General features: G+C 67.5%; 55 protein-coding genes. 16 read left to right on the plus strand and 39 right to left on the minus strand.

Annotation, left to right across the window (positions count from 1 at the left end):
• The 7 genes from A5784_RS15335 to A5784_RS15365 form a co-directional block, all read right to left on the minus strand.
• A partial coding sequence (locus tag A5784_RS15335) for a DUF2339 domain-containing protein (protein ID WP_064945772.1) occupies nt 1-1398 on the minus strand: 1398 nt, incomplete at its 3' end.
• A 45-nt stretch (nt 1399-1443) separates the two neighbouring features.
• Nucleotides 1444-2097, minus strand: a complete 654-nt coding sequence (locus tag A5784_RS15340) for a response regulator (protein WP_064945773.1) — start codon at nt 2095-2097, stop codon at nt 1444-1446.
• The gene (macS, locus tag A5784_RS15345; protein ID WP_064945774.1) at nt 2097-3233 is read right to left on the minus strand and encodes a MacS family sensor histidine kinase; all 1137 of its coding nucleotides are present in this window, start codon (nt 3231-3233) and stop codon (nt 2097-2099) included. Before macS ends, A5784_RS15340 begins: the two co-directional genes overlap by 1 nt.
• Nucleotides 3234-3283: 50 nt before the next feature.
• Nucleotides 3284-4138: a sulfurtransferase gene (locus tag A5784_RS15350; protein WP_064945775.1), complete on the minus strand. Its 855-nt coding sequence runs from the start codon at nt 4136-4138 to the stop codon at nt 3284-3286.
• Between the two features lie 10 nt (nt 4139-4148).
• Nucleotides 4149-4901 (minus strand): amino acid ABC transporter ATP-binding protein, encoded by a 753-nt coding sequence (locus tag A5784_RS15355; protein WP_197514761.1) that lies wholly within the window; start codon nt 4899-4901, stop codon nt 4149-4151.
• A gap of 8 nt (nt 4902-4909) precedes the next feature.
• Nucleotides 4910-5842 carry an amino acid ABC transporter permease gene (locus tag A5784_RS15360; RefSeq protein WP_064945777.1) on the minus strand — a complete coding sequence of 311 codons (933 nt, stop codon included), beginning with the start codon at nt 5840-5842 and terminating at the stop codon, nt 4910-4912.
• A gap of 7 nt (nt 5843-5849) precedes the next feature.
• A complete protein-coding gene (locus tag A5784_RS15365; protein WP_064945778.1) occupies nt 5850-6734 on the minus strand; it encodes an ABC transporter substrate-binding protein in 885 nt (294 codons plus the stop codon).
• Nucleotides 6735-6941: 207 nt separating this feature from the next.
• On the opposite strand from A5784_RS15365, the gene A5784_RS15370 reads away from it, so the two are divergent.
• The 6 genes from A5784_RS15370 (at nt 6942) to A5784_RS15395 (ending at nt 13931) form a co-directional block, all read left to right on the plus strand.
• Nucleotides 6942-7532, plus strand: coding sequence for an HdeD family acid-resistance protein (locus tag A5784_RS15370; protein ID WP_064945779.1), 591 nt, complete (start codon nt 6942-6944; stop codon nt 7530-7532).
• A 96-nt stretch (nt 7533-7628) separates the two neighbouring features.
• On the plus strand, nt 7629-9128 hold the full coding sequence (locus tag A5784_RS15375) for a cytochrome ubiquinol oxidase subunit I (RefSeq protein ID WP_064945780.1): 1500 nt from the start codon (nt 7629-7631) through the stop codon (nt 9126-9128).
• Nucleotides 9129-9157: 29 nt separating this feature from the next.
• Nucleotides 9158-10219 (plus strand): cytochrome d ubiquinol oxidase subunit II, encoded by a 1062-nt coding sequence (gene cydB, locus A5784_RS15380; protein ID WP_064945781.1) that lies wholly within the window; start codon nt 9158-9160, stop codon nt 10217-10219.
• A gap of 50 nt (nt 10220-10269) precedes the next feature.
• Nucleotides 10270-11814 (plus strand): thiol reductant ABC exporter subunit CydD, encoded by a 1545-nt coding sequence (gene cydD, locus A5784_RS15385; protein WP_064945782.1) that lies wholly within the window; start codon nt 10270-10272, stop codon nt 11812-11814.
• Nucleotides 11801-13333, plus strand: a complete 1533-nt coding sequence (locus A5784_RS15390) for an ATP-binding cassette domain-containing protein (RefSeq protein ID WP_064945783.1) — start codon at nt 11801-11803, stop codon at nt 13331-13333. Before cydD ends, A5784_RS15390 begins: the two co-directional genes overlap by 14 nt.
• 10 nt (nt 13334-13343) lie before the next feature.
• Nucleotides 13344-13931, plus strand: coding sequence for a DUF4190 domain-containing protein (locus A5784_RS15395; RefSeq protein WP_064945784.1), 588 nt, complete (start codon nt 13344-13346; stop codon nt 13929-13931).
• A 4-nt stretch (nt 13932-13935) separates the two neighbouring features.
• On the opposite strand, the gene A5784_RS15400 is transcribed toward A5784_RS15395, so the two are convergent.
• The 12 genes from A5784_RS15400 to A5784_RS15455 all read right to left on the minus strand — a co-directional run bounded on the left by A5784_RS15400 (nt 13936) and on the right by A5784_RS15455 (nt 30720).
• Nucleotides 13936-14802: an acyl-CoA thioesterase II gene (locus A5784_RS15400; RefSeq protein WP_064945785.1), complete on the minus strand. Its 867-nt coding sequence runs from the start codon at nt 14800-14802 to the stop codon at nt 13936-13938.
• Nucleotides 14803-14819: 17 nt separating this feature from the next.
• Nucleotides 14820-16238, minus strand: coding sequence for a pyruvate kinase (pyk, locus tag A5784_RS38310; RefSeq protein WP_064945786.1), 1419 nt, complete (start codon nt 16236-16238; stop codon nt 14820-14822).
• Between the two features lie 27 nt (nt 16239-16265).
• Complete coding sequence (locus tag A5784_RS38315; RefSeq protein WP_064945787.1) at nt 16266-17768, minus strand: glutamate synthase subunit beta; 1503 nt, start codon at nt 17766-17768, stop codon at nt 16266-16268.
• A complete protein-coding gene (gene gltB / locus A5784_RS15415; protein ID WP_064945852.1) occupies nt 17761-22317 on the minus strand; it encodes a glutamate synthase large subunit in 4557 nt (1518 codons plus the stop codon). Before gltB ends, A5784_RS38315 begins: the two co-directional genes overlap by 8 nt.
• 85 nt (nt 22318-22402) lie before the next feature.
• Nucleotides 22403-22816: a DUF2752 domain-containing protein gene (locus A5784_RS15420; RefSeq protein ID WP_064945788.1), complete on the minus strand. Its 414-nt coding sequence runs from the start codon at nt 22814-22816 to the stop codon at nt 22403-22405.
• Nucleotides 22806-23249 (minus strand): NINE protein, encoded by a 444-nt coding sequence (locus A5784_RS15425; protein ID WP_064945789.1) that lies wholly within the window; start codon nt 23247-23249, stop codon nt 22806-22808. The genes A5784_RS15420 and A5784_RS15425 overlap by 11 nt, the downstream gene beginning before the upstream one ends.
• A 63-nt stretch (nt 23250-23312) precedes the next feature.
• Nucleotides 23313-25604: a prolipoprotein diacylglyceryl transferase gene (gene lgt, locus A5784_RS37605; RefSeq protein WP_082944862.1), complete on the minus strand. Its 2292-nt coding sequence runs from the start codon at nt 25602-25604 to the stop codon at nt 23313-23315.
• A complete protein-coding gene (trpA, locus tag A5784_RS15435) occupies nt 25601-26389 on the minus strand; it encodes a tryptophan synthase subunit alpha (protein WP_064945790.1) in 789 nt (262 codons plus the stop codon). The genes lgt and trpA overlap by 4 nt, the downstream gene beginning before the upstream one ends.
• On the minus strand, nt 26389-27651 hold the full coding sequence (gene trpB / locus A5784_RS15440; RefSeq protein ID WP_064945791.1) for a tryptophan synthase subunit beta: 1263 nt from the start codon (nt 27649-27651) through the stop codon (nt 26389-26391). The genes trpA and trpB overlap by 1 nt, the downstream gene beginning before the upstream one ends.
• Before the next feature lie 36 nt (nt 27652-27687).
• Complete coding sequence (gene trpC, locus A5784_RS15445; RefSeq protein WP_064945792.1) at nt 27688-28506, minus strand: indole-3-glycerol phosphate synthase TrpC; 819 nt, start codon at nt 28504-28506, stop codon at nt 27688-27690.
• Between the two features lie 82 nt (nt 28507-28588).
• Complete coding sequence (locus tag A5784_RS15450) at nt 28589-29206, minus strand: TIGR02234 family membrane protein (protein ID WP_064945793.1); 618 nt, start codon at nt 29204-29206, stop codon at nt 28589-28591.
• On the minus strand, nt 29203-30720 hold the full coding sequence (locus tag A5784_RS15455) for an anthranilate synthase component I (RefSeq protein WP_064945794.1): 1518 nt from the start codon (nt 30718-30720) through the stop codon (nt 29203-29205). The genes A5784_RS15450 and A5784_RS15455 overlap by 4 nt, the downstream gene beginning before the upstream one ends.
• 52 nt (nt 30721-30772) lie before the next feature.
• Here A5784_RS15455 and A5784_RS15460 point away from each other — a divergent pair, with 52 nt between their 5' ends.
• Complete coding sequence (locus A5784_RS15460; RefSeq protein ID WP_064945795.1) at nt 30773-31237, plus strand: peroxiredoxin; 465 nt, start codon at nt 30773-30775, stop codon at nt 31235-31237.
• On the opposite strand, the gene A5784_RS15465 is transcribed toward A5784_RS15460, so the two are convergent.
• Nucleotides 31224-32873: a 2-isopropylmalate synthase gene (locus tag A5784_RS15465; RefSeq protein WP_082944869.1), complete on the minus strand. Its 1650-nt coding sequence runs from the start codon at nt 32871-32873 to the stop codon at nt 31224-31226. The genes A5784_RS15460 and A5784_RS15465 overlap by 14 nt on opposite strands.
• A 205-nt stretch (nt 32874-33078) precedes the next feature.
• Between A5784_RS15465 and A5784_RS15470 the strand changes: the two genes are divergently transcribed.
• Nucleotides 33079-33750 (plus strand): FadR/GntR family transcriptional regulator, encoded by a 672-nt coding sequence (locus A5784_RS15470; RefSeq protein ID WP_064945797.1) that lies wholly within the window; start codon nt 33079-33081, stop codon nt 33748-33750.
• Nucleotides 33747-34544 carry an ABC transporter ATP-binding protein gene (locus A5784_RS15475; protein WP_064945798.1) on the plus strand — a complete coding sequence of 266 codons (798 nt, stop codon included), beginning with the start codon at nt 33747-33749 and terminating at the stop codon, nt 34542-34544. Before A5784_RS15470 ends, A5784_RS15475 begins: the two co-directional genes overlap by 4 nt.
• On the opposite strand, the gene A5784_RS15480 is transcribed toward A5784_RS15475, so the two are convergent.
• The 3 genes from A5784_RS15480 to A5784_RS15490 all read right to left on the minus strand — a co-directional run bounded on the left by A5784_RS15480 (nt 34541) and on the right by A5784_RS15490 (nt 37832).
• Nucleotides 34541-35533, minus strand: coding sequence for a hypothetical protein (locus A5784_RS15480; RefSeq protein WP_064945799.1), 993 nt, complete (start codon nt 35531-35533; stop codon nt 34541-34543). The two genes, A5784_RS15475 and A5784_RS15480, sit on opposite strands and share 4 nt — an antisense overlap.
• Nucleotides 35523-37160, minus strand: a complete 1638-nt coding sequence (locus tag A5784_RS15485) for an N-6 DNA methylase (protein WP_064945800.1) — start codon at nt 37158-37160, stop codon at nt 35523-35525. The genes A5784_RS15480 and A5784_RS15485 overlap by 11 nt, the downstream gene beginning before the upstream one ends.
• A 72-nt stretch (nt 37161-37232) precedes the next feature.
• A complete protein-coding gene (locus A5784_RS15490) occupies nt 37233-37832 on the minus strand; it encodes an Rv1733c family protein (protein WP_064945801.1) in 600 nt (199 codons plus the stop codon).
• A gap of 333 nt (nt 37833-38165) precedes the next feature.
• Here A5784_RS15490 and A5784_RS15495 point away from each other — a divergent pair, with 333 nt between their 5' ends.
• A complete protein-coding gene (locus A5784_RS15495) occupies nt 38166-38894 on the plus strand; it encodes an ABC transporter permease (protein ID WP_064945802.1) in 729 nt (242 codons plus the stop codon).
• A gap of 86 nt (nt 38895-38980) precedes the next feature.
• Nucleotides 38981-40180: a hypothetical protein gene (locus A5784_RS39195; RefSeq protein ID WP_232006051.1), complete on the plus strand. Its 1200-nt coding sequence runs from the start codon at nt 38981-38983 to the stop codon at nt 40178-40180.
• A gap of 5 nt (nt 40181-40185) precedes the next feature.
• Here A5784_RS39195 and hisI read toward each other — a convergent pair whose 3' ends face one another.
• The 8 genes from hisI to hisD are packed head-to-tail and all read right to left on the minus strand — an operon-like array spanning nt 40186 to nt 46601.
• Nucleotides 40186-40536, minus strand: a complete 351-nt coding sequence (gene hisI / locus A5784_RS15505; RefSeq protein WP_064945803.1) for a phosphoribosyl-AMP cyclohydrolase — start codon at nt 40534-40536, stop codon at nt 40186-40188.
• Nucleotides 40537-40564: 28 nt separating this feature from the next.
• Entirely contained in the window at nt 40565-41344 is a 780-nt protein-coding gene (gene hisF / locus A5784_RS15510; RefSeq protein ID WP_064945804.1) for an imidazole glycerol phosphate synthase subunit HisF, read from the minus strand.
• The gene (locus A5784_RS15515) at nt 41341-42153 is read right to left on the minus strand and encodes an inositol monophosphatase family protein (RefSeq protein WP_064945805.1); all 813 of its coding nucleotides are present in this window, start codon (nt 42151-42153) and stop codon (nt 41341-41343) included. The genes hisF and A5784_RS15515 overlap by 4 nt, the downstream gene beginning before the upstream one ends.
• A 4-nt stretch (nt 42154-42157) precedes the next feature.
• Nucleotides 42158-42901 (minus strand): bifunctional 1-(5-phosphoribosyl)-5-((5-phosphoribosylamino)methylideneamino)imidazole-4-carboxamide isomerase/phosphoribosylanthranilate isomerase PriA, encoded by a 744-nt coding sequence (gene priA / locus A5784_RS15520; RefSeq protein WP_064945806.1) that lies wholly within the window; start codon nt 42899-42901, stop codon nt 42158-42160.
• A complete protein-coding gene (hisH, locus tag A5784_RS15525) occupies nt 42898-43515 on the minus strand; it encodes an imidazole glycerol phosphate synthase subunit HisH (RefSeq protein WP_064945807.1) in 618 nt (205 codons plus the stop codon). Before hisH ends, priA begins: the two co-directional genes overlap by 4 nt.
• Complete coding sequence (gene hisB / locus A5784_RS15530; RefSeq protein ID WP_064945808.1) at nt 43512-44120, minus strand: imidazoleglycerol-phosphate dehydratase HisB; 609 nt, start codon at nt 44118-44120, stop codon at nt 43512-43514. Before hisB ends, hisH begins: the two co-directional genes overlap by 4 nt.
• Nucleotides 44117-45247: a histidinol-phosphate transaminase gene (locus A5784_RS15535; RefSeq protein ID WP_064945853.1), complete on the minus strand. Its 1131-nt coding sequence runs from the start codon at nt 45245-45247 to the stop codon at nt 44117-44119. The genes hisB and A5784_RS15535 overlap by 4 nt, the downstream gene beginning before the upstream one ends.
• A 31-nt stretch (nt 45248-45278) precedes the next feature.
• Complete coding sequence (gene hisD / locus A5784_RS15540; protein WP_197514762.1) at nt 45279-46601, minus strand: histidinol dehydrogenase; 1323 nt, start codon at nt 46599-46601, stop codon at nt 45279-45281.
• Nucleotides 46602-46706: 105 nt separating this feature from the next.
• Here hisD and A5784_RS15545 point away from each other — a divergent pair, with 105 nt between their 5' ends.
• Both A5784_RS15545 and rhtB read left to right on the plus strand, forming a co-directional pair.
• Nucleotides 46707-47117 carry a nitroreductase family deazaflavin-dependent oxidoreductase gene (locus A5784_RS15545; protein WP_064945810.1) on the plus strand — a complete coding sequence of 137 codons (411 nt, stop codon included), beginning with the start codon at nt 46707-46709 and terminating at the stop codon, nt 47115-47117.
• 21 nt (nt 47118-47138) lie between these two features.
• Nucleotides 47139-47774, plus strand: coding sequence for a homoserine/homoserine lactone efflux protein (gene rhtB / locus A5784_RS15550; RefSeq protein ID WP_064945811.1), 636 nt, complete (start codon nt 47139-47141; stop codon nt 47772-47774).
• Nucleotides 47775-47992: 218 nt separating this feature from the next.
• Here the strand turns inward: rhtB and nadC are convergent, their stop codons facing one another.
• From nadC to nadA, 3 genes are read right to left on the minus strand one after another with little or no spacing between them, the layout of a single operon-like run.
• A complete protein-coding gene (gene nadC / locus A5784_RS15555; RefSeq protein ID WP_064945854.1) occupies nt 47993-48850 on the minus strand; it encodes a carboxylating nicotinate-nucleotide diphosphorylase in 858 nt (285 codons plus the stop codon).
• Nucleotides 48850-50451 carry an L-aspartate oxidase gene (locus tag A5784_RS15560; protein WP_064945812.1) on the minus strand — a complete coding sequence of 534 codons (1602 nt, stop codon included), beginning with the start codon at nt 50449-50451 and terminating at the stop codon, nt 48850-48852. Before A5784_RS15560 ends, nadC begins: the two co-directional genes overlap by 1 nt.
• Nucleotides 50448-51503 (minus strand): quinolinate synthase NadA, encoded by a 1056-nt coding sequence (gene nadA / locus A5784_RS15565; protein ID WP_064945813.1) that lies wholly within the window; start codon nt 51501-51503, stop codon nt 50448-50450. Before nadA ends, A5784_RS15560 begins: the two co-directional genes overlap by 4 nt.
• A gap of 47 nt (nt 51504-51550) precedes the next feature.
• Between nadA and A5784_RS15570 the strand changes: the two genes are divergently transcribed.
• Together A5784_RS15570 and A5784_RS15575 are read left to right on the plus strand one after the other, a co-directional pair.
• Complete coding sequence (locus A5784_RS15570) at nt 51551-52243, plus strand: NUDIX hydrolase (protein ID WP_064945814.1); 693 nt, start codon at nt 51551-51553, stop codon at nt 52241-52243.
• 42 nt (nt 52244-52285) lie between these two features.
• Nucleotides 52286-53617, plus strand: coding sequence for a lipase family protein (locus A5784_RS15575; RefSeq protein WP_064945815.1), 1332 nt, complete (start codon nt 52286-52288; stop codon nt 53615-53617).
• A 6-nt stretch (nt 53618-53623) separates the two neighbouring features.
• Here the strand turns inward: A5784_RS15575 and A5784_RS15580 are convergent, their stop codons facing one another.
• The 3 genes from A5784_RS15580 to bioB form a co-directional block, all read right to left on the minus strand.
• Entirely contained in the window at nt 53624-54277 is a 654-nt protein-coding gene (locus tag A5784_RS15580; protein WP_232006065.1) for a DUF2567 domain-containing protein, read from the minus strand.
• 95 nt (nt 54278-54372) lie between these two features.
• Nucleotides 54373-54621: a biotin synthase auxiliary protein BsaP gene (bsaP, locus tag A5784_RS15585; RefSeq protein WP_170064258.1), complete on the minus strand. Its 249-nt coding sequence runs from the start codon at nt 54619-54621 to the stop codon at nt 54373-54375.
• A gap of 11 nt (nt 54622-54632) precedes the next feature.
• On the minus strand, nt 54633-55625 hold the full coding sequence (gene bioB / locus A5784_RS15590; protein WP_197514763.1) for a biotin synthase BioB: 993 nt from the start codon (nt 55623-55625) through the stop codon (nt 54633-54635).
• Between the two features lie 124 nt (nt 55626-55749).
• On the opposite strand from bioB, the gene A5784_RS15595 reads away from it, so the two are divergent.
• Nucleotides 55750-56355, plus strand: coding sequence for a TetR family transcriptional regulator (locus tag A5784_RS15595; protein ID WP_064945818.1), 606 nt, complete (start codon nt 55750-55752; stop codon nt 56353-56355).
• A gap of 38 nt (nt 56356-56393) precedes the next feature.
• On the opposite strand, the gene A5784_RS15600 is transcribed toward A5784_RS15595, so the two are convergent.
• Together A5784_RS15600 and A5784_RS15605 are read right to left on the minus strand one after the other, a co-directional pair.
• A complete protein-coding gene (locus A5784_RS15600) occupies nt 56394-57149 on the minus strand; it encodes a maleylpyruvate isomerase family mycothiol-dependent enzyme (protein ID WP_064945819.1) in 756 nt (251 codons plus the stop codon).
• Nucleotides 57150-57161: 12 nt separating this feature from the next.
• Nucleotides 57162-57671, minus strand: coding sequence for a 2'-5' RNA ligase family protein (locus A5784_RS15605; RefSeq protein ID WP_064945820.1), 510 nt, complete (start codon nt 57669-57671; stop codon nt 57162-57164).

Below are 57671 nucleotides of genomic sequence, written 5' to 3' on the forward strand. Positions count from 1 at the left end.
TAAGAGCCAGGGTCGACTACCGGTCCACGACCATACGATCGTCGCTGCGGCGGCGATGGCCAGGATGCTCGAGGTCAGCACCGACACCGCGACTCCCGTGGGCAGTTCGGTTGCCTGCGTGAGGGTTTGCGGCGGCGCGTAGCTCAGGAAGTATCCGCCGCCGATTACCGCGAACCCGAGAGCCGCCCATCGGCCGACGGTACTGTGCCGCGTCGCGATGGCAACTCCGATGGCCATCGCCAACAGCACCGGTCCGGCAACCGTCCCGTCGAAGGCCACGGTGACCGCGATCAGGGCGGCAACCGCCGACAGCGCCGACCACACCTGCTGTACCACGGTCGTCACGCCGGGAACCCGATCACCGATCGCGACGATCGCGACCAGGGCGGCAGCCAGCACGCCGATCATCAAAGCGGCCATCACATGATCCGTTGCGGCCGAAACGCACAGCAGCGGAACAGTTCCCGCGGCGGTCGTCAGCGCCATGGCGGGCTTGTTGGCCGTCCAACGCAACAACAGCACCCCGGCGCCGACGGCCAGCACCGCAGCCACCGCGCAGGCCAGCGTCAACCGCAGATCCTCCGAGTTCGCTGCTGCCAACGCGAACAGCAGGGGTGCGGTTGCCGCGGCGACTCGCGCCATATGCAAGGCCATCCAGTCTCGCGCCCACTGCACGGGCAGCGTGGCCGCCGACAAGGCCAGCATGAACCCGATCAGCAGCACCGTGACGCCGTCGGTGACGACCGGGGCCAGAATCGTCAACGGCACGAGAACCAGCAGGCCGAGTTGTTCGGAGTTCCAGAGTCGAGCCAGCGCCAGCCCGCCACCGGCGATGACCGCGGCGATGACCAGGCCGACCGGCGCGGCGACCCAGTGATAGATCGCTGTCACGGCAATGACGTCGATGTAGGCGGCCGCGATCCCGGTCGCGGCCAGCGCGATAGTGCCGGTGCGTCCGCCGGGCCGCGACTGTTGCCACCAGGCGACCGCGACCAGGCCCGCCGCCAGCACTGCGCCCGCTCCGACGCGGAACCCGGGCCGCAGAATGCCTGCCTGTGCGGCCAGCACCACCAGCAATACGACGCCGACGAGCGTGACGGCCACGCCGGCGACGGCGAGTACCTTCCCGATCCAGCCTTCGGAGCGTTCGGCGCGCGCCGGCGGTACGGGTGCGGCGGCCGGAGGGGTTACCGCGGCGGGCGGGTTCGCTTGCGGAACCGCCGGGTACGGCGTCACTGCCCAGGACGGAGCAATCGGCGCTGCGACCGGCGCCGGTGCCTGGTGCGTCAGCAGCCGGTCCAGTTCCGCCAGGTCCGCCGCGACCCTTCCCGTGTAGGCGTTGATCGCCGAGATGTCCGAGGCCAGCCGGGAGATCAGGGCGCGGTGCGGTTCGGTCATGCCTGTCATCGTGGCAGCAAACCCGGGCCGCCCGGATGAGTAGGACTACTCGTCGAGTCCGTGTTCGATGGCGTACCGGGCCAATTCGACCCGGTTGGCCACCTGCAGTTTGCGGAACGTGGCCTGGACATGGTTTTCCACGGTCCGGTGGCTCAGCGACAGCCGGGTGGCGATCTGTTTGGCGGACAAGCCTTTCGCCACGAAGCGCAGCACCTCGGTCTCCCGTTCGGTGAGACTCGGTGTGGCGGCGTCGCGGTCGGGGCGCGCAGCCATGCGGCGGTACTCCCCCAGCACCAGGCCGGCCAGCCCCGGCGTGAACACGGCCCGCCCCTGGGCGGTGGCCCGAACAGCTTCACCCAGTTCGGCTTTCGATGCGCTCTTGACCAGATAGCCGGTCGCTCCGGCCTTCACCGCCTCGAGTACGTCGTCGCGCTCGTCGGAGGCCGACAACACCAGGACCTTGGTGTCCGGGGACACGGCCAGCACCTCGGCGGTGGCCTGCGCGCCGGTGCCGTCGGTCAACCGCATGTCCATCACCACCACGTCGGGCCGCACGACCGCGGCGCGGCGGCGGGCGGCGGCAACACCGTCAGCCGTTGCCACCACCTCGAATCCGTCGTCGGCGAGATCGCGCGCCACGGCGTCGCGCCAGATCGGATGGTCGTCGACGACCATCACCTTCGTTGCGGACTCGGCCATCAGCGTCCCCCTCCTGTGCGCGGCACCGTCAGCTCCCATTCGGTGCCGGCGCCTGGTGCGGTCGTCAGCTCGGCCCTGCCGCCGAGCCAATCCATGCGTCCCACAATCGATTTCGATACGCCGAGCCGACCCTGTCGGACCGCCTCGGCCAGTCGGCCGTCGGCAATGCCCACGCCGTCGTCGCGGATGCTCACCGTCACGGTGTCCCCCAGATCCTCGAGGAGGACGAATGCCCGCGCATCCGGCCCGGCGTGAGCGGCCACGTTGTCGAGCGCATTGACCGCCGCCGCGAACAACTCCCGGGCCACGGCATCCTCCAGCAACACCGGCTCTGCAGGCAGGCTGACCGACACCCGATCACTGGCGCGACCGCGCAGCAGCGCACCGATGTCGGTCAAGGTCCCGGCCGCGACCTCGGCGTCGGGCGCACTAACCAGGCGCCGCAGCGCCCGCTCCTGCTCCCCGGCCAGCTCGGCCAGTTCTGCTGTCTCGCCGCCGATCTCACGCCCGCGCCGGGACACCAGCGCCAGCACCTGGATGGCCCCGTCGTGCACGGTGCGAGAAAGCCGCTCACGTTCTTCCAAGGCGGCCGCCAACCGCACCGCCCGTTCCAGCTCGGCGTGCGCCCGGCGAGCGGTCTGGGCCGCCATACCGACCGCCAGACCGACGGCCACCTCGATGACGATCGTGGCGTTGCGACCGAGGTTCGGGCTCAGGTACCCCTTGAGCGTCGCCGCGGCCGCCATGACCGCCAGCCCGGCGGCCATACCGCCGACCGGGCCGAACTGCAGGGCCGCCGAGATGGTGGCGTTGGTGGCCCACAGCGTGGTCGGCCACGACTGGTTGTCGGCTACCCACAGATCGGTAGCGACGAGCTCCGTCGACAGCATCAGCATCAGCACGATCACGATTTCGGCGATCACCCAGGCCGGCCTGCGGCCGAACCCCTTGAGGTAGGCGACTGCGCACGCAGCGCTCCAGAGCATCAGTACGGCGAACAACAACCAGGCCAGAATCGGCCGCGCCAGATCATCGTTGATCGCAATCTGGAAACCCAACGCGTAAATGCAACTGAGTAACCGAAAGCCCTGCGCCGCCCGCCACAGCGGGGTGACCGGATCCGAACGGCGCTGCACCTGCTCAGCATAAGGTCGGCGACGGCACCGCTACGGCACCATCTCGGCGACTACGGCCCGACAGCCACCGGACGGGTCGGGTCGCCGGACCACTCCGACCACGATCCGGGGAACAGCGCTGCATCGACACCTGCGGCCGCCAGGGCGGCCACAGCCACCGCCGCCGTGACACCGGAGCCGCAGTACGCGCCGACCGCGGCGCCCTCGCCGGCTCCCTGCTCGGCGAACAGACCGCGCAGTTCCTCGTCCGGCAACAAGGTGCCGTCGGCGGCGAGCACCTGGGTGCTCGGCAGGTTGACCGCGCCCGGGATATGGCCCGCGGCCGGGTCCATCGGTTCGACGTCGCCGCGAAACCGTTCCGGTGCACGGGCATCGAGCAATACCCCCCGGTGCGCGCCGGCCTCGTCGGCGGTGATCGTGCGACGGGCTCCGTGGTACAGGTCGTCGTGCGCGACGACGATGTCGCCCGGCTCGGGTTGGACCGGGCCTGTCTGCAACGCCCCGCCCGCAGCCGTCCACGCCGCGAGACCGCCGTCGAGGATCCAGACGTCGGGAATGCCCGCCGCGCTGAGCACCCACCACGCCCGGCCCGAACCGGCCCGATTCCAGTCGTCGTACACCACGACGGGAACCCCGGAGCGCAAACCCCAGCGGCGGGCCGAGGCCTGCAAGTCCCGTCCGGACGGCAACGGGTGCCGGCCCCGGCCCGTAACGCTGTGGTCGGACAGCTCGTCGTCGAGGGACACATACACCGCGCCCGGCACGTGCCCGGCCAGATACGCCTCGGTGCCGTCGGGGGTGGCCAGAGTCCACCGCACGTCGAGGACCACGACCGGATCCCCGGCGTCGATCAGCTGCCGCAGGTCAGCTGCGGTGACGAAAACGTCTGCTCGTGCCGCACTCACTGCACCGAAGCTACATCACCTTGGACAGAAACGCTTTCGTGCGTTCATGTTTCGGATTGGCCATCACCTCGCGGGGATTGCCGGTCTCCACGATGACACCGCCGTCCATGAACACCAGCTTGTCGGCGACCTCGCGGGCGAACCCCATCTCGTGCGTGACGACCACCATGGTCATCCCCTCGCTGGCGAGGTTCTTCATGACCCCCAGCACTTCTCCGACGAGCTCGGGGTCCAACGCGGAGGTCGGCTCGTCGAACAGCATGAGCTTGGGGCTCATCGCCAAAGCGCGCGCGATGGCCACCCGCTGCTGCTGGCCGCCGGACAGCTGCGCCGGATAGGCATCGGCCTTGGCAGACAACCCGACCTGGCCGAGCAGATCCTTGGCCCGGGCCAGCGCTTCGTCCTTCTTCACCTTCTTGACGTGGACGGGTGCCTCGATGATGTTCTCCAGCACCGTGCGATGCGGGAACAGGTTGAAGTGCTGGAACACCATCCCGACCTCGCGACGTTGCTTGGCCGCCTCCTTGGGCCGCAGCTCGTGCAGCTTGCCGCCGCGCTCGCGGTAGCCGACCAGTTCGCCGTCGACGTAGAGCCTGCCGCCGTTGACCTGTTCCAGGTGGTTGATGCAGCGCAGGAACGTCGACTTGCCCGAGCCGGACGGCCCCACCATGCACAGCACCTCGCCGCGGCCGATGTCGAGCGTGACACCTTTCAGGACGGGCAGTGCGCCGAAGTTCTTGCACACACTTTCGGCGCGGACCATGGGTTCGGTCATGGATGTGGCTCTCCCATCTGCGCCTTGGCGAGGGTCTCCAGTTGCTTGGACGTCAGCTTCCGGGAGGCGCCCCTGGCGTAGTACCGCTCCAGGTAGTACTGCCCGACCATCAGCACGCTCGTGACCGCCAGATACCAGGTGGAGGCCACCAACAACAACGGGATCGGCTGGAACAGCGCGACACCGATGTCCTTGGACCGGCCGTACAACTCAAAGCTGTACGGCACCGCGGTGACCAGTGAGGTGGTCTTGAGCATGCTGATGAATTCGTTGCCGGTCGGCGGAATGATGACCCGCATCGCCTGAGGCAGAACGGTTCGGCGCATCGTCATCCACCACGACATGCCGAGTGCCGTCGACGCCTCGGACTGGCCCTCCGGCACCGAACTGATGCCGGCGCGGATGATCTCGGCCATGTACGCCGCCTCGTTGAGACCCAGGCCCAGGATCGCCAGCATGAAGAAATTCGGTTCGCTGAGACTGAATTTGAAGAAGGTCGGGCCAAAAGGCACGCCCAGTTGGATGTTCTTGTAGATGACCGGGACCAGGCCCCAGAGCACCAACTGCACGTACACCGGGGTGCCGCGGAATATCCACAGATACAGCCAGGACACCGCTTTGAGCACCGGATTCGGCGACAGCCGCATCACCGCCAGGGCGACCCCGAGGATCAGCGCCAACACCATGGAATAGATGGTGAGCTGCAGGGTGTTCCAGGCGGCCTGCGAAATCCGTTGATCGAACAGGTATTTCCCGTAAGTGTCCCACCCGTAAGCCTCGTTGGTGCCCGCGCCGTAGATGAACAGCCCGAGCCCCACGATGACGACGGCGGCCGTGACCCACCGCCACGGATGCCTCAGCGGGACAGCATCAATGGCGGCAGGTGCCGGTTCTTGCTCGACCGTGGTAGGCGGCGATGCGTCTGCCATTGCCGGCTCAGCTGGTCGCGCCGTTGATGACCGGCTTGTCGATCAGTCCCTTCTCGGCGCCCCAGTTGGCGGCCACCTGCTTGTAGGCACCGGTCTGGATGAGGTGCTCGAGGGCTTTCTGCAGCGACTGGGCCAGCGGTGAGCCCTTGGGGACGACCCAACCGTAGGGTGCGGAGTCGAAGATCTCACCGACCTGTTCGAGTTTGCCGTCGCTCTGCTTGATCGCATACGCCGTCACCGGCGAGTCCGCCGACATCGCATCGGCCTGGCCGAGCAGCACCGCGTTGGTCGCTGCCGACTGGTCGTCGAATTTCAGCACGGAGATGGCGGGCTTGCCGTCCTTGGCGCACTTCGCATTGCGGGCAGGCATCTCGTTGGTGTCCTGCACCGTCGCCGTCTGCACGGCAACCCTCTTGCCGCACGCGTCGTCGGGGTTGATGCCCGCGCCGACCTTCTGCGCCCAGGCCGAGCCGGCCTGGAAGTACGTGACGAAGTCGACCTGTTGTTCCCGTTCTTTCGAGTCCGTGAACGACGACATGCCGACGTTGTAGCTGCCGCCCTGCACGGACGGAATGATCTTGTCGAACGCCGATGGCCGGTACTCCGGGGTCAGTCCCAGGGTGGCGGCGATGGCGTTCATCAGGTCGACATCGAACCCGATGATCTTGCCGTTGGGATCCTTGAACTCGTTCGGCGCGTAGGTCGGATCGGTACCGACGATGAGCTTGCCGCTCGACTTGATGGGATCCGGCACGGTGTTGGCGATGGCGTCGACCTTCTCAGCCGTCGCCGCGGTGGTCGCCGTGCCTGACGTACCGCTGTCACTGTTGTTCGCGCACCCCGAGAGCATCAGGGCACCACTCGCCGCGATCACCCCTGCGACGCGCCACATTTTCCCCCGACGGACGTGACGTCCAGCTTTCACAGTTGCCTCTTCTCTCTGCCTAGGGCCGTCTTCCGCCCTCATCAAACCGGAGACGTTAACGACCGCGACCCCAGCCCGCACTGGGGGTAACCGAACATTAACGACCGCAGTACGACACCACAGCGGTACGGTAAAATCCGCGCCCGGCACTATTTGTTGTGCCAAACTGCCAGCATGGAAACCACTGCTGCTCCAAGCCTGTTGCCTCATCTGTGGAAGGCAACGCTGGCAACTGGCGTTCTCGCAGTCATTCTGGGTGTTCTCGTGTTCGTTCGCCCCGCCGCAGCAATCATCGTGACAGCGATCTTCTTTGGCGCATACCTCTTGGTGACCGGCATCTGGCAGGTCGTCCTCGCCCTCAGCCTGCGCTCGGCCGCCGGTAGCCGCCTACTGCTGTTCATCAGCGGCGCTGCGTCGCTCGTTCTCGCCGTGCTGTGTTTCGTCAACCTGGACAACTCGATCCAGTTGCTCGCCATCTGGATTGGCGTCGGCTTCATCTTCCGCGGTGTGGCAACGGCGATGTCAGCCGTCGGTGATCAGTCTCTGCCCGGACGCATTTGGGAGATCATCGTCGGCATCCTCAGCATCATCGCGGGCATCATCATGTTCGTCGCACCGGTCGAGGGCCTGGTCGCCCTCACCCAGGTGACCGGCATCATCCTGATCGTGCTCGGCATCGTCGAGGTAGTCTCCGCCTTCGGCATCCGTAGCGACGCCAAGAAATTGAAGGCCGCCTTCGCCCCGGAACCGCCCACGGTGACGTAACCCACCGTGTTGATGATCCCGGGACGCTGGTTGCCGAGACCGATGTCTACTACACTTCGTCGTAGATTGGCCTAGCGACCTCGGAAGTAGGGTCAGATGGACGCATTGGATGTGTCACGGTGGCAGTTCGGAATCACCACCGTGTACCACTTCATTTTTGTTCCGCTGACCATTGGGTTGGCACCGTTGATCGCCGTCATGCAGACCGTGTGGGTGATCACCGGCAATGACAGCTGGTATCGGCTCACCCGGTTCTTCGGCAAGCTGTTCCTGATCAACTTCGCGATCGGGGTGGCTACCGGCATCGTGCAGGAGTTCCAGTTCGGCATGAACTGGAGTGAGTACTCGCGGTTCGTCGGCGACATCTTCGGCGCCCCGTTGGCCATGGAGGGCCTGGCTGCGTTCTTCTTCGAATCCACGTTCATCGGGCTGTGGATCTTCGGCTGGACGCGGCTGCCCCGGCTCGTGCACCTCGCCTGCATTTGGGTGGTGGCGATCGCGGTGAACATGTCGGCGTTTTTCATCATCTCGGCGAACTCGTTCATGCAGCATCCGGTCGGGGCTGTGTTCAATGCCGAGAAGGGGCGCGCCGAGCTGACCAGCATCGTCGCCCTGTTCACCAACAACACTGCGATTGCCGCGTTTTCGCATGCCGTGGCCGGGGCATTCTTGACCGCAGGCGTCTTCGTGGCGTGTGTGTCTGCCTGGTGGATGGTGCGATCACAGCGGGGCGAGCGGAGCGACGGGGAAACGCAGCGCGGCGAGACCGGCGAGCACGCCGAGGCGGATGCCGTCAACATGTACCGGCCCGCCACCATCCTGGGCTGCCTCGTCACCCTGGTGGCGGCCATCGCGCTGTTCTTCACCGGCGACGCTCAGGGCAAGTTGATGTTCCAGCAGCAGCCGATGAAGATGGCGTCGGCAGAATCGTTGTGTCACAGTCAAACCGACCCGGACTTTTCGGTACTGACCGTCGGTACCCACAACAACTGTGACAGTGTCATCCACGTCATCGAGGTGCCCTACGTGCTGCCCTTCCTGGCGGAGGGCAAGTTCACCGGCGTGCATCTGGACGGCGTGCAGGACCTGCAGCAGCGCTACGAGCAGAAATTCGGGCCCGGCGACTACCGGCCCAACCTGTTCGTCACGTACTGGTCGTTCCGGGCGATGATCGGATTCCTGGCCGTCCCAGGCCTTTTCGCGCTTGCCGCACTGTGGCTGACCCGTGGCGGCCGCATTCCGAACCAGCGCTGGTTCGCCTGGTTCGCGCTGCTGACCATCCCCACACCGTTTTTGGCCAACAGCGCGGGCTGGGTGTTCACCGAGATGGGTCGCCAGCCGTGGGTCGTCGTGCCGAACCCGACCGGCGACCCGGCCATCCGATTGACTGTGTCCCAAGGGGTGTCGCACAACTCGATGACCCTCGTGGTGTTCTCTCTGGTGACCTTCACACTGCTCTACGCCGTGCTCGCGGTCATCTGGTTCTTCCTGCTGCGCCGCTATGTCGTCGCCGGGCCGCTGGAACACGACTCCGAACCGGCGCCGCCGGTACCACCGGGTGACGACGACGTCGCGCCGTTGTCGTTCGCCTACTGAGCCGAACGCCCGAGTCAAGGAGCGATTCGATGGGATTACAAGAACTCTGGTTCATTCTGCTGGCCGTGCTGTTCCTGGGCTTCTTCGTACTGGAGGGATTCGACTTCGGCGTCGGCATGCTGATGAGCTTCTTCGGCCGGGCTGCGAGGAGCGAATCAGACCGTGCGGGCACCGACGCCGAACAGCACCGCCGCGCCGTGCTCAACACGATCGGCCCGGTGTGGGACGGCAACGAGGTGTGGCTGATCACCGCAGGCGGTGCGATGTTCGCGGCCTTTCCCGAGATGTACGCGACCGTCTTCTCCGGTCTGTATCTGCCGCTGCTGGCGATCCTGTGCTCGATGATCGTGCGTGTCGTGGCCATCGAATGGCGCGGCAAGATCGACGATCCCGGCTGGCGCCGCTGGGCCGACATCGCCATTGCGGTCGGCTCGTGGGTGCCGGCGATTCTGTGGGGCGTCGCCTTCGCCGGGCTCGTGCACGGCATGCCGGTCGACGCCCACGGGCAGATGCATGCCGGAATCACTGACGTCGTCAACCCGTACACCCTGTTGGGCGGGCTGGCGACCGGCTCGTTGTTCGCCCTGCACGGTGCGGTGTTCGTCGCGCTGAAGTCCAGCGGCACCGTGCGCACCGACGCATTCGGCTTCGCCCGCACGCTGGCGATCCCGGCGACGGTGCTGGTGGCGGCCTTCGGTCTGTGGACTCAGCTGAGCCACGGCAAGCCATGGACCTGGATCGTGCTGGCCATCGCGGTGGTGGCGCAGCTGGCCGCGGTGGCCAGGGTGTTCAGCCGCAGCGGCGAGGGCTGGGCCTTCATCTGCACCACGATTGTCGTTGCCGCCGTAGTGGTTCTGCTGTTCGGTGCGCTGTACCCGAATCTGGTGCCCTCGACCCTCAACCCGGACTGGAGCCTGACCATTTACAACGGCTCGTCGTCCCCGTACACGCTGAAGGTCATGACTTGGGCCGCGCTGGTGTTCGCACCCCTGGTGATGGTGTACCAGGCGTGGACGTATTGGGTGTTCCGCAAACGCATCTCGGCTGACCGCATACCGGAGCCGATCGGACTCTCCCGGCGGTCGGACTGAATCTCTGGCGCGCCCTGGGCATTCGCGGCGGGACGGGATCCGTCACGGCGCTGCGCCGCTACCTGGCGGCCGCGGTGGCCTGCGGCGTGGTGATCGCGGGAAGCACCATCGCGTCGGCGGTGGTGCTGGCCCATCTGGTGGCCGGGGTGGTGGTCAATCCCGACTCGGGATCGCACTGGCGCTCCTCACTGCTCGCGCTCGGACTGATCTGGACCGTGCGGACCGCGGCGCAGTGGTTGCAGGGCAGGCTCTCGCAGCGCGGTGCCACGGCGGTGATCGGCGAGTTGTCCAGCCAGGTCCTGCGGTCGGTGACAGCCCTGCCGCCACGGCAGCTGGCAGCCGACCGGGATGCGGCCGCGGCGGTGGTGACACGCGGCCTCGACGGGCTGCGACCGTACTTCAGCGGCTATCTACCGGCCGTGGTGCTCTCCGGCGTCCTCACCCCGGCAGCGCTGCTGGTGATGGCGTGCTACGACATTCAGGCCGCGGCGATCGTGATGATCGCGCTTCCGCTCATCCCGATCTTCATGGTGCTGATCGGGCTGCTCACCGCGGACCGGTCGGCCGCGGCGCTCAGTGCGCTGACCACCCTGCAGAGCCGACTACTCGACCTGGTCGCCGGGATCCCCACCTTGAGCGCCCTGGGGCGGGCCGGCGGGTCTGTGCAGCGCATCGCTGAACTGTCTGCCGCACATCGGCGTTCGACCATGGCGACATTGCGGATCTCCTTCTTGTCGGCGCTCGTGCTTGAGTTGCTGGCCACGCTCGGCGTGGCCCTGGTGGCGGTCAGTGTCGGCCTGCGCCTGGTCTTCGGTGACATGACGCTGGCGGCCGCCCTGACCGCATTGCTGCTGGCGCCTGAGGTCTTCTGGCCGCTGAGGCGGGTCGGTGCCGCGTTTCACGCCGCACAGGACGGCAAGACCGCCGCCGAAGCCGCCTTTACGCTGTGCACCGCGCCGCCTCGGCGGGCCGGGACCCTGATGCCGACGGCCGCAGCGCCCACCATCGACGTCGAGGGCTTCCACGCGATCGAACCGGGGCGCGTCACGGTGCTCACCGGCCCCAACGGCGCCGGGAAAAGTACGGCACTGCAGGCGATTCTGGGCCTCACCGATGCGCCACGGGTGCAGGTCGACGGGATCGACGTGGGCGATCTCGACCTGGATGCCTGGTGGCGTCAGATCGCCTGGCTGCCGCACCGTCCGGTGCTGATTCCCGGTACCGTCCGGGCCAACCTGGAATTGCTCGGACCCCTGCCCGACCTCGACACTGCCTGTCGCAGTGCGGGTTTCGACGAGGTCTGTGACAGCCTGCCGGACGGGTTGGACACCGTGATCGGCCGCGACGGGGTAGGTCTGTCGCTCGGGCAGCGGCAGCGGCTCGGCCTGGCCCGGGTGCTCGGGTCCCCGGCGCCGGTGCTGCTGCTGGACGAGCCCACCGCCCATCTGGATGCGGAGTTGGAGGCTCGGGTCCTGACTGCCATCACGGCCCGGGCTGCGTCCGGTGCCACCGTGGTGGTGGTCGGACACCGCGATCCCGTGCTGGCGATCGGTGATGTGGTTGTGACGGTGGGTGATTCACGTGTTCCGCGATGACCCGCTGTTGCGGTACTCCGCGTACTTACTGAGGCCCCGGATCGGACGGCTGGCGCTGGCAAGCACGTTCGGCGTGCTGTCGCTGGGCAGTGCCCTGGCGTTGGCCGGCATCTCAGCATGGCTGATCACCCGCGCCTGGCAGATGCCGCCGGTGCTGGACCTCTCGGTGGCCGTGGTTGCGGTTCGCGCGCTGGGTATTTCCCGAGGGGTGCTCGGCTACTGCCAACGGCTCGCGTCCCACGACACCGCGCTGCGGGCCGCGGCCAATGCCCGCACCGGTTTGTACCGCCGGCTCGCGGACGCCGCCACCGACGACGTCATGCGCATGCCGAGTGGTGAACTCGTGGCCCGGATCGGTGCATCGGTCGACGACCTGTCCGACGTGCTCGTGCGCGCAGTGCTGCCGATCGTGGTGGCCGTGGTGCTCTCAACCGCCGCGGTGGGCGTCATCGCCGTGATCTCCCCTGCCGCCGCCACAGTACTCGCGGCGTGCCTGCTGATCGCGGGGGTGCTCGCTCCCGCCGTCGCGGCCCGCGCAGCCACCACAGCGGAGTCTGTTGCCGCACAACATCGTTCGCAGCGCGACACGGCTACCATGTTGGCGCTCGAATACGCCCCGGAACTCCGCGTCAGTGGACGCCTGGCCGCGGTGATCGATGAGTCCGAGCAGCAGCATCGGGCCCTGGGTCATGCCGTCGACAGAGCCGCCGCGCCCGCTGCTGTCGCCGCCGCCATGCCCAGCGCCGCCATCGGTGCCAGCGTGCTGGGCGCGGTCGTCGCCGCACTCGCACTGGCGCCGACGGTCGCGCCGACCACGGTGGCGATCCTGATGCTGCTGCCTCTGTCGGCATTCGAGGCGACCGCCGCGCTGCCGGAAGCAGCTCTGCAACTGGGTCGCTCGCGCATCGCTGCCCGCAGGCTCAGGGCCCTGACCGAACCCGAGCCCGGCATGCGTCGCCGTCCCGCCGCCGCGGCGGTGGACCTGCGCCCGGGCGCGCGACTGGCCGTCCTGGGGCCGAGCGGCTCGGGCAAGACGACCTTGTTGATGGCGATCGCTCGCCAGTACGCGGAAAAACCGCAGCGCGCAGCGTTTTTCGCCGAAGATGCGCACCTGTTCGACACCACGGTCCGCGACAACCTGCTGGTGGCCCGCGGTGACGCCACCGATGAGGAACTGTTGGCGGTCGTGCGCCGCGTCGGCCTCGGAACCTGGTTCGCGGCGCTTCCCGACGGGTTGTCGACCATTCTGGTGGGCGGAGCGGCAGCGGTGTCGGCGGGCCAACGCAGACGGCTGCTGTTGGCCAGGGCGCTGATCTCAAGCTTCCCGATCGTGCTGCTCGACGAACCGACGGAGAATCTCGATGCGGCCGACGCCGAACGAATCCTGACCGAGCTGCTCACACCGGGCGGCCTTTTCGCAGCCGACCGGACCGTCGTGGTGGCGACGCATCACCTGCCGGCGGGTGTCGACTGCCCGACGCTGCGCTGTGCAGCGCTGCCACACGTATCCGGCGAGTAGCCTCGGTCACATGACCGACGCGCGCGGCGGAACCGAGTCGGACAAACCCGCTCCACCGGCCGCATCGCCGACACCGTACGGACCGTACCCGGGCCCCTACCCGCCGCCGTACAGCAGCTATCCCCCGCCGCCGCCCTACGGTGCCGGTTATCCTCCGGCTCCGTACGGTGGCTATCCCGCGGCTCCCCCGCCACGCCCAGCGGTCGGACCACGCAACGGGTTGGGCGTCGCGGCGCTGGTGCTCGCCATCATCGGCCTCGTCCTGACGCTGTCGGTGATCGGTGGCATCGTGCTCGGCCTGCTCGCGGTGATCATCGGCATCGCCGCGCGCGGCCGGTGCAAACGCGGCGAGGCCGACAACATGGGAGTCGCCACCAGCGGCATCGTCCTCGGAATCATCGCCGTGCTGGTGTCGATCGCCTTCATCTGGGTGTGGGTCGGCGTCGGGCAGCGCTGGTTCGACGAATTCGGCGGCCCCGAATACATGGACTGCATGCAGCGGGCCGGCAGCGATCACGTCGCGCAACAACAGTGCGAGGACGCCTTACGCAAACGGGTGGAGGACGGTTTCGGCGTCACTCCGACACCGACGCGCTAGCTGGTCATCGCGACGCCGGAAAGTACTTGACGATGCCTTCCTGCACGACTGTCGCCAGCAGGTGGCCCGACTCGTCGAAGAAGTGGCCGGTGCCAAGGCCACGGGACTCGGCGGCCACCGGCGAGGTGGTCGAGTACAGCACCCATTCGTCGAACTTGATCGGGCGGTGAAACCACACCGAGTGGTTCATCGTCACCGCGAAGATGCGATCGAAGCCCCACGACAGGCCGTGGGTGGTGATGATCGAGTCGAGCACCGTGGTGTCCGACGAATACACCAGCGCCGCGCCGTGCAACACCGGGTCGTCAGGCATGGCGCCTTCGGTCTTGAGCCACACCCGGTTGTGGTCGAGGCGCTCCCCTTTATCCCGCATCACCCACGCCGGGTCGTTGGTGTAGCGCCACTCGATGGGCCGCAACGCCTCGACGAACAAGGGCACGGTTTCCTCGTACCCCCGCAACAGCTCGTCGATCTTCGGCAAGGTGTCGGGGTGTGCGACGTCGGGCGCGGCCACGCTGTGTTCGAGGCCGCGCCCGCCGTTCATGTAGGAGAGCATCACGGTCGTCAAGAGCTGACCGTCCTGCATGACGTCCACCCGGCGATTGGCGAAACGCTTCTCGTCGCGTAGCCGCACGATGTGGAACTCGAGGTCTTTCTCCGGGTCACCGCCGGCGATGAAGTGGGCGTTCAGCGCACTCGGCTGCTGCTTGTGCTCAAGTGACCGACCACCCGCCACGAACGCCTGGGCGATCATCTGACCGCCGAACGTGCGTATCGGGTTCTTACTCGGATGCGTCCCGATGAAGAGGTTGTCGTCGACGCGCTTGAGGTCGAGAACCGCCAGCAGCTCCTCGAAATCCGAGTGTGACACCGGGCCCCTCTCCTCGTTTAGACGTCCTCCTCACCGATGCGGTGCACATGGATCAGATTCGTGGAGCCTACTGTGCCGGGAGGAGCGCCTGCGACGATGACCACCAGCTCACCGCGCTTGTAGCGGCCGAGCTCCAACAGCGACTTGTCCACCTGCCGGATCATGTCGTCGGTGCTGGACATCTGCGGCACGATGAACGTCTCCGTGCCCCACGTCAGGGCGAGCTGGCTGCGAACCTCGGGCAGTGCGGTGAATGCCAGCACGGGCAGCGGCGTGTGCAGCCGGGCCAGTCGGCGCACGGTGTCGCCGGATTGGGTGAACGCGACCAGTGCCTTGGCATCCAGGCGCTCACCGATGTCGCGCGCCGCGTACGAGATGACGCCGCGCTTGGTCCGCGGAACGTGGGTCAGCGGCGGCACCACGACCGAGTTCTCCTCGACCGCGTGGATGATGCGGGCCATGGTCCGCACGGTCTCCAGCGGGTGCTTGCCGACGGAGGTCTCGCCGGAGAGCATGACGGCGTCGGCGCCGTCGAGCACCGCGTTGGCGACGTCGGAGGCCTCGGCCCGGGTGGGCCGCGAGCTATCGATCATCGACTCCAGCATCTGCGTGGCGACGATGACGGGTTTGGCGTTCTCCCTCGCGATCTGGATGGCCCGCTTCTGAACCAGCGGCACCTCCTCCAGCGGCAGCTCCACGCCGAGGTCGCCACGGGCCACCATGACGGCGTCGAAGGCCAGCACGATGGCCTCGAGATTCTCGACCGCCTCGGGCTTCTCCAGCTTGGCGATCACCGGAACTCGGCGCCCGACACGGTCCATCACCTCGTGCACCAGCTCGATGTCTGCCGGTGAGCGAACAAAGGACAGCGCCACCAGGTCGACGCCCAACTGCAGCGCGAACTCCAAGTCCTTGATGTCCTTCTCCGACAGCGCGGGAGCGGACACGTTCATGCCGGGCAGGGACATGCCCTTGTTGTTGCTGACCGGGCCACCCTCGGTGACCTTGCAGACGACGTCGTTGCCCTCGATGCTCTCGACGATCAGACCGACGTTGCCGTCGTCGACCAGCACCCGGTCGCCTGCCAGGGCGTCCTCGGCGAGCCGCTTGTAGGTGGTCGACACCCGATCGTGGGTTCCGGCGCAGTCATCGACGGTGATCCGCACCGTCTCGCCGGTCGCCCACACGGTCGGCCCGTCGGCGAAGCGTCCGAGGCGGATTTTCGGCCCCTGCAGGTCGGCGAGGACGCCGACGGCATGCCCGGTCTCATCGGCGGCGGCCCGGACCCTGCGATACGCAGCTTCATGATCCGAGTACTCGCCATGGCTGAAGTTCAGCCGCGCTACATCCATTCCGGCTTCGACCAGCGATTTGACCATCGCGTCGGTGCTAGTAGCCGGACCCATCGTACAAACGATCTTCCCGCGTCGGTTCACGGGTTCAGAGCATAGTCGTTGATCGATTCAGACGACGGCCAGCGGCAGCACTCCCGGGCGCACCGGCGCCGGCAAGTCGGATTCACCCATCAGATAGGCATCCACCGCATGAGCCGCGCTGCGACCCTCGGCGATGGCCCACACCACCAACGACGCCCCGCGGTGTGCGTCACCGCAAACGAACACGCCGGGTGCATCGGTCTGCCAGTCCGACCCGCACGGCAGTGCGCCGCGCCCATTGAGTTGCAGGCCGAGGCCATCGAGCAGGGCCATGTGTTCGACGCCCTCGAATCCGATCGCCAACAACGCCAGATCGCACGGGATCTCCAGCGTTTCCCCGACCGGGGTGATCTGGCGGCGGCCCTCAGCGTCGCGGGTGACCCGCACCTCAGCGATCTCCATCGCCCGCAGATGACCCGTGTCGTCGCCGATGAACCGCTGTACCGCCACCTCGAAGTGGCGGGCCCCGCCCTCTGCGTGGGCCGGCGATGTGCGCAGGACCAGCGGCCACGTCGGCCAGGGTGAGAGAGATTCGTCACGCACTCCCGGCGGCTCGGGGTTGTAGTCCAACTGCGTCACCGATTTCGCGCCCTGCCGGTGCGCGGTGCCCAGACAGTCGGCCCCGGTGTCGCCACCGCCGATGATGACCACGTGACGCCCGGCGGCCGAAAGAGATGACGGCCCGTCGCCCTCACATTCCCGATTGGCCGGTACCAGGTGCTCCATGGCCAGATGCACCCCCGCCAAATCGCGGCCGGGGACATCGTTGTCGCGCGCCCGCAGGGCGCCGACCGCCAGCACGACGGCCTGATGCCGGGCGCGCAACTGCTCGACGGACAGGTCCACACCCACCTCGCATTCGGTGACGAACCGCGTGCCCTCGGCCCGCATCTGGGCCAGCCGCTGATCGAGGACCGACTTCTCCAGCTTGTACTCGGGGATGCCATAGCGCAGCAGCCCACCGAGCCGGTCATCGCGCTCGTAGACCGTGACATCGTGGCCCGCCCGCGTGAGCTGCTGGGCCGCGGCCAGTCCCGCGGGACCCGAACCCACCACCGCGACACTCTTGCCGGTCCTGATCGCGGCAGGCTGGGGCTCGACCGTCCCGTCCAGCCAGGCCTGGTCGGCGATGGTCTGCTCGATGCGTTTGATGGTGACGCTGCCGCCGGTCTGCTCCTCGCTGATCGACAGGACGCAGGCCGCCTCACACGGCGCCGGACACAACCGACCGGTGAACTCCGGGAAGTTGTTGGTGGCGTGCAGCCGATCACCTGCCGCGTCCCAACGGCCGCGGCGCACCAGATCGTTCCACTCCGGGATCAGGTTACCGAGCGGACAACCCGCAGTTCCCGAGTGGCAGAACGGAATACCGCAGTCCATGCAGCGGCGGGCCTGCTGCGAGACCTCGCCGGCCCGCTCATGAGGGCTCTGCCGTTCATACACCTCTCGCCAGTCCCCGATGCGTTCATCGACGGGCCGCTTGGCGGCCTCGATCTTGGGTACTCGCAGGAATCCGGTCGGATCAGCCACGGCTGGCCTCCATGATCGCGTTGTCGACATCGCGGCCCTCTGCTTTGGCCATCCGGGTGGCCTGCAACACGCGCTGATAGTCGGTCGGCATGATTTTGGTGAATTGTGAACTGCGCCTTGACCAGTCGGACAACACCGAGTTGGCCACGGTGCTGCCGGTGTACTGGGCGTGGCGGGTCACCACGGTGTGCAGCCAGGCCAGGTCCTCGGGCTCGAGGGCCTGCAGCTGCACTATCTCGGTGTTGACTTTCGCGGGGTCCAAGCCCAGCACGTAGGCGATACCACCGGACATGCCCGCGGCCATGTTGCGTCCGGTGCGTCCCAGCACCACCACGCGGCCACCGGTCATGTATTCGCAGGCGTGATCGCCGACGCCCTCGGCGACGGCCAACGCTCCGGAATTGCGCGCGCAGAACCGTTCTCCCACCCGGCCGCGCAGGAAGACCTCACCTGAGACAGCCCCGTAGAGCAGGGTGTTGCCCGCGATGACGTTGTCCTCGGGCAGGAACAATACGTCGTCGGGCGGCCGCACGATCACCCGGCCGCCGGAAAGGCCTTTGCCCACATAGTCGTTGGCGTCGCCGATGAGATCGAGGGTGATACCGGGCGGCAGGAACGCCCCGATCGACTGCCCGGCCGATCCGGTCAGGGTGACGTGGATGGTGTCGTCGGGCAGGCCGGTGGCACCGTAGCGGCGGGTGACTTCGGAACCGAGCAGGGTGCCCACCGTGCGGTTGACGTTGCGGACCGGTAGTTCCAGCCGCACCGCGTGCGCATCCTCCAACGCGCCCTCGGCAAGCTGGATGAGGGTACGGTCCAGGGCCTGCTCCAGCCCATGATCCTGGCCGCGCAACCGGCGGCGCTGGGTCAGCTTGGCCCCATGGGCGTCGGTGCACACCTCGAAGATCGGGCTGAGGTCCAACCCGCGGCTCTTCCAGTGCGCGACGCCGGGTGCGGTGTCGAGCATCTCGGCGTGGCCGACCGCCTCGTCGATGCTGCGGAAGCCCAACTCGGCCAGGTAGCTGCGGATGTCTTCGGCGATGAAGGTGAAGAAGTTCTCCACAAACTCGGGCTTGCCGTTGAACCGGGCCCGCAGTTCGGGATTCTGGGTGGCGACCCCGACCGGGCAGGTATCGAGGTGACACACCCGCATCATGATGCAGCCCGACACCACCAGTGGCGCGGTCGCAAACCCGAACTCCTCGGCACCCAGCAGCGCCGCCACCATGACATCGCGCGCCGTGCGCAGGCCGCCGTCACACTGCACGGTGATGCGGTCGCGTAAACCGTTGAGTACCAGCGTCTGCTGCGCGTCGGCCAGACCGATCTCCCATGGCGCCCCGGCATGCTTGAGCGAGGTGAGCGGCGCGGCGCCGGTGCCGCCGTCGTACCCGGAGATCAGCACGACGTCGGCGTGGGCCTTGGACACGCCCGCGGCCACGGTGCCGACCCCGACACTGCTGACCAGCTTGACGTGGATACGTGCCTCGGAGTTGGCGTTCTTCAGGTCGTGAATGAGCTGGGCGAGATCCTCGATCGAGTAGATGTCGTGGTGCGGCGGTGGCGAGATGAGCCCGACACCGGGGGTGGAATGCCTGGTCTTGGCGATGCTCGGGTACACCTTGTAGCCCGGAAGCTGGCCACCCTCACCAGGTTTGGCGCCCTGAGCCATCTTGATCTGGATATCGGTGGCGTTGACGAGGTAGTCGCTCGTCACGCCGAAACGGCCCGACGCGACCTGCTTGACCGCACTGCGCCGCAGCGGGTCGTAGAGCCGAGCGACGTCCTCGCCGCCCTCGCCGCTGTTGGAACGGCCCCCGAGCTTGTTCATGGCGATGGCCATCGTTTCGTGGGCCTCGGCGGAGATCGAACCGTAGCTCATCGCACCCGTGTTGAACCGCGAGACGATCGCTTCGACGGGTTCCACCTCGTTCAGGGGCACCGGCGCCCGCAGCCCGCGTTTGAATTCGAACAGGCCGCGCAGCGCCCCGCCCTCGCGGGACAGTCGGTCGACTTCCTCGGAGTAGCGGGCGAAGATGTCCCGTCGGCCGGTGCGAGTCGAATGCTGCAGCAGGAACACCACTTCCGGGGTGAACAGATGCAGCTCGCCCTCCCGACGGAAGCCGTACTCTCCGCCGACCTCCAGCCGGCGATGGACGCGTTCGGTCGGGTTCTCCGGGTAGGCACGTCGATGCCGCAGCTTGACCTCCTCGGCGAGTACGTCCAGACCGACGCCGCCGAGCTGGCTGGTGGTACCGGTGAAGTACTCCGCGACCACGCCCCGGTCGAGTCCGATCGCCTCGAAAACCTGTGCGCCCGTGTAGGACCCGACGGTGGAGATACCCATCTTGCTCATCACCTTGACTACGCCCTTGCCCAGAGCCTTGACGTAGTTGCGGACCGCGGCCGCCGGCTCGATGCCGGTGAGCTCACCTTCGCGGATCAGGTCTTCGATCGACTCGAAGGCCAGATACGGGTTGACCGCGGCCGCGCCGAAGCCGATGAGCATCGCGATGTGGTGCACCTCGCGGGCGTCACCGCTTTCCACCACCAGTGCCACCTTGGTGCGTTCCTTGGTGCGAACCAGATGGTGGTGCACCGCCGACACCGCGAGCAGCGACGGGATCGGTGCCCGGGTGTGATCGGAGTCGCGATCGGAAATCACCAGGGTGCGTGCACCTTTGGCGATGGCCTCACTGGCCCGCAGGCGCAGCTCCTCGACGGCGTCGGCGAGGCCCTCACCGCCGCGTTCGACGTCGTAGAGCGCACGCAACACGGTGGAACGCAACCCGGGATGTTCGCCGTCGTCGTTGATGTGGACGATCTTGCTCAACTCGTCGTTGTCGAGAACCGGCCAGCGCAGCACGATCTGACGGCACGACGCGGCACCGGGCTCGAGAAGGTTCTCCTCCGGCCCCATCACCCGGGCCATGGAGGTGACCACCGCTTCGCGGATGGCGTCCAGCGGCGGGTTGGTCACCTGGGCGAACAGTTCGACGAAGTAGTCGTAGAGCAGCCGCGACCGCGACGAGAGCACCGCCGTCGGCGTATCGGTGCCCATCGACCCGAGGGGCTCGGCGCCCGACGCCGCCATCGGCGTGAGCAGGATCCGCAGCTCCTCTTCGGTGTAACCGAAGGCGATCTGCCGACGCACCACGGATTCGTGGTTGGGCTGCAGGCGGGCGCGATCAGGCAGGGTCGCGAGGTCCAGCAGTCCGGCGTGCAGCCACTCGCCGTACGGTTCGGCCTGCGCCAACTGCTCCTTGATCTCGTCGTCGGACACGATGCGGCCTGCCGCGGTGTCGATCAGCAGCATCTTGCCGGGCTGCAGCCGGCCCTTGGCGACGATCTCTCCCGACGGCATGCCCAGCACACCGCTCTCGCTGGCCAGAATGATGCGGTCGTCGACTGTGCGCCACCACCGCCCGGGACGTAAACCGTTGCGGTCCAAGACCGCTCCGACCAATGTCCCATCGGTGAAGGTCACGCAGGCCGGGCCGTCCCACGGCTCCATGAGTGAGGCGTGGAACTGCCAGAAGTCCCGCTCCGCCGAGTCCATCGTGGTGGCGTTCTCCCACGCCTCCGGAATCATCATCAGCACTGCGTGTGGCAGGCTGCGACCGCCCAGATGGAGCAGTTCCAGAACCTCATCGAAGGACGCCGAGTCGGAGGCGTCTGGCGTGCAGATCGGTGACAGGCGGCTCAGATCCCCCGGAATGTGCGCGCTGGCCAGCATCGCTTCGCGGGCGTGCATGCGGTTGCGGTTGCCGCGAACGGTGTTGATCTCACCGTTGTGAGCGACGAACCGGAACGGATGGGCCAGTGGCCACGACGGGAACGTGTTGGTGGAGAACCGGCTGTGCACGATCGCGATGGCGCTTTGGCAGCGTTCGTCGCGAAGATCCGAAAAGTACTGTGGCAGCTGCATTGTCGTCAGCATGCCCTTGTACACGATGGTCCGGCTGGACAGCGAAGGAAAGTAGACGCCGCAGCGCTCCGCGCGTTTGCGCAGCGGGTAGGTGCGCCGGTCCAGGTCGATACCGCCCGGCCGGACTCCTGCGACCTCCGGCGCGGCAACGAACAGTTGAGCCATGTAGGGCATACAGCCGAGAGCCGTCATGCCCACGCCGGCACCGTCGGGATCCACGGGGACCGCACGCCACCCCAGAACCTCCAGGTCCTCTTCGGCGGCGATGGCTTCGATCCGTTCGCGGGCGGTCTGCCGATCCACCGGGTCCTGCGGCAGGAAGCAGATACCGGCGGCGAACGTGTTTGCCCCGTCGGCGGTTGGGGCCGGCAGAGCGAAGTCGACCACCTCGCTGAGCAGCTCGACCGGCAGCTGAAGCAGGATGCCTGCGCCGTCGCCACTGTTTGGTTCGGCGCCGGCCGCGCCGCGGTGCTCGAGGTTTTCGAGTGCTTCGAGTCCGTTGGCGACGATGCCGTGGGACCGTCGTCCTTGAATGTCGACGATCATCGCGACGCCGCAAGAATCGGCCTCGTTTGCAGGGTCATACAGCCCCTGCGCGTCTGGCAATGCCGAGAAAAGCACGTGAATCGCACCTCCACAGTCCGGAACATCCATGCTCCGGGACTGCACCGGCCCGAACTACGAGTGTATCAGCGCAGGTCGGCGGCTACATCCCGATAAATGTCGGAGTAAGCGGGAAGCCGGGGAGATTTCGGACCACGGTCCAGATGACCGCGGCGACCAGGATGGTCGCGACGGCAGACGCCGGGAAAATCGGCTTGCCCAACCGCCACCGCACCAGAACCCACGCGGCCAGCAGCGGTAACCCGACCAGCGCGAACGCGTTGTCGACAACCGCGGCCCCCAGGTCGCCGTGCAGCACATCGTGCGTCATCCGCAAGCCACCGCACGCCGGGCAGTTCCAGCCGGTCATCAGCCTGAACGGGCATGGCGGGAACAGGAATCCCGGTCGGTGTGGGTCGGCCACCGCGGTGTAGGCAAGCGCTCCGGTCAGCATGACGCCTGCGCCGAGCGCGCCGTAGCGCGTCGATGTGGTGCTGAACCCGGAGTTAGGTGCCATCGCGCAGCGGACGGCCGTTCGGGTCGCGGACCTTGTCGGTGAAGATGAGGATCGCGTCGATGACGCCCCAGATCCAGGCGCCGATACCGCACGTGAGGATCCCGACGACCAATTGAATGACGCCCATCGAGGTGTCGCCGATGTAGATGCGGCCGATACCCACGAGCCCGAAGAAGCCGAGCAACTGCAGCAGCCCCGCGGTGACCTTCGACTTGTCCGAAAACGGCTCGCCGGTCAAGGGATGCCGCCCGTACGGAGCCGACGGATCGACATAGGCCGGGGGCGGATAGAAGCCATTGGGTTGCCCGTAGCCCGGTGGCGGGTAGCCCGGCGGCGGCCCGTATCCGGGAGGTGGCGGTGGATAACCCGCGGGCGGCGGGAACGGCGGTACCGAGCCTTCGGCACCGGCGCCGTATTCCGGGCGATCGGTCATGTTCACAGCATGCCAGAACGTGACTCGTTCAAGCCGTCGTCATGCCCAGGTTCTGGCGCGAAGTCAGCGCCGGCGTTGCCACCACCGGCGACGCTGCGGCGCGGGTGCCGGTGACGGCGGCGTACTGGGTTTGGCCGCGGCAACCGATGAGGTCTCAGCCTTGGCCGATTCCTCTTCTGTGCTAGCGGTTTCAGCGTCCTCGGCCGCTTCGTCCGTGCCCTCGCCGCTGTCGGCGTCATCGGCCTCGGACTTCTCCGACTCCGAGGCTTCGGTTTCGGACTTCTCGGTCTCGTCGGTCGCCGCTTCTGCGGAGGATTCGTCCTCGGTGTCGGCGGCGTCTTGTTCGGCCTCGGACGCATCGCCTCGGGGCTCCGCCGTTTCGTCCTCAGCCTCGGGCTCGTCAGTGGCGGCCTCGGCGGCTGCGTCTTCTTCAGTCTCGGCGGCCGGCGCGGTCTCGGGCTCTGTTTCGGCTTCGGGTTCGGATGCCTCTTCAGCCTCGGCTGATTCGGTCTCGGCCTCGCTAGACGGTTCGGCGTCAGCCTCCGCGGCTTCGGCTTCAGGCTCTAGCTGTTCGGCTTCGCTTTCAGGCTCGGATGCCGCAGCCTCGGGCTCGTCGGTGACTGCCGCGGCTGCTGCCTCATCTTCAGTCTCGGCTGTTGGCGCGGTCTCGGGCTCTGCCGCCTCGGCTTCTGTTTCGGCTTCCGGTTCCGATGCCTCAGCATCGGCAGTCGGTTCGCCCTCAGCCTCGAGGTCGTCAGCCTCCGCGGCTTCGGCCTCAGCAGCCGCTTCATCTTCAGTCTCGGCGGCTGGTTCGGACTCGGCCTCGGCAGATGGTTCCGCGCTAGCCTCCGTGCCTGCGGCTTCAGGCTCTGGCTGCTCGGCTTCGCCCTCATGCTCGGACTCCGCCGTCTCAGCCTCGGGCTCGTCAGGGACGGCCTCAGCAGCTGCGTCATCTTCAGTCTCGGCGGCTGGCTCGGACTCGGCCTCGGCAGATGGTTCGGCGTCAGCTTCTGTGCCTTCGGCTTCAGGCTCGGCGGCCTGCGCCGTCTCGGGCTCTGCTGGCTCGTCCTCGGCCTCGGTTTCCGATGCCTCGGCGTCGACGGCTGGCTCTACCTCAGCCTCGGGCTCGTCGGATTCAGCCTCGGCAGCTGATTCGGCGTCAGCCTCCGCGGTCTCGGCGGCTGTCTCGTCCTCAGCTTCCGCAGTGGACGCCGCTTCTTCTTCACCGGCTTCGCTTGCGGGCTCGGCCGCCTCGCCGTGTTCAGCCGGCGCATCGTTGGTCTGCGGTGCGATGGCTTTCAACTCGACCGCAGCAGCGGCATCGGCACCTTCGTCCTCTGCCACGGCATCCGGGTGCATGTCCTCGGAATGTTCGTCTGCGGTATCGGCATCGCCCGCGACCTTCGCGGCCGCCACGACGCCCGTTGCAGCCGCCACGCCGACCAGGTCCTTGCCCAGCTCGTCGACCACCGATTCATCGGAATCGTCACGCGGGCGGCCCGCCAAGGTGGCCGGTTCCTCGCGGCCCTTGGGGGCCAACATGATGTAGACGACGGCGCCGATGAAGACGAACGTGGAGGTGAAGGTGTTGATGCGGATACCGGCCAGATGTGTGGCGGCATCGCTGCGCATGAGTTCCACCCAGAACCGGCCCACGCAATAGCCGGCCACGTACAGCGCGAACAACCGGCCGTGGCCGATCCGGAACCGGCGGTCAACCCAGATCAACAGGGCGAAAATCAGCAGGTTCCACAGCAACTCGTAGAGAAACGTGGGATGCACGACCGCCAGCACGGTGCCGTTGGAGACGCCGTTGAGCTGATCGGGCAGACCGGCGGCGTTGCGCCGATCGTAGATCTCCAGGCCCCACGGCACCGACGTCGCGCGGCCGTAGAGTTCCTGGTTGAAGTAGTTGCCGAACCGGCCGATCGCCTGTGCGAGCACGATTCCCGGGGCGATGGCATCGCCGAACGCGGGCAACGGAATTCCGCGTCGCCGACACGCGATCCATGCGCCGACCGCGCCGAGTGCGACCGCACCCCAGATTCCGAGGCCACCCTCCCAGACCTGGAACGCCGCGGCCAGGCCCTTGCCCTCGGGCCCGAAGTAGGTGCGCCAATCCGTCATGACGTGATACAGCCGGCCGCCGACGAGGCCGAAAGGCACGGCCCACAGCGCGATGTCGTAGATGACGCCGGGCTCTCCGCCGCGCGCCGCCCACCGCCTGTCACCGATTATCAGTGCCGCGACGATCCCGGCGATGATGCACAGGGCGTACGCACGGATCGGTACCGGCCCCAGATGCCAGACGCCCTGTGACGGGCTGGGCAGGTATGCGAGGACGGTTGTGGTCAAGCCGAAATCCTTTGCCGAACACCGGTGGCCAGTTCTTCGGTGAGCGTGCGGACGGCGTCGAGTCCGTTCTGCAAAGCAGAAACAAGGGCCGATCCGACGATCACACCGTCAGCGAAGGCTCCGATTTCGGCCGCCTGCTGTCCGGATCGCACGCCGAGGCCGACTCCGACCGGGATGTCCGAGATTTCCTTCACCCGGCTCACCAGCTCGGGCGCTGCGCTGGAGACCGCGTCGCGGGCCCCGGTGACGCCCATTGTCGATGCGGCATAGACGAATCCGCGGGAGGCCTGCACGGTGGCCGCCAACCGCTGCGGGGTCGACGAGGGTGCCACCAGAAAAATCCGATCCAGCTGATGGGCATCCGAGGCCGCCAGCCAATCGTCGGCCTCTTCCGGAATGAGGTCTGGGGTGATGAGACCGTAACCGCCAGCTGACGCGAGATCGCGCGCGAAAGCGTCAACACCCTTGCGCAGCACCGGATTCCAGTACGTCATCACGACCGCGCGGCCACCGGCGTTGCTGATCGCCTCGACGGCAGCGAGGGTGTCGCGCACGCGGACTCCCCCGGCCAACGCAGTCTCAGTCGCCGCAGCGATGGTCGGCCCGTCCATGCCGGGATCCGAATACGGCACGCCGACTTCCACCAGATCGCAACCGGATTCAACCATCGCAGTCATCGCCGCGATGGACGTCGGCACATCGGGGAAACCGGTTGGCAGGTAGCCGATCAGGGCTGCCCGTCCTTCCGCCCGGCACCCGTCGAACAGTTCCGCCAACCGGCTCATCAGGCGCCTCCCTCGTCAAGCAGGCCGAACCACTTGGCCGCCGTTTCCACGTCCTTGTCACCGCGACCGGAGATATTGACCAGGATGATCGCCCCGTTGCCGAGCTCCTTGCCGAGCTTGAGCGCCCCAGCCACGGCGTGCGCCGATTCGATGGCCGGAATGATGCCCTCGGTCCGGCACAGCAACGAGAACGCATGCATCGCTTCGGTGTCGGTGATGGGCCGATAATCCGCGCGGCCGGTGTCCTTCAGGTAGGCGTGCTCGGGGCCGACACCCGGGTAGTCCAGGCCTGCCGAGATCGAGTGGGACTCGATGGTCTGCCCGTCCTCATCCTGCAGCAGGTAGGAGAACGAACCCTGGAACGCGCCCGGCGACCCACCCGAGAAAGTCGCGGCGTGCCGTCCGGTTTCTACGCCGTCACCGGCGGCTTCGAAGCCCACCAGCCGCACACCGGGATCGTCGATGAAGGCGTGGAAGATGCCGATGGCGTTCGATCCGCCGCCCACGCACGCGGTCACGGCGTCGGGCAGCCGCCCAGCCTGATCCTGGATCTGTGCACGTGCCTCCAGCCCGACGACGCGCTGGAAGTCGCGCACCATGAGTGGGAACGGATGCGGGCCTGCCGCGGTCCCGAAGCAGTAGTAGGTCTCGTCGGCGTTGGTGACCCAGTCGCGGAATGCTTCGTTGATCGCATCCTTGAGAGTTTTCGACCCGGCCTCCACCGAGACCACCGTCGCGCCGAGCAGCCGCATCCGCGCCACGTTCAGCGCCTGCCGCTCAGTGTCGACGGCACCCATGTAGATCACGCACTCGAGGCCGAGCAGAGCACACGCGGTCGCGGTCGCGACACCGTGCTGTCCCGCGCCGGTCTCGGCGATCACCCGGGTCTTGCCCATCTGGCGAGCCAGCAACGCCTGGCCGAGGACATTGTTGATTTTGTGAGAACCGGTGTGGTTCAAGTCTTCCCGCTTGAGGAAGAGCCGTGCCCCGCCGGCGTGCTCGGAAAGCCGGGCAGCCTCGTACAGCGGCGACGGCCGCCCGGTGTAGTGCCGTTGCAGCCTGTCGAGCTCATCGAGGAAGGCTTGGTCGCCGCGGGCCTTTTCGTAGGCCGCGGTGACTTCCTCGATCACCGCCATCAAGGCTTCCGGCACGAGTCGGCCGCCGTAAGAACCGAAGTGGCCTCGGGCGTCGGGATCATGGACCGTGGGTTCGGCCACGGCTGCGCTGGAACGCGGCAGCTCGGGACCGGCGATATCCGCCATCAGTGTGCCTCTTCGCGACAGCGGCTCATTGCCGATTCAACGAGCCGGTTTCGGGCAGGACGGGTGGGTACCCGCGGTCACCAGATCGGCGACCGCGCTTCGGGGGTCACCACTGGTGACGAGTCCCTCACCGACGAGGACCGCGTCTGCGCCCGCGCCGGCGTATGCCAGGAGATCCGCCGTACCGCGGACACCGGATTCGGCGATGCGGATGACGTTGCTGGGCAGCCCCGGCGCAATACGCGCGAAGCAGTCCCGGTCGACCTCCAGGGTCTTGAGATCCCGTGCGTTGACACCGATCACGCGGGCGCCGGCCTGCAGGGCACGGTCGGCTTCCTCTTCCGTGTGCACCTCGACCAGAGCCGTCATGCCGAGTGACTCGGTGCGCTCCAACAACGACTCGAGCACGGGCTGTTCGAGCGCGGCGACGATGAGCAGCAGCATGTCCGCTCCGTGCGCGCGCGCCTCGTGGATCTGATACGGCTTGACGATGAAGTCCTTGCGCAGCACCGGAATTGACACCGCGGCGCGCACCGTGTCCAAGTCGGCCAACGAGCCGTGGAACCGGCGCTCTTCGGTGAGCACGCTGATCACCCGGGCGCCACCATCCTCGTAGGCGCGGGCCAACTGCGCCGGGTCGGCGATATTGGCCAGTGCGCCGCGGGACGGGCTGGCACGTTTCACCTCGGCGATGACGCCGATCCCGGGTTCGCGCAACGCTGCCATCACGTCCAGTGGTGCGGGTGCATCCAGGGCGCGCGCCTTGATTTCCTCAAGGCTGATGACGGCCTCGCGAGCCGCAACGTCGGCGCGGACTCCTTCGATGATGGAGTCGAGCACAGTGGCCGAACTCATCGCCGTCGATTCCTTTCCGGTGCGCCCGGGACGATCCCGGTGGACCTCACTCGAAGGGTAGTCGCCGCCACACATTCTGCTGTCACCGACCCTTGTTGTCCGGATCGGACTGCTCACCGTTCTGCCCACCCGTCGGATCGTGCCCCTCGTCGAGGGCGTCCCAGATCATCCGTTCGGACATTGGGGCATCGGCGTTCTCGCCCTGGGCGGCGGCCCGGCGAGCCCCCGGCGCCGCGTAGCGTGACGCTACCGCGCGTGCTCCGGTCGCCGACCGCATGAGCAGCACCGCGCCTGCGAGTGCGCAGACCGCGGCAACCAGTGTCAGTACGGCGCCGCCGTAGTACTGATGCGTGCCGGTCAGTTGCGCCACCGGCACCAAGGCCAGGTCCGCCGCACGCACCGCGACGTCCTTGGCAACCCACAAGCTGATTCCCAGATAACCCATACCGGCACTGGCGACGGCGACGAGCAGAGCCAGCAGCCGCAACAGCCAGCCCCGCACCGCCAGGACCGCGACGGCGGCCGCCAGCACCACCAGCGCGAGCGGGATCAACGCTGTGGACCACATGGCACCCGTCAGCACGGTGTTCTTGGGCTGGCCCAGCCCGTCGAACGACGACACCTGCACCCACGACATCCGCGACGCGCCCCACAGGGCCAGGGCGGCCGCCACGAGCAGAACCTGCGCGACCCGCATCATGGTTCGGTGAGCGTGTCGGCGGCGGCGATCGCGTTGAGCACCGCTTTGGCCTTGTTCGCCGATTCGTTGTACTCGTAGGGGCCGTTGGAGTCCGCCACGACTCCCCCGCCCGCCTGTACGTATGCGGTGCCGTTGCGCATCAGGGCGGTGCGGATGGCGATGGCGAAGTCGGCGTTGCCTGCGAAGTCGAGATAGCCGAGCACCCCGCCGTACAGGCCGCGCCGTGTCTTCTCGACCTCCTCGATGAGCTCCATGGCCCGCACCTTGGGCGCGCCGGACAGGGTGCCTGCCGGGAAGCAGGCGGTGACCGCGTCGAGTGCGGTCTTGCCGTCCGCGAGTTCGCCGGTGACCGTCGAGACCAGGTGCATGACATGGCTGTAGCGCTCGATGTGGCTGTAGTCCTCGACCCGCACGGTGCCGGGTCGGCACACGCGGCCCAGGTCGTTGCGACCGAGATCGACCAGCATCAGGTGCTCGGCGCGTTCCTTGTCATCGGCCAACAGCTCCTTCTCCAGCAGCACGTCCTCTTCGTCGGTGGCCCCGCGCCAACGGGTTCCCGCGATGGGATGCGTGGTGGCCCGCCCGTCGGTGACGGTGACCAGTGCCTCCGGGCTGGATCCGACGACCGAAAAGTCCAGTCCGCCTTCGGCATTCGGGACGTTGAGCAGATACATGTACGGGCTGGGGTTGGTCACCCGCAACAGGCGGTAGACGTCAAGCGGATCGGCCGCGGTGTCCATTTCGAATCGCTGCGACGGCACCACCTGAAACGCTTCGCCGGCTTCGATGTCGCCGACCAGTTTCTCGACGATGGCCGAGTACTCCTCGACGGTGCGCTGCGCCCGGTGTTGCGGCGCGGGACGGCTGAAGGTCGCGACCGCCGAGGCCAACGGTTGCCCGAGTGCCGCCGTCATCACGTCCAGGCGTGCGACCGCGTCGTCGTAGGCCCAGTCGACCCGCTCATCGGTGGCATTCCAGTTGACGGCGTTCGCGATCAACGTGATGGTGCCCTCGTGGTGGTCGACCGCCGCGATGTCGGTGGCCAGTAGCAGCAGCATGTCGGGTAGGCCGAGGTCGTCGACAGCCAGTTCCGGCAACCGCTCCAGGCGCCGGACCATGTCGTAGGCGAAAAAGCCCACCAGCCCCGAAGACAGCGGCGGCATACCGGGCACGGCAGCTGTGGCCAGCAGCTCAAGGGTCATGCGGACAGCCTCGAGCGGATCGCCGCCGCTGGGGGCGTCCTGCGGCGTCGCGCCCAGCCACACCGCCTGGTCGTCGCGGACGGTCAACGCCGACGGCGCGCCGGCGCCGATGAACGACCATCGCGACCACGACCGGCCGTTTTCGGCCGATTCCAGCAGGAACGTTCCGGGCCGGTTGGCGGCCAGCTTGCGGTACGCCGACAGCGGCGTCTCGCTGTCGGCCAGGACCTTGCGGGTCACCGGGACCACCCGATGTTCGGCGGCCAGCGCCCGGAAGTCCTCACGCGACGTGGTGGAAGCAAGCGTGTGCACGCAGATGATCCTCCCAGACTGGACGCAATAGGTCGGCGTAGCGTGGACGCTCATGACAGCTCTTAAGACGGGTGACACCGTTGCCGAGTTCGAACTCCCCGATCAAACCGGCACGGTACGCAGTCTGACGAGTTTGCTGGCCGATGGGCCAGTTGTGCTGTTCTTCTACCCTGCGGCGCTGACGCCCGGCTGCACCAAAGAGGCCTGCCACTTCCGCGACCTGGCCGCCGACTTCGCCGCGGTCGGTGCGTCCCGGGTCGGAATCAGCACCGACCCGGTCGCCAAACAAGCCAAGTTCGCCGACATCCAGCGGTTCGACTACCCGCTGCTGTCCGATGCCGACGGCAAGGTGGCAGGCCACTTCGGTGTCAAACGTGGCCTGCTCGGCAAGCTGCTGCCGGTCAAGCGGACCACGTTCGTCATCGACACCGATCGCACCGTGCTCGACGTGATCTCCAGCGAGCTCAGCATGGACACCCACGCCGACAAGGCGCTGGCGGTGCTCAGGGCGCGTTGACCGCGCGCAGCACCGCCGCCATCGACGCGGCGAGCACCGAATCGCTGCGACCGCACGCCCAGCCGGTTTTGCCGGCGCAGCGGTACTCGAGGTAACTGACCGCCTCCCGTCCGACGGATTGCTGCGCCAAGCTCAGCACCTCGACGTCGCGCCCGACGGCGCTCAGCGCCGCCGTCAGCGCATCCAGTGGGCCGATCTCCCGATGCGTGCTGGTTCGGGTCTGGCCGTCGACGACGAGGGTGATCTCGGTGGTCTCGTCGCGACCGGTGTGCCAGTCCTTCAGCTCGACCGGGCCGCCGGGCTGCAGATACGCGGCATCGAACAGGTCGAACAGCTCGGCGGCGGTGACCTCCGCACCATGGGTGTCGGTGTGCTCCTGAACGCGGCGGGCGAAGTCGATCTGTAACCGGCGCGGCAGGTCCAGGCCATAGTCGGTGAGCAGCAGGTAGGCGATGCCGCCCTTGCCGGACTGCGAGTTGACGCGGATCACCGCGTCGTAGGTGCGTCCGATATCGGCCGGGTCGATCGGCAGATACGGGACCCGCCAATCGATTTCACGTTCGGACCGGCCTTCGGCCGCGGCCCGGTCCCGATGTTCGGCCAAGCCCTTCTTGATGGCGTCCTGGTGCGTGCCGGAGAACGCGGTGTGCACCAGATCGCCGACGTAGGGGTGGCGTTCGTGGATCGGCATGCGCGTGCAGTAGGCGACGGTGCGGGCGATCTCGTCGATGTCGGAGAAGTCGATCATCGGGTCGACACCCTGGGCGTGCAGGTTCAACGCCAGGGTTGCGATGTCGACGTTGCCGGTGCGTTCCCCGTTGCCGAAGACGCAGCCTTCGACCCGCTGCGCGCCGGCCAGCACCGCGAGCTCGGCACACGCGATGCCCGTGCCTCGGTCGTTGTGCGGATGCACCGAGAGGATGACGCTGTCGCGACGGGACAGGTTGCGGTGCATGTACTCGATCTGGTCGGCGTACACGTTCGGGGTGGCCACTTCGACGGTCGCGGGCAGATTCAGGATCACCGGCCGGTCTGGACTGGCCTGCCACAGGTCGGTGACGGCGTCGCACAGTTCCAGCACATAGTCGGGTTCGGTGAGGTTGAACACCTCGGGCGAGAATTCGAAGCGGACGTTGGGCAGGTCACCGGCGAACTCGAGGACGTCGCGGGCCCCGGACATGATCAGCTCACGCAATTCGGTGCGGTCCTTGCCCAATACGGTGTTGCGCCACACCGGCGCGGTGGCCGTGTACATGTGGATGACGACCTCGTTGCGGACGGCTCGCACCGACGCCACGGTGCGTTCGATGAGATCGCGCCGGGCCGGGGTGAACACCGCGATTGCGACATCGGACGGGGCGATCTCGGAATCGGCCAGCAGCCGCACGAAGTCGTAATCGGTCTGCGACGCCGACGGGTAGCCGACTTCGATCTCCTTGTAGCCCATGGCCACCAGCAGCTCGAAGAAGCGCCGCTTGCGGGCCGGATCCATCGGCTCGGCCAGCGCCTGGTTGCCGTCGCGCAGGTCCACCGGAACCCACAGGGGTGCCGCCGTGAATCGGGCGTCCGGCCAATGTCGTTGGGTGAGTGGAACATCCACGCGGTCGAAAACGGATGCATAGCGATGCGACGGCATCTTCGAGGGCTGCTGCCGGTTCCACATCGGGGTTTGGTTCATGCTGGTGTGCTTTCTGCTCGGTCGGTGATGGGGTCGACCGGCGCAACAACAGCCCCGCGGCAGGGGGCCGGTCGGTCAGGCCCTGCCGAGGCAGCTAAGGAGAAGCACGCGCGTCATGATCGCTACAATATACACAACTCCTCAGACAAGTAGAGAGGTTGACATGGCTTCGCAGGTGCAACGCCACCCGTTGGCCGCGCAAGCGGCGCAGTTGCTGCTGACCCGGATCCGAGCCGGCGAGTGGCCGCTAGGCCACCGGCTCCCCGGCGAGACCACCCTGGCCGCCCAACTCGGGGTGGGTCGCTCGACGCTGCGTGAGGCCATCCGCGAGCTGGCGGGCAAAGGCGTGCTGGAAAGCCGCCAGGGCGCCGGGGTTTTCGTCACGGCGCTGGACGCCGCCGAGGACTGGGACACGGTGCTGCGTAGCGCAAACATCGTCTCGGTGATCGAAGCCCGCATCGCCATCGAGGCCGAGGGCGCCGCGTTGGCGGCGGCCCGGCGCACCCCGGCGGACGTGCGGACGATCCGGCGTACCCTCGCGGCCCGCGGTGAACGGGGCCAGTCGGTTCCTGAGCACGTCGACGCCGACATGGCGTTTCACCGCGCGGTGATCGCCGCCGCACACAACGATGTGCTGACCCAGTTGTTCGACGCGTTCCTGCCGCGGCTTCGGCTGGCGATGATCGACATGCTCAAAATCCGTCCGATCGCATCCGAACCCTGTGACCACGACTTGCATCAGCAACTGGCCGACGCCATCATCGCGCGGGACCCCGCCGCGGCGGCGGCCTCCAGCCGAACCCATCTGAGCGCACTGAAGGAATCCTTTTCATGACACCGGTTTTGGAGATCAGCGACGTCACCTTCCGCCGCGAAGGCAAGCAGATCATCGACGGCATATCGTTGACCGTTCAGTCCGGGGAGCACTGGGCGCTGCTGGGACCGAACGGCGCAGGCAAGAGCACGCTGCTGGGATTCTGTGCGGCCGTGACCTTTCCGACCACCGGCACGGTGCGCGTGCTGGGCGGTCAGATGGGGCGGACCGATCTTTCGGTGCTGCGGCGCTCCATCGGCCATGTGAATCCCCGGCACCGACTGCAGTATCCGCTGACCGTGCGCGACGTCGTGCTCACGGGGATCACCGCCACCATCGACACCGCGGCCCGCTGGACGCCGAGCCCCGACCAGGTGGCCCGCGCCGAGGAGCTCATCAACACCGTGGGGCTGGCCGCACGCACCGACGCGACATGGCCGACGCTCTCGCAGGGTGAGCGGGGCCGAACACTGATCGCCCGGGCGCTGATCTCCGATCCCGAGCTGCTGCTGCTCGACGAGCCGACCACGGGCCTGGACGTCGCGGCCCGCGAACAGCTGCTGGAAACCCTTGACACCCTGGATGATTCGCATCCGGACATGGCATCGATCCTGGTGACGCACCATCTGGAGGAGCTGCCGACCTCGACGACACATGCCCTGCTGATCGCGCAGGGCCGGACCGTCGCGAGCGGCCCGGCCCGGGAGACGGTCACCACCGATCACGTCACGACGGCGTTCGCGCACCCGGTCGAGGTCGGCTTCCACGAGGGCCGCTGGTCGGCACGAGCCAAGGCCGGGCCCCGGATCCGCTAACCCGCGGGCGCCTCTCGGCGGCGCCGACGGGCTTCGCGGTGCCGGGTCACCGGTGTCGTGTCGACGACGCGCGTGACCATGGTCGCCAGAAAGCGTGACGGCTGCAGTTCGGGCGGCACCGTGTCATGGCGGATCGCGATATCGGGAAGTGCTGCCAGCGCCTCGTCCACCGCGGCGGTTTCGACGTCGACGATCTCGAAAAGCGCGTCAGGCTCGGCTTTTTCGACGCTGTCGACCTCGTCGTCCTCAACCGGGGCTGCGACGTCGTAATCGATCATCACCAGTGCGACGGCATGGTAGGCGTCGTCCTCGGTGCCCAGCTTGCCGAGCAGGTCGATCAGCCATTCGGCCTTGTCGGGCTCGGTGGTCAGGATCGTCGAGCGCAGGCCGTAGACGAAGCCGAGCGCGGCCATCGGATGACGCAGTCGCAGATTCTTGGCGTCGCCGTAGCTCTCCTCGACCCGGTTGGCGGCGTTTTTGCCGAAGCTGGAGTCCATCCGCTTGGTGCTGATGAGGAGTTCCGGCCCGGTGTCCCAGTCCGACATCACCACGTCGACCTGCTTCATGTAGTGCTTACCGAGGATGCTGGCGCTGGAGCCGGCGACGCCCTTCATGGAGCGGCGCAGCCGGTGCTCGATGAGTTGACGCTCCTTGAGCGGCAGCCCGTCGAGCAGGTTGGCGATGGCACTTGGCATGATCCGCGGTTCGCTGGGCCGTGGCCACACCGCATCGGTGTCGAACCCGGCTCGACGCAGCTCATAAGCCAGCCACACATCCAGGGCCAACGCCGGAACACCGGTTGTCGACGGCGCGTCCAGATGAAGCGGCACACCCAGAAGCCTGCGCAACACCCGGAAGTCAGGACGGTAGATGAGCTCATCGCCGCAGCGCACCCACGGGTTGGTGTGCTCACCGCCGGGCGCGGCGTCGGCGACGATCCGGTCGAAAATGGCCCACGCGGTGGCTTTCGTCGACGGTTCAGCGGGCACGCCGCGACCTTACCGCCCGCCGCGTGGCCAATGAATGCCGCGCTGTGCGAATGGATTCCAGATCCGACAATGCGAGTGCATCGTCGACCAGGTATACCGCGTCGAGCAACTGACCGTTGCGCAGCAAGGCCGTGATCCGTCGCCGCACGGCACGCAGCGGTGCCGCCCGATCGGCGATGAGCTCGGGCGCAGGCACCAGCCACCGATCCGCTTCGCGTGGTTCGATTTTCAGTATTCCGCCGCCATAGGACCGGCCGGTCATCTCGGCGTGCAGCAGCGTCACCGAATTCAAGGCCGCCAACGGGAGCAAGTCGCGCCCGAGGGTGGCCAGCCCGTCGCGCAGATACACGCCGTGCACCGAATTGAGGTGATGGGCCTTGACCCGGTTGGTCACCAAGCGTGGGGTGTCGGCGTTCATACACGTCAGCAGCAAGTCTGCGGGCGCAACCAGGGGCACCAGGTACCACGGTGTGCGCACCCGGCACTTGTAGGCCAGGTGCACCCCGGCGGCGTGACCGGCGTCGAGGTAGCGCTGCGCCGCCGCCGACAACCGCCCTGCCGGCCGGAACAGCTGGGTGGATTTGCCCTGCTCCCCCAGCTGTGCCAGCTGATCGGCGGTGAGCGTAAGCCCGCGCAGGTGGGCGCTGCCGGGCGGGGACAACGGCAGAAGATCGGTGCGGCGCAGCCCCAACTCGCGCACTCGGTCCGGAGACAGCGCGAAGAAGCCGTTGTTGCCGGTCACCATGCCCAGCGTGGTGTCGCCCCACAGCTCCAGGTGAGCGAAGCGACCCGCGGTGTGCAACGCGTGCAGCGCGTCGACGGGGCCATTGCCGATCAGCCCGCTGACCCATTTGTCGGCGGGGTCGCGCGGCGACCAATTGCGTTGAACCAGTTCGGAACTCAGCGACTTGACGTTGTGGGCACGGTGGATGACGGCGTGGCCGGACGGCCCCTGATCGAACCCGTCGGCCAACAGCAGCACGATGTCGGCTTCGGCTTCGGGAAACACCTGCTCGTCGAACATCACCAGCTCGACGTGGGCGAAGCGGTCGAACAGGAACTTGCGCACCGCGGCCGCATAGTTCACGCTCAGCAGCTCCGCGGGCAGCACCAGCGCCATCCGGCCGCCGGGCCGCAGGAAGAGTGCGGAATGCACGGTGAAGGCCGCCCAACTGGACGCCAGCCCGGACAGTGCCACGCCGGCCTGCAGCGCCGCGCGCCGCGACTGGGCCCGCACCTGCCCGCGGAAATCCTGGTAGCGGATGTAGGGCGGATTGCCGATCACGGCGGTGTATTCCGGCCGAGGGGCGACGTCGAAGAAATCGGCGGTGCGGATGTGCGCCTTGCCGCCGGCTTCGGCAACCCGGCGCCGCGCGGCGGCCGCACTGGCGGCGTGGATCTCGACACCGTCGACCTGCGGAGCCGCAGTACCGAGATGCTGCAGCCGCTCGGTGGCAGCGAGCAGAAACGCCGCGTCACCGGCCGACGGCTCGAACACCCGATCTTGGCTACTGCGAACGGCCCACCGGGTGAGATACCGGGTGATCTCGACGGGCGTGAAGAAGGCACCACGCGCCTTGCGCGCCGCGGCGGAATCGCCGTCGGAATAGGCTGCGCTGTCGGTCACCCCGTCATTGTTATCGAAGCCACCGACAAGCCCACGCACCGCAACGCCGGGGGACGTGTCGTTCGGAGCCGGTTAGATTCGCCGGTTGGCCCAGCCGTCGTCGTTGTGCGCCAGCAGCTGCAACTCGCGCTCCCAAGCGTTCGCGCGCACCCGGTCGAGCAGCCGACGGACGACAAAGGCGATCAGCACGCTCAACGCCACCGCGCCGAGCCACACACCGACCGACCGCACAAAGGCTGTCAACTGGGCATCGGCCTTACGTCTCGGGGCATCGACCACATTGCCCTTTTGATCAAGCCAGATCACCACTTGCTGGCCGGTCGAGGTCGGCGTCGAGAACGTTGTGCGCCCGGTGCGTGTCTGCGTACCCTCGCGCCACTGAACCAGTACAGGCAGGCCTGTGGAGTAACGCTGCGCCCCCTGCACGGTGCCGCGGAGCACCTCGGCATTCGTCGAGTGCAGTGACCGGGCCTGTTCGGTGATCGAACGCATCTCTGCCGAATATGCGTCGGCACCCGACTGAACGGCCGTCGGGACGATGAGAAGAGCAGTAAGGAGAACACCCAGAATCGCAAACGCTTCAACCCGGTCGGTCATCCGAGCCAAGGGATTGCGAGCCAGCCCACGGAACACCCACCTACGGCCGAGGGTGCGCGACAACGTGCTATACATCACACCAGTCCAAGCCCAATTTTCGAAACTGTTACCAACACATTTCGATGGTGTCACTAGCGCTGACCACTTTGCCAGTCGCCAATCATCAGCGCGACGAAAATCACAGGTTAGGGGTCGTTATGGGACAAACTTCAATTCGATGAGTTCGCGCGACGAAGTTAGCGGAGCGTGTCGCCGATCACTATTTTCCCTTGCATACGTCAGGCAGCTGCAGCCCTGAATTTCGCTCATATCGGTGATATGGGCCAGCGCCGGTCGACGTCGGTGTCGACCCTGCCGAATCCACCCGCGCCGCTCCCGTGGCGCCCGTCACAGTGATGAGATGCTGCTATGCCGTATGCCACCTTGGTGCTCGGCGCCGCGGTCCTGCTCGGCGTCACCTCGGCGGTGATGTGGTGGGCCAAGATCGAGCATGCCGCCGCCCCCTGGTGGGCGGTCACCCGGGCGCTCGGGCAGTTGGCGCTGATCAGTCTCGCGCTGCGCGGAGTCCTCACTCACCCCGCGCTGGTAGCACTCGCACTGCTGGTGATGGTCAGCGTGGCGGCGTGGACAGCAGCCCGCAGACTGCGGGATCTGCATGGCGGACCGCTCGCGGTGGTGCTGTCGACGGTGGCGGCCAGCGCGCTGACCATCGGCCTGGCATTCGGGCTGCACATGTTGGCGCTGCAGAGCCGGTTCGTGATCGCCCTCGGCGGCATCGTCATCGGTTCGACGATGACCGCCACCACCCTGGCCGGTCGCAACTTCCAGCGGATGTCGGTTAAGTCGCGGGCCGAGATCGAAGGCTGGCTGGCCATCGGCGCGACACCGAGCCAGTCGGTGGTGCACATCGGCCGGGCTGCGGCCGGAGACGCCGTGCGCCCGGTCCTCGACCAGACCAGGACGACGGGCCTTGTCACACTCCCCGGCGCCTTCGTGGGTGCCCTGATGGCGGGCGCTCCGCCGCTGGAGGCCGGCCGGTTTCAGGTCGTGGTGCTGGTGTGCCTGATCACCGCCCAGACCGTCGCGACCACTCTGCTGGTGCGCATTCTCGGCCGCTCGCCCGTCCTCGCGGTCTGAGACCGCCGGCGTCGCGCACGGTCTGCTTGTCGGCCCGTCGTGCGATGCTGCGGGACCGACAACCCTTCGAGCACAGAGGATCAGCGGTGACCGCACCGACCGTAGAAGACGAGCAGGACGCGTATCAGGATCGCGACACCGCCGACGAAGCCACCCGCGACAGCACCGCATTCAACCGCCGACACGAGATGTCGTCCGGCTCAGACACGTCCGAAGAGCACCGAAAAATATTGGCTGAAGCCAAAAATGAGGTCACCAGGATCCGCTACGCCGTGGATGTACTCGGAGGCGCTCAACCAGCCGAGGTGATCGCGTGGCTGAGTCAGTACGGCCACACCGTCGCGTTGCGGAAGGTGTCACCTGAGGTAAAGGCGTACCGCGACGCGCACGGCTCCGACGTCCTGGCCGTCCACGACGGCAACGGCAACGAGCCTGCCTCGCCCGCGTTCTCAGTTCAACCGAACGCCCCCGCCGCCGACCCCGGATCCGGTCATCGCGCAGGTATCGACACTTCGGCGCACACCCTCAGTCGCCCGGGCGATACCGCCCACGCACAACCCGAGAAGCGAACTCCGTGGGTCGCATTCGCGTGCTACGCCGTCGCCGCGGTCTCGATGACCGTGTCGCTGAACACATCCTGGCGGTTCTTCGATCTCGTACTGCACATCCCGACCGCCAACGCCGAACGCTGGATCATGTTCGCCGTAGCCGAACTCGCCCTGTTCGTGTGCGGCGCGGGCATGGCCGTCAACGTTCACCGCAGTGGACATCCTGGGTCGTTCCGCACGGTCGTGTGGTCGATGTGCGCGGCGATGGCCTACATGGCATGGGCCATGTCGAGCCCCGGCGAAGCCCTTGGCCGCATCCTGCTCGGTCCGGTGCTCGGCACGGTCATGCTTCACCTCGGCCTGGGCCTCGAATTGCGGACCCACCACGAAGGCGCGGGCATCGCAGCACGCATCGGCCGCGAATTGCGCGAACGCGTCCTCGGCCGGCTCGGCCTCGGCGATGACGGCCGCGACGCCGCGCAACGCACCCGAGATCGCAAGGCATATCGGGCCGCAACGCTGAGCCGCCCACACAGGTACCCCTGGTCGCGTGCCGCCAAGCTGGAACGAGCCCTGGTCGCTTCCGGCGTCGCCGACGACGAATCGCTACGCCAACGGATGCTGGCCCGCCTCGCGGTCTTGCAGCATGCGCACGAGCTCGCCGAGCTTACGCAGAGCTCGCCATGGCAATCGTCGACTCCCCGCAGCGCGTCAGAGCACCCTGCGACGATGCCTTGAGGAGGCTAGGCCTCGGGCGGCAGCAGCAGATCGGCGTCGAAGCACGTGTGGTCGCCGGTGTGGCAGGCTCCGCCGACCTGGTCGACCTCGAGCAACACCGTGTCACCGTCGCAGTCCAGCCTGACCGAATGCACGTGCTGAGTGTGCCCGGACGTGGCGCCCTTGATCCACTGCTCGCCGCGCGACCGCGAAAAGTATGTCGCCTCACGGGTTTCCAACGTGCGGGCCAGGGCGTCGTCGTCCATCCAGGCGACCATCAGCACGTCGCCGGTGCCACGCTCCTGCACCACGGCGGTGAACAAACCGTCGGCGTTGCGCTTGAGCCGCGCCGCAATATCCGCATCCAGTGCGCTCATCGGGGCACTCTTCTCTTCGCGCAAGCGCTCATCGGACTGTGATTCCTTCCGCGGCCATCGCTGCCTTGACCTCGGCGATGGTCAGTTCCCGGAAGTGGAACACGCTGGCGGCCAAGACGGCATCAGCACCTGCAACAACGGCGGGCGGGAAATGTTCCACCGCACCGGCCCCGCCGCTGGCGATCACCGGCACGCTGACGGCCGCGCGCACCGCACGCAACATGTCCAGATCGAAACCGGCCTTGGTGCCGTCGCGATCCATCGAATTCAGCAGGATCTCACCGACCCCGAGTTCGGCACCGCGAACGGCCCATTCGATGGCGTCGATCCCGGTGCCGCGTCGCCCGCCGTGGGTGGTGACCTCCCAGCCCGACGGCGTGGGCGCGGCACCGGACGGCACGGTGCGGGCATCGACACTGAGCACGATGCACTGTGAGCCGAACTGGCGGGCCAGCTCGGCGAGCAGTTCGGGGCGGGCGATCGCGGCGGTGTTCACCGAGACCTTGTCCGCACCGGCGCGCAGCAGGACGTCGACGTCTTCGACGGAGCGCACCCCGCCGCCGACCGTCAGCGGGATGAACACCTGCTCCGCGGTGCGCTTGACCACCTCCAGCATGGTCGAACGGCCCGACGACGATGCGGTCACGTCCAGGAACGTCAACTCGTCGGCGCCCTCGGCGTCGTACGCCGCCGCCAGTTCGACGGGATCCCCGGCGTCGCGGAGGTTTTCGAAGTTGACTCCCTTGACGACACGGCCGTCGTCGACATCCAGACACGGAATCACCCGCGTCGCAACGTCACTGGTCACAGGTAATCCTCCGGGCTGCCCGCGGCTTTCACGATCTCCAGCATGCGTTGATGCACACCGGGTGCGGCGGCCAGCGCCGACTTGGACTCGACTGTCCACGGCTGGCCGGCGAGGTCGGTCACGATACCGCCGGCAGCCCGGACCAGGGCCACACCGGCCGCGTGATCCCAGATGTGGTGCCCGAAACTGATGGCGGCACCGAGGACTCCGGCCGCCACATAGGCCAGGTCGACGCCGGTGGCGCCGTGCATCCGCACCCGCGAGCACTCCCGGCTCAGGTTCGCAAGCACTTGCGCGCGGTATCGGCCAGGGAACCGGCCGCGGGAGTCGATGTTGAACGTCTGGATTCCGACGATCGAATCGGCCAGCGTCGGAGAGCCCAACGGCGGAAGCGCTTCGCCGTTGTTGTAGAGCGGTCCGTTGACAAGCGCGGTGTAGCGCTGCCCCATGAACGGCAGCCAGGTCAGGCCCGCGACCGGTTCGCCCTTCGCCAGCAGCCCGAGCAGGATGCCGGCCATCGGCGAACCCGCCGCGTAGTTGAACGTGCCGTCGATCGGATCGAGCACCCACACCAGCTCGGAATCGATCGGCTCACCGCCGAACTCCTCACCGTGCACGCCGATGCCAGTTCCCTCGGTGAGAGCCCTGACCACCTGCCGCTCGATGGCCAGGTCGACCTCGGTGGCGAAGTCGTTGCCCTGCTTGCGAACCGCCGAATCGGCCCGGTGCCCGGCGATGAACGGTGCCGACGCCTCATCGAGAATCTCGGCCGCGGTGCCGAGCAGTGCGGCCAGCCGGTTGGGATCCATCCGCTCAGCCGCTGACCGCAGCGAGAGCCTCGGGCAGGGTGAATCGGCCGGCGTAGAGCGCTTTCCCGACGATCGCGCCTTCGACACCGCGATCGGTCAGCGTGGCGATGGCCTGCAGATCCTCCAGGCTGGACACCCCGCCTGAGGCGATGACGGGCACGCCACTGCGCTCGGCGACCGCGCCGAGCAGCTCGAGATTGGGCCCGGTCAGCGTGCCGTCCTTGGTGACGTCGGTGACGACGTACCGCGAACAGCCCTCGCGCTCAAGGCGTTCCAGCACCTCCCACAGATCGCCGCCGTCGGTTTCCCAGCCGCGGCCACGCAATCTGTAGGCACCGGCCGTGCCCTCAGCGAGCTGCACATCCAAGCCCACAGCCACCTTGTCGCCGTACTCGGCGATTGCCGCCGCACACCACGTCGGGTTCTCCAGCGCCGCGGTGCCGATGTTGACGCGCGCACAGCCCGTGGCCAGCGCGGCCTTCAGCGACTCGTCGTCGCGGATGCCGCCGGAGAGTTCGACATCGACGTCGAGCTTGCCGACGACCTCGGCCAGCAACTCGCGGTTGCTCCCCCGGCCGAAGGCCGCGTCGAGATCCACCAGATGGATCCACTGTGCACCGTCACGCTGCCAGGCCATCGCGGCTTCCAGCGCAGAGCCGTAGTCGGTCTCGCTACCCGCCTTGCCCTGAACCAGCCGAACGGCTTTGCCCTCGACCACGTCGACGGCCGGCAAAAGAATCAAACTCACAGTCCCTCAACCCAATTCGCAAGCAGCGTGGCACCGGCATCGCCGCTCTTCTCCGGATGAAATTGCGTGGCCGCCAACGGCCCGTCCTCGACCGCTGCGATGAACCGGGCATGGTGGGTGGCCCAGGTGACCAACGCGTCGGAATTGCCCGACCACTCCTGTGCGGCATAGGAGTGCACGAAATAGAACCGCGTGTCGGCGTCCAGCCCGCGGAACAGCCTACTTCCGGCGGCGGCCTCGACGACGTTCCAGCCCATATGCGGAATCACCGGGGCATCCAGCCGGGTGACGGCTCCGGGCCATTGACCGCAGCCGACAGTCTCCACGCCGAACTCGACACCGCGGGAGAACAAGATCTGCATACCGACGCAGACGCCGAGCACCGGACGGCCCTGCCGCAGCCGGTCGGCGATGATCTTCTCCCCACCGATCGCCCGCAGACCGTTCATGCACGCTTCGTAGGCACCCACACCCGGCACCACCAGACCGTCGGCAGCCGCGGCAGCGCCCGGGTCGGCAGTCACCTCGACATCGGCACCGACGCGCTGCAGGGCCCGTTGCGCTGAGCGCAGATTCCCGGATCCGTAGTCGAGGACGACGAGTTTCTTCGTCACAAAGTGCCCTTCGTGGACGGCACCCCTGTGACGCGAGGGTCGTATTCGACGGCCTGGCGCAGCGCCCGGGCGACGGCCTTGTACTCGGCCTCGGTGATGTGGTGCGGATCGCGACCGTAGATGGTGCGCACATGCAGTGCGATGCGGGCGTTGAACGCGATCGACTCGAACACGTGCCGGTTGATCACCGTGTGATACGGCGTGCTGGACCCGGCGATGGTGAACTCGACCATGTAGTCCGGCTCGCCGGTGTGCACGAAGTACGGACGGCCCGACACATCCACCGCGGCGTGCGTCAACGTCTCGTCCATCGGGATGAACGCGTCACCGAATCGCCGGATCCCGGTCTTGTCCCCCAGCGCCTGGCCGAGGGCCTGGCCCAGCACGATCGCGGTGTCCTCCACCGTGTGGTGGCCTTCGATCTCGATGTCGCCCTTGGCCTGAACGGTCAGGTCGAAGCTGGCGTGAGTGCCCAGCGAGGTCAGCATGTGGTCGAAAAACGGTACGCCGGTATCGATGTCGACCACACCGGTGCCGTCGAGGTCGATCTCGACGACGATCTCTGATTCGCGGGTCTTACGTTCGACTTTCGCGCGACGGGTCACGATGCTCCTACCGTGCTGGTGATTTCGGTCTTGACGAGGTCCGCACTGGCAGCCAGGAACGCGTCGTTCTCTGCGGCCAGGCCGATCGTGGTGCGCAGGTACCCGGGGATGCCGACGTCACGGATCAGCACGCCCGCGTCGAGGTAGTGCTGCCAGGTGGAGGGCGCGTCGGCGAAGTGCCCGAACAACACGAAGTTCGCGTCGCTGGGAATCACGCGGTAGCCCAAGCGGGTCAGTTCGGCGCACACCCGGTCCCGTTCGGCGGCAAGCGTTGCCACGCTGGCGAGGGTGTCGTCGGCGTGCCGCAACGCGGCCCGGGCGGCGGCCTGGGTCAGCACCGACAGGTGATACGGCAACCGCACCAACAGCAGTGCGTCGATCACCGCGGGCGCCGCCGCCAGGTATCCCAGCCGGCCGCCGGCGAATGCGAACGCCTTGCTCATGGTCCGGCTGACAACGAGTTTCGCGGGATATTCGGCCAGCAGCGCGACGGCACTGGGCTGTGACGAGAACTCGCCGTAGGCCTCGTCGAGGACCAGCACGCCGCCGGTCATCGCATCCAGCAGACGCCGCAGATCCGCGAGCGGAACGCTCTGTCCCGACGGGTTGTTCGGGCTCGTCACGAATACGATGTCGGGCTTGCGGTCCTTGATGGCGGCGATGGCTGCGTCGACATCCAGGCTGAAATCGTCCGCACGGGATGCTTGCAGCCACTCCGTCTGGGTGCCGTCGGAGATGATCGGGTGCATCGAATACGACGGCACGAAGCCGATCGCCCGGCGGCCTGGGCCGCCGAAAGCCTGCAACAGTTGCTGCAGGATCTCATTGGAACCGTTGGCCGCCCAAAGGTTCTCGGTGGTCAGAGGCACCCCGGTGGCCGACGTTAGATAGGCCGCCAGATCAGCGCGCAGCGCCACCGCGTCACGGTCGGGATACCGATGCAGCTCGGCTGCGGCGTCGCGCACCGAGGCAGCGACATCGTCGATGAGCGCCTGGGTGGGCGGGTGCGGATTCTCGTTGGTGTTCAGGCGCACCGGAACTTGCAACTGCGGTGCGCCATACGGCGACTTGCCCCGAAGGTTGTCCCGCAGCGGCAGATCCGCCAAGGTCACTTCGCGCGCTGACATCAGTGCCCTCTGTTCTTCGCGCAAGCGCTCATCACCGTTCAAACCTCCGTCGTACCGCCTCACCGTGCGCCGGCAGATCTTCCGCCTTCGACAGCGTGATCACATGGCCTGACACATCTTTGAGCGCAGCCTCGTCGTACTCCACCACGTGGATTCCGCGCAGGAAGGTCTGCACCGACAGCCCGCTGGAGTGCCGGGCACAGCCGGCGGTGGGCAGCACGTGGTTGGACCCCGCGCAGTAGTCACCCAGGCTCACCGGCGACCAGGCGCCGACGAAAATCGCTCCGGCCGACCGAATCCGGTCCGCGACCCCGGCGGCGTCGACGGTCTGGATCTCGAGGTGTTCCGCCGCGTAGGCATTGACCGTGCGGATACCGGCCGGGATGTCATCGACGAGCACGATGGCCGACTGCTGACCGGTCAGGGCAGCAGTCACCCGCTCGACGTGCACCGTGGTGGCGAGCTGGTTTGTCAGTTCGCGGTCGGTGGCATCCGCCAGCGCCACACTGTTGGTGACCAGCACACTCGCGGCCATCTCGTCGTGCTCGGCCTGGCTGATCAGATCAGCGGCCACGTGCACCGGGTCGGCGGTGTGGTCGGCGAGGATCGCGATCTCGGTCGGGCCGGCTTCGGCGTCGATACCCACCTGGGAACGGCAGATCCGCTTTGCCGCGGTGACGTAGATGTTGCCCGGCCCGGTGATCATGTCCACCGGGGCCAGCTCGGCTCCATCGGTGTCGGTGCCACCGTAGGCCAGCAGCGCGACGGCCTGGGCCCCGCCGACCGCCCACACTTCCTCTACACCGAGCAATGCGGCGGCGGCCAAAATGGTCTTGTGCGGGAGGCCATGGAAGGGTCCCGATTGCGCCTGCGGAGGGCTCGCGATCACCAGGGAGTCGACACCGGCGGTCTGCGCGGGCACCACGTTCATCACCACGCTGGAGGGATAGACCGCATTGCCGCCCGGGACGTAGAGGCCGACCCGCTCGACCGGGACCCACCGTTCGGTGACGGTCGCCCCGGGGGCCAGCGTCGTGGTGGTGTTCGTGCGGCGCTGATCGGCGTGCACGGCGCGGGCGCGGTCGATCGACACCTGCAGCGCGGCCCGCACGTCCGGCGACAGTTCGGCGAGCGACTGCGCCAAGGACTCGGCAGGGACGCGGACCGCCGCGGGCCGGACGCCGTCAAAAGACTCGCCGTACTCCAGGGCGGCTACCGCGCCCCGCTCGGCGATCGCGTCGACGATCGGACGGACCTTGGGAACGACTGCGTCCACGTCGACGCCACCGCGTGGCAGGGCAGCGCGCAGTTGCGCGGCACTCATCTCGCGGTTGCGCAGGTCGATACGGGACATCTGAAACTCGGCCATCTCTTCGATTGTCCCTGATCAGTCCAGTTGAATAAAAATCCGGGCAGGCAAGCGTCGTAGGGTGGTCGCAAACCGGCGAATGGAGTCGAGATGTCCGCGAAGGATCACCCCAACAACGCCCCTGGCATACCGATGCTCGTTCCGCCCGCCCTGGAACGATTTCAGATCAAGTACATCAACCCGGCGCTGAAGCCGCTGTCGAAGCGTCTGCCGGGCTTTACCGTGATCAAGCATCGCGGCCGCACGTCGGGCACGCCCTACGAGACCATCGTCACCAGCTACCGCAAGGGCAATACGCTCGCGGTGCTGCTCGCCCACGGCAAGACCAACTGGGCCAAGAATGTGCTGGCCGCGGGCGAAGCGGACGTCCATCTGTTCCGCGGTGACGTCCACATCACCAACCCGCGGGTGCTGCCTGCAGGCACCGATGACCCGTCGTTGCCACCGATCGCCCGCATCGCTGCCCGGCGAATCGGGGTCTTCGTCGCCGATATCGTTTGACGTCGCTGCCAGACTGCTTGCATGACTTGGCAGGTCTGGCTGGCGTTTCTCGGCGCGTCGATCGCGATCAGTGTGTCTCCGGGCGCCGGGGCGATCCAATCGATGGCCACGGGCCTGACACACGGCCTACGCCGCGGTTCGTGGAGTGTGCTGGGGTTGCAGCTGGGGCTGCTGGCGCAGCTGGTGCTGGTGGCGGTCGGTTTGGGCGCCGCCATTGCCAGCTCGATCCTGGCCTTCCAGATCGTGAAGTGGATCGGTGTCGCGTACCTGATCTACCTGGCCGTCCATCAGTGGCGCAGTGCGTCCCAGGACCTGCGCGAGCGCTTGGGCAGCGCAGCCGACCGGGGTCGGGCGGCTCTGGTGGCGCGCGGGTTCCTGGTGAACACCACCAATCCGAAGGGGCTGGTGTTCCTGGTCGCAGTGCTCCCGCAGTTCGTCATGCCGACAGCGCCTCTGCTGCCGCAGTACCTGGCGATCGGGGTGACGATGGTGTGCGTCGACGTGGTCGTCATGAGCCTCTACACCGGCGGGGCCGAGCGCCTGCTGCGCTGGCTGCACACCCCGCGCCAGCAGACTGCGCTCAACCGGGTGTTCTCCGGACTGTTCGCGACCGCAGCGGTGGTGCTGTCACTCGTGCGGCGAGGTGTGGTCGCCTGACCGCGCCCTGCCGCTGAGCGGTTCCGCGGGCGAGAAAGACACGCTGGTCACATTCGTCACAGCCGCACCAGAAAGTCTGGGGTACGTGCGGTTCGAAACGCGCTGTCACCGGTGGTATCACTTTTTCTGGTACCGCCGGCGATGGCGCGGTTGGAGGTGCGGTCCCCCACGAGAAGCGCGACACGCCGACTTCTGCGACACGCCCGCAGCTCTCCGGCTCACATATCGAGCCCGAGGTCGAGCACCCGCACCGAGTGGGTGAGCGCGCCGACCGCGAGATAGTCGACCCCGGTGCCGGCGTACTCGGCTGCGGTGTCCAGGGTCAGGCCTCCGGAGGACTCGAGCTTGGTCGCCGGCGATGCGGCATCGCGCCGTTGCACGGCGATCTGCGTCTGCCAGACCGGGAAATTGTCAAGGAGCACCAGTTCCGCCCCGGCGGCAAGCACGTCATCGAGCTGTTCGAGGGAATCGACCTCGACCTCGCACGGCAGTTCGGGTGCGGCGGCGCGCACCGCTTGCAGCGCCGCCAGCACCGAGCCTGCCGCGGCCACATGGTTGTCCTTGATCAGTGCGGCGTCACCCAATCCCATGCGGTGGTTGACTCCCCCGCCGACGCGGACCGCGTATTTCTGCAGGGCACGCAGCCCGGGCAGCGTCTTGCGGGTGTCGCGGATCTTGGCGTTGGTGCCGGCGACGGCATCCACCCAGGCGGCGGTCGCCGTGGCGATACCCGACAGATGGCACACCAGGTTGAGTAGCGTGCGCTCGGCAGTCAGCAGTTGCCGCGTCGGCGCCTCCACGGTCAGCACTTGGGACTTCGCGTCCAGGCGGGCTCCGTCGTCGACACGGTGGACCACCCGGTACGCATCGGAGCCGATCACCTCGTCGAGCACCAGCAAGGCGATGTCGACGCCGGCGATGACTCCCGGTTCCCGGTTGACCACCGAGGCGGTGGTCATGGCCGAGGCCGGCACGGTCGACTGGGTGGTGACGTCAGGGCCGTAGCGCAGGTCCTCCTCGAGGGCCCGCGCGATGGTCGCCCGGGCCTCCACAAGCTCGGATTCTGAGAGGCCCATCAGCACACCGCCGTCGGGGTTGCGACGGCGATGCCGCCGGTGCTGTTCCGGATGCTCAACGGATGCTCCTGGTTGGGGTCGGTCCCGGGGAAGTCGTCACGGTGGTGGCAGCCCCTGGTTTCGGTACGGGCGAGGGCCGCTGCGGCAACAGCCCGTGCTGTCACGGTGAGCGCGGCATCTTCAAAACTCTTGCGGCTACGGGTTTCCCGCTGGCACGCGGTGGCCAGGAGGTCACGCAGCTGTCCCAGCCCGGCGGCGTCGCGGACCACGGAGGCGTGGGCGGACATCGCGCGTTGCAGTAGGCTGCGGTCGACGGTGTCGAGTCGACGATCACGGGGAGCCTGGGCACGGACCGAACCGGCTTGCGCCGCATGGTCGGCGGCGACGCGCCCGGCGCGGCCACCCACCACGAGTCCCTCGAGCAGGCTGTTGGAGGCCAACCTGTTGGCGCCGTGCATGCCAGTGCGGGCCACCTCCCCGGCGGCGAACAGTCCGGGTAATTCGGTACGGCCGTACACGTCGGTGACCACTCCGCCGCAGCTGTAGTGCGCGCCGGGCACCACCGGGATCGGCTCGCGGGTCGGATCGATGCCCGCGGCGGCGCACGATGCCGCGACGGTCGGGAACCGACGGCGGAAATCCACGATGCGGCGGGCGTCGAGGTAGACGCACGGATCACCGGTGGCGGTCAGTCGGGCGTTGATCGCCGCCGCCACCACATCGCGCGGCGCCAAGTCACCCATCGGGTGCACTCCGTCGGTGACCGAAAGACCCTGCGAGTCAACGAGAACGGCGCCTTCACCGCGGATCGCCTCGGTCACCAGTGGCAGGCGGCCGTCGACTTCACCGTTGAACAACATGGTCGGGTGAAACTGAATGAACTCGATGTCGGCAACCGGTACGCCCGCCCACAGCGCCAAGGCGATACCGTCACCCGTCGAGCCCTCGGGATTGGTTGTGGCGCAATACAGATGCCCGAGGCCACCGGTGGCCAGGATCACCGACGGCGCGTGCAGGATGCCCACGCCGTCCTCGTTGTTCACCAGCACACCGGTCACGGCCGAACCGTCGTGCAGGATCTGCAGCGCCACGTGATTGCGCCTGATGTCCAGATTGGCCGCGGCATGGTCAAGGGCGCGTTGGACTTCGGCGCCGGTGGCATCACCGCCGGAATGAATGATCCGGTGCCGGGTGTGCCCACCCTCGCGGGTCAGTGCCCACCGGCCCGGAGCCGTTTCGTCGAACCGCGCACCGGCACCGACCAAGTCTGCGATGGCACGGTAGCCGTCGCCGACGATCGAGCGGACCGCATCGGGATCGCACAGCCCACCACCCGCGGAGACGGTGTCGGCGACGTGCGCGTCGATCGAGTCGTCGTTGCCGGGCAACACGACAGCGATACCGCCCTGGGCGTACGCGGTCGCTGTTTCCCCGGTCTTGCTGAGCACGATCACCCGTCGGCCCTGCCGGTGCGCCGCGAGTGCGGCCACCAGGCCGCCGACTCCGGTACCGATCACCACGACGTCGGCGCGCTGCTGCCACAGCGTCGACGCACCGCAGGCGAACGAGCCACCTGCGGTGCGGGCCGACAACCCGCTCACTCGCCGCCGCCGGGCTGGCCGATGGCAATCATCCGTTGCACACTGGCGCGGCCCAGCCGGGCGGTTTCGGGGTCGACGTGTACCTCGTCGGCCCCGTCGATCAGGCACCGCAGCAGGGCGGCCGGCGTGATCATCTTCATGTAGCGGCACGAGGCCCGGTCGTTGACCGCGAGGAAGTCGACTTCCGGTGCGGCCCGGCGGAGTTGGTGCAGCATGCCGATCTCGGTGGCCACCAGCACCTGGCTGGCGCGGGTCTCGCGGGCCGCGTCGAGCATGCCGCCGGTGGACAGGATCTTCACGCGTTCCTCGGGCACCGCGCCCTCCCCGGCCAGGTACAACGCCGAAGTCGCGCAACCGCATTCGGGATGCACGAACAGCTCGGCATCCGGGTGTGAGCGCGCCTGGTCGGCCAGTTCGTCGCCGTTGATGCCGGCGTGCACGTGGCACTCACCGGCCCAGATGTGCATGTTGGTGCGGCCGGTGACGCGCCGGACGTGCGCTCCGAGGAACTGGTCGGGGCAGAACAGCACTTCCCGGTCGGCGGGGATCGACGCCACGACGTCGACGGCATTCGCCGAAGTGCAGCAGATGTCGGTGAGCGCCTTCACCGCGGCGGTCGTGTTGACATACGACACGACGACGGCATCGGGATATTCGTCCTTCCACGCGCGCAGTTCGTCGACGGTGATGGAATCGGCCAGCGAGCAGCCGGCACGCTGATCGGGGATCAGCACGGTCTTGTCCGGGCTGAGGATCTTGGCCGTCTCCGCCATGAAATGCACGCCGCAGAACACGATGGTGTCCTCGGGAGCGTCGGCGGCGATGCGGGACAGCGCCAACGAGTCACCGACGTGGTCGGCCACGTCCTGGATCTCGGGCAGCTGGTAGTTGTGCGCCAGCAGGGTCGCGCCGCGCTGGTCGACGAGTCGGCGGATCTCGGCGGCCCATTGCGCGTCGCCGACCACGCCGGAATAGCCGTCGGGCCCGTCCAGAATCTGGTCCGCCATCCGGCCTGCCACATCCCCCGCGGTCGTGCCATTGAGCACCGTCACGACGGCCTCCTCAATCCCAGTCAGGTTTTCGACTTATAATCGAAAACATGCCACATACTAGCACCGAGCATGAAGTGCTCGCTGTCGTGTTCCAGGTTCGCGGCCTCGACTCCCGGCAACCCGCGCTTAACGTGCTGTTATGGCAGCGTGCACGGGAACCCGAGCGTGGCAAGTGGTCGCTGCCCGGCGGCCGGTTGCGCGATGACGAGGATCTGATCAGTTCGGTCCGGCGCCAACTCGCCGAGAAGGTGGATGTGCAACAACTCACCCATCTCGAACAGCTGGCCGTGTTCTCCGCGCCCGACCGTGTTCCCGGGCCCCGCACCATCGCGTCGACGTTCCTGGGGCTGGTGCCCTCCCCCGCGACCCCGGAGTTGCCACCCGACACCCGCTGGCATCCGGTCAACGACCTGCCCCCGATGGCCTTCGACCACGCGCCGATGGTCGAACACGCGAGGACCAGGCTGGTCGCCAAGATGTCGTACACGAACATCGGATTCGCTTTGGCCCCAGTGGAATTCGTCCTCTCATCATTGCGGGACGTCTACAGCGCGGCGCTCGGCTACCAGGTCGACACGACCAACCTGCAACGCGTGCTCGAGCGCCGCAACGTCATCACCCGCACAGGCACCACGGCGCGATCGGGCCGTAGCGGAGGCCGCCCGGCCGCCCTGTACCGCTTCACCGAATCGCGCTATCGCGTGACCGACGAATTCGCCGCGCTGCGCCCGCCCGGGTGAGTCGACTGGATTCTTAGACCCTTCTTAAGTAAGAATGCCCGGATGGACTTGGGCAGTGCCGCCAACTTGGCTGACGCGGAATGGATCGGCCGCATACCGCACGAAGAACTCGACCGTGCTGCCCGGCCTCAGTTGCCGGCCGACGATCCGTTCTATGCGCCGCCCGCCGGGTTCCAGCACGCCGCCCCGGGCACCGTGCTGCGCAGCCGGGACGTGGAGCTGTCCTTCCTGGGCGTGATTCCGCAGCGGCTGCACGCCACGCAGCTGCTCTACCGCTCGACGAGCCGCACCGGCGTCCCCGAAGCTGCGGTCACCACCGTGATCGTCCCGCCCGACGCGGCCCCGGACTGTCCTCTGGTGTCCTATCAGTGCGCGATCGACGCGATCACCGGACGCTGCTTCCCCTCCTACGCACTGCGCCGCCACGCCAAGGCCACCGGATCGCTGGCCCAGCTGGAGCTCCTGCTGATCACCGCGGCGGTGGCTCAGGGCTGGGCGGTGTCGATCCCCGACCACGAAGGCGTGGAAGGGATGTGGGGCGCCCCGTACGAGCCCGGCTATCGCATCCTCGACGGGCTGCGGGCCGCGCTCGAATCCGAGCAGCTCAATTTCTCGCCCGAGGCACCGATCGGCCTGTGGGGCTACTCCGGAGGTGGACTGGCCACCGGATGGGCCGCCGAGATGGCTGAGTCCTACGCTCCCGAGCTCAATGTCGTCGGCGCGGTCCTCGGCTCGCCCGTCGGCGATCTCGGGCACACGTTCCGGCGGCTCAACGGCACCCTGTTCTCCGGACTGCCCGCACTCGTGGTCGCCGCGCTCGCCGACATCTATCCCGGCCTCAACCGCGTCATCGCTGAACACGCGACACGGGAAGGCCGCAAGCTGCTCGACCGGTTGCACCGGATGACCACGGTGGAAGCCGTGCTGCGCCTCATCGGCACCGATATGGACGATCTGGTGGACCTGCCACTGGAGGACATCCTCGCCATGTCGGAAGTCAGCGAGGTGTTCGACGACATCAAGCTCGGGACCGCCGCGCCGCGGCCGCCGGTGCTCATCGTGCAGGCCGTCCACGACGAGATCATCTCGGTCGATGACATCGACGCGCTGGCCGACACCTACATCACCGGTGGCGCCGACGTCACCTACCACCGGGACATGTTCTGTGATCACCTCTTGCTGCACCCGATGTCGGCCCCCATGGCGCTGCGCTGGCTGGGTGACAGGTTCGCCGACCGCCCGCTCACAGCGCACATCGTGCGGACGAAATGGCCGACGCTGCTCAACCCGATGACCTACGTGGGCATGGCCCGGCTCGCAGGCATCGGATTCAAGATGGCCACCGGCCGCACCGTGCGGCGCAGGCGGCTCTGAGCCGGCTCAGACGCCGGGCTGAGCGACCGGCGCAGGCAACACCGGATACACCGGTGTCTCCTCGGGCGGCCAGGCGCCCAGGTCGTCGCGCGCGGCGGAAACCGCCATCAACGCGTACACCAGCGCTGCGACGGCCGCCGGAAACAGGATCGTAGTGGCGATCTGCAACGGCCCGTGCCCGAAGAACGCCGGCGGCGCCTCCACGACGTAGTGCACGCGATGTTCGGGGCTGATCGGGGCCCCGAGCAGGTCGACGGTTCCGTAGCGCAGATGCGCCAGGGCCACACCGACGCCTGCGGCCGCAGCCGCGGATACGCCGCAGCCGACGACCAGCGCTCCCGCGAGCACCGGGCCACGGTGCTCACGCCATTGCCAGACCAGCACCGCAGCCACTACGGACGCCACCACCAGGAATCCGACGAACATGAACGCGGAAGTGAAGAAGTTGTCGGACTCGCTGCCGAGGTAGGCATGAATCCGCTCGCCACTGCGCGTGAGCGCGACCACCCCGTGGATCGACGGCGCCACCCAGGCCCACAGCGCACCGACGACGGCACCAACCAAAGCCATGGCGACCACGACAGTCACCGCCGCACGCTGGCGTGAAATACGCGGGGCCCCAACAGCATTGGGAGCGCTATCGGCAGCAGGCGCGCTCATCGGGGCTTTCGGCTCTTCGCCCGAGAGGCTCATCGGGGCACTCGGCTCTTCGCCCGAGGGGCTCATCGGGGCTTTCGGCTCTTCGCCCGAGAGGCTCATCGCTGCGTCTCCAGGTCCTTGGAGTCCACCACCCCATGCCTCGAACACTTAGCCCACCACCCGTCCGGGCGCACCTGCACGATCATCCGGCGGCCGCACTCCGCGCAGAAGCGTGGCGGTTCGAGACCCAACTGCGCGGCCGTAGGGACCGCCGAGCCGGCCGCTGCATTGACCTCGACGCCGGTATAGACGTTGTACACACCGGCGCTGACAGGCGCGGGCAGCGCCGGCATCTCGCTAATCATCACCAACAGTTCTACAGGCTGGCGTTGAGCGCTTTGATGGGCATCTGCAGATCGTCGAGCAGTTCCAGGTCCGCTTCGGCCGGGCGGCCGAGCGTGGTCAGGTAGTTGCCGACGATGACAGCGTTGATGCCGCCCAAGATGCCCTTCTTGGCGCCGAGATCGCCGAGGGTGATCTCGCGGCCACCGGCGAAGCGCAGCATGGTGCGCGGCAGCGCCAGCCGGAACGCGGCCACCGCCTTCAGCGCCTCCGAAGCGGGCAGCACCTCCAGGTCGCCGAAGGGCGTCCCCGGACGCGGGTTCAGGAAGTTCAGCGGCACCTCGTGCGGATCGAGCTCGGCCAGGTTCGCCGCGAACTCGGCGCGCTGCTCGAGCGTCTCCCCCATGCCGAGGATGCCGCCGCAGCACACCTCCATGCCGGCCTCGCGGACCATGCGCAGGGTGTCCCAGCGCTCTTCCCAGGTGTGGGTGGTGACGACGTTGGTGAAGAACGAGCGCGCCGTCTCCAGGTTGTGGTTGTAGCGGTGTACACCCATGTCGGAGAGGCGCTGCACCTGGTCCTCGGACAACATGCCCAGCGAGCACGCGATCTGGATGTCGACCTCGTTGCGGATCGCCTCGATGCCGGCAGCCACCTGGGCCAGCAGCCGCTCGTCAGGGCCGCGCACCGCCGCGACGATGCAGAATTCGGTCGCACCGGTCTTGGCGGTCTGCTTGGCCGCTTCCACCAGGCTGGGGATGTCCAGCCAGGCGCTGCGCACGGGAGACGCGAAAAGCCCCGACTGCGAGCAGAAGTGGCAGTCCTCGGGGCAACCGCCGGTCTTGAGGCTGATGATGCCCTCGACCTCGACATCTGGCCCGCACCACTTCATCCGGACCTCGTGCGCCAGGGCGAGGAGTTCCTCGAGGTGCTCATCGGGCAGCTGCAACACCTGCAGCGTCTGGTCCTGATCGAGGCCAACGCCACGCTCCAGGACCTGCTCCCGGGCCACACTCAACACATCCAAGGCCGCCTGCGTCACGGTGGGTTCCTCCTGCGGATCATCGACTTACACGTCGGCGGTGGCCGACTGTTGAACACGTCGGCCGGGGGCCAACACACTTGAACACCGTTCAGGTTAGGGTAGCGGCGTGCAACTCCACAAACCCGACGTGGTGGATGCGGCGACGGCCATCCTCGACAGCTACGGCATGGCGGACCTGACCATGCGGCGATTGGCCCGTGAGCTCAACGTCAGCCCGGGCGCGCTGTACTGGCATTTCGCCAACAAACAGGAGCTGCTGGGCGCCGTGGCGGATCGCATTCTGCAGCCGACCGGCACCGACGCGAGTGGATTCGGATGGCGCGACCGAATCCACGGGATCTGTGCAACGCTGCGCGACGCGTTGCTGTCGCACACCGATGGCGCCGAGCTGGTGTCATCCAGCTTCGCGGCCGGCCAATCGGCCCGCGCCGCCGCTATCGTCGCCCAGCTGGCGGATGCCGCCCGCGATGCCGGCGTGGCCGCCCAGGACGCCGAACCCGCGGCCCGCACCGTCATGTACTACGTCCTCGGTTTCACCGTCGATGAACAGTCGCGGTTGCAGTGGGACGCCGCCGGTGCACTCAGCGACGAACAGTCGGTGCTGATGACCGACACCGGCCGCGAGTTCGGCTTCGGGTTGCAGCTGCTCGTCGACGGCCTCGCCGTCCACGGCGGTGCCGACCTCGACGCCGTGCGAGCCAAAGCTGAATAGCGCACGGCGACAACAGAACTCACCCTCACGCGCCAGCGTTACGGCATACCGTTGGATACCACGGCGTCCAACGCGGCCAACGTCGTCGGTTCACCGGTGACGTCGACCGATCCGCCCCTGGTCCAGCTCCACAATGCGAGGTCGGCGACGGGGGCACGAACCGTCGCCGTTGCCGCCGCACCCGGCCGCGCGCGCACCGCACGCGGCCAGTCGCCTGCCGCACCCACTTCGACGAGCCAGCGCTGAGCAGTGTCGGTGCCGACGAATTCGACGACCCCGTGCGGCCGGTACGTCGTACCTTCCGGCTGCCATCCCCACATCACGTCGACGGCATGATCGACGGCACCGGCAGCCACGTCGCTACCGATCGCGCTGACCGGCAGACCTGCCGTCAACTCCGCGTCCACGCGGTGCAGCGTCGCCTCGTAGGTCTGCATGCGCCGGGTGAAACCGACGGTCCGGTCGGACGCGAACCACGACCAGCGCGGTTCGCGGTCATCGAGCTGGTCCAGTTGATCGAGCAGCGCCGACGTGGCCTGCTCCCGCAGCGCCAACACCTCCGCGACGGTGTCCGGACGTGCCGGTTTGGCCTGCTCGACGGCCACGAGATCGGTGTCGGTGCGGACATCCCTCTCCAGCACCCCGGCCCAGAAGAAATGCACCTCTGTCAGGTGCCACAACAGGTCCGCGGCGCTCCAGTCCGGACAGGTGGGACACCGACTTTCCGGAGTGACGCCGGACAGCACGTCGGCGAATCGTTGGGCCTCAGCGCGGATGATCGCAATCCGGTCCACGCCGTAAGCATGTCAGCCGATCGGGTGTTCTGTCCTGCGGTCGCCGTCCCATCTGCGTAGGCCCGTGATCTTGCCGGTGATCTCGGCAGGCCGTCCCGCGATCCGCAGCGCGGCGGTCAGCTTCGCCGGGGAGATCCTGCGGGCCAGCGTGACGTGCGGAGTCCAGTGGCCCGGCTCGGTACGTGGCATCGGGCCGGGTGTCGTCAGCGGCACGCACGACCGGTAGACATGCGCATGCACATCGAGAATCTCGGGCGATGGCAGCAACAGCCGCGCGAGTACCCCGGCCGTGCGCCCGAAGATCAGGGTGGCGCCGATGTGGCACGACAGCGGGAACCGGTCGACGACCGGCAGCAGCACCGTCTCGACCGCCGCGTCGATGTGCTGGGCGACGGCCAGTGTGGTGTGCGGCCGGCTCGCCGGCGCCTGACTGGGGATGCCCGCCTCGCGCAGCCCGTCCCAGATACCGCGGATCGCAGCCTCGGTATCGGCGTCGAAGACGAACTCGACGGAATGCACCAC

It is taken from the genome of Mycobacterium sp. 852013-50091_SCH5140682 (assembly GCF_001665685.1).
Classification (GTDB): Bacteria; Actinomycetota; Actinomycetes; order Mycobacteriales; family Mycobacteriaceae; genus Mycobacterium.

Bases quoted from the DNA above. Each gene is read 5' to 3' on its own strand.
- A5784_RS15340 (WP_064945773.1), bottom strand. From the start codon at position 2,097: ATGGCCGAGTCCGCAACGAAGGTGATGGTCGTCGACGACCATCCGATC.
- A5784_RS15355 (WP_197514761.1), bottom strand. From the start codon at position 4,901: ATGGTCCGCGCCGAAAGTGTGTGCAAGAACTTCGGCGCACTGCCCGTC.
- A5784_RS15360 (WP_064945777.1), bottom strand. From the start codon at position 5,842: ATGGCAGACGCATCGCCGCCTACCACGGTCGAGCAAGAACCGGCACCT.
- A5784_RS15365 (WP_064945778.1), bottom strand. From the start codon at position 6,734: ATGTGGCGCGTCGCAGGGGTGATCGCGGCGAGTGGTGCCCTGATGCTC.
- A5784_RS15370 (WP_064945779.1), top strand. From the start codon at position 6,942: ATGGAAACCACTGCTGCTCCAAGCCTGTTGCCTCATCTGTGGAAGGCA.
- A5784_RS15375 (WP_064945780.1), top strand. From the start codon at position 7,629: ATGGACGCATTGGATGTGTCACGGTGGCAGTTCGGAATCACCACCGTG.
- cydB (WP_064945781.1), top strand. From the start codon at position 9,158: ATGGGATTACAAGAACTCTGGTTCATTCTGCTGGCCGTGCTGTTCCTG.
- A5784_RS15395 (WP_064945784.1), top strand. From the start codon at position 13,344: ATGACCGACGCGCGCGGCGGAACCGAGTCGGACAAACCCGCTCCACCG.
- A5784_RS15420 (WP_064945788.1), bottom strand. From the start codon at position 22,816: ATGGCACCTAACTCCGGGTTCAGCACCACATCGACGCGCTACGGCGCG.
- A5784_RS15425 (WP_064945789.1), bottom strand. From the start codon at position 23,249: ATGACCGATCGCCCGGAATACGGCGCCGGTGCCGAAGGCTCGGTACCG.
- trpA (WP_064945790.1), bottom strand. From the start codon at position 26,389: ATGAGCCGGTTGGCGGAACTGTTCGACGGGTGCCGGGCGGAAGGACGG.
- trpB (WP_064945791.1), bottom strand. From the start codon at position 27,651: ATGGCGGATATCGCCGGTCCCGAGCTGCCGCGTTCCAGCGCAGCCGTG.
- trpC (WP_064945792.1), bottom strand. From the start codon at position 28,506: ATGAGTTCGGCCACTGTGCTCGACTCCATCATCGAAGGAGTCCGCGCC.
- A5784_RS15450 (WP_064945793.1), bottom strand. From the start codon at position 29,206: ATGATGCGGGTCGCGCAGGTTCTGCTCGTGGCGGCCGCCCTGGCCCTG.
- A5784_RS15460 (WP_064945795.1), top strand. From the start codon at position 30,773: ATGACAGCTCTTAAGACGGGTGACACCGTTGCCGAGTTCGAACTCCCC.
- A5784_RS15465 (WP_082944869.1), bottom strand. From the start codon at position 32,873: ATGCCGTCGCATCGCTATGCATCCGTTTTCGACCGCGTGGATGTTCCA.
- A5784_RS15470 (WP_064945797.1), top strand. From the start codon at position 33,079: ATGGCTTCGCAGGTGCAACGCCACCCGTTGGCCGCGCAAGCGGCGCAG.
- A5784_RS15475 (WP_064945798.1), top strand. From the start codon at position 33,747: ATGACACCGGTTTTGGAGATCAGCGACGTCACCTTCCGCCGCGAAGGC.
- A5784_RS15490 (WP_064945801.1), bottom strand. From the start codon at position 37,832: ATGTATAGCACGTTGTCGCGCACCCTCGGCCGTAGGTGGGTGTTCCGT.
- A5784_RS15495 (WP_064945802.1), top strand. From the start codon at position 38,166: ATGCCGTATGCCACCTTGGTGCTCGGCGCCGCGGTCCTGCTCGGCGTC.
- hisI (WP_064945803.1), bottom strand. From the start codon at position 40,536: ATGAGCGCACTGGATGCGGATATTGCGGCGCGGCTCAAGCGCAACGCC.
- A5784_RS15515 (WP_064945805.1), bottom strand. From the start codon at position 42,153: ATGGATCCCAACCGGCTGGCCGCACTGCTCGGCACCGCGGCCGAGATT.
- A5784_RS15535 (WP_064945853.1), bottom strand. From the start codon at position 45,247: ATGTCAGCGCGCGAAGTGACCTTGGCGGATCTGCCGCTGCGGGACAAC.
- hisD (WP_197514762.1), bottom strand. From the start codon at position 46,601: ATGTCCCGTATCGACCTGCGCAACCGCGAGATGAGTGCCGCGCAACTG.
- A5784_RS15545 (WP_064945810.1), top strand. From the start codon at position 46,707: ATGTCCGCGAAGGATCACCCCAACAACGCCCCTGGCATACCGATGCTC.
- rhtB (WP_064945811.1), top strand. From the start codon at position 47,139: ATGACTTGGCAGGTCTGGCTGGCGTTTCTCGGCGCGTCGATCGCGATC.
- nadC (WP_064945854.1), bottom strand. From the start codon at position 48,850: ATGGGCCTCTCAGAATCCGAGCTTGTGGAGGCCCGGGCGACCATCGCG.
- A5784_RS15570 (WP_064945814.1), top strand. From the start codon at position 51,551: ATGCCACATACTAGCACCGAGCATGAAGTGCTCGCTGTCGTGTTCCAG.
- A5784_RS15575 (WP_064945815.1), top strand. From the start codon at position 52,286: ATGGACTTGGGCAGTGCCGCCAACTTGGCTGACGCGGAATGGATCGGC.
- A5784_RS15580 (WP_232006065.1), bottom strand. From the start codon at position 54,277: ATGAGCGCGCCTGCTGCCGATAGCGCTCCCAATGCTGTTGGGGCCCCG.
- bsaP (WP_170064258.1), bottom strand. From the start codon at position 54,621: ATGATTAGCGAGATGCCGGCGCTGCCCGCGCCTGTCAGCGCCGGTGTG.